This window comes from Acinetobacter sp. 161(2023), assembly GCF_037027805.1.
GTDB lineage: Bacteria > Pseudomonadota > Gammaproteobacteria > Pseudomonadales > Moraxellaceae > Acinetobacter.
Genome location: NZ_JAZEYD010000001.1, coordinates 173,015 through 230,685, shown reverse-complemented (window position 1 = coordinate 230,685; position 57,671 = coordinate 173,015). Strand labels below are relative to the sequence as shown.

At 40.0% G+C, this 57,671-nt stretch carries 51 protein-coding genes and 2 pseudogenes; 30 read left to right on the top strand and 23 right to left on the bottom strand.

Annotated elements, in window-relative coordinates; translation table 11 throughout:
- Positions 1 to 64: 64 nt before the first annotated feature.
- From WA249_RS01080 to WA249_RS01070, 3 genes are all read right to left on the bottom strand, one after another.
- Entirely contained in the window at positions 65 to 616 is a 552-nt protein-coding gene (locus tag WA249_RS01080; RefSeq protein ID WP_336166008.1) for a phosphatase PAP2 family protein, read from the bottom strand.
- 24 nt (positions 617 to 640) lie between these two features.
- Positions 641 to 1,930, bottom strand: coding sequence for a glycosyltransferase family 4 protein (locus WA249_RS01075; protein WP_336166123.1), 1,290 nt, complete (start codon positions 1,928 to 1,930; stop codon positions 641 to 643).
- 138 nt (positions 1,931 to 2,068) lie between these two features.
- Positions 2,069 to 4,252: a carboxy terminal-processing peptidase gene (locus WA249_RS01070; RefSeq protein ID WP_336166007.1), complete on the bottom strand. Its 2,184-nt coding sequence runs from the start codon at positions 4,250 to 4,252 to the stop codon at positions 2,069 to 2,071.
- A 192-nt stretch (positions 4,253 to 4,444) separates the two neighbouring features.
- Here WA249_RS01070 and nagZ point away from each other — a divergent pair, with 192 nt between their 5' ends.
- Together nagZ and WA249_RS01060 are read left to right on the top strand one after the other, a co-directional pair.
- Positions 4,445 to 5,464 carry a beta-N-acetylhexosaminidase gene (nagZ, locus tag WA249_RS01065; protein ID WP_336166006.1) on the top strand — a complete coding sequence of 340 codons (1,020 nt, stop codon included), beginning with the start codon at positions 4,445 to 4,447 and terminating at the stop codon, positions 5,462 to 5,464.
- A 297-nt stretch (positions 5,465 to 5,761) separates the two neighbouring features.
- On the top strand, positions 5,762 to 6,604 hold the full coding sequence (locus tag WA249_RS01060; protein WP_336166005.1) for a class I SAM-dependent methyltransferase: 843 nt from the start codon (positions 5,762 to 5,764) through the stop codon (positions 6,602 to 6,604).
- Between the two features lie 55 nt (positions 6,605 to 6,659).
- On the opposite strand, the gene WA249_RS01055 is transcribed toward WA249_RS01060, so the two are convergent.
- The gene (locus tag WA249_RS01055; RefSeq protein ID WP_336166004.1) at positions 6,660 to 7,973 is read right to left on the bottom strand and encodes an alpha/beta fold hydrolase; all 1,314 of its coding nucleotides are present in this window, start codon (positions 7,971 to 7,973) and stop codon (positions 6,660 to 6,662) included.
- Between the two features lie 300 nt (positions 7,974 to 8,273).
- Between WA249_RS01055 and WA249_RS01050 the strand changes: the two genes are divergently transcribed.
- Positions 8,274 to 9,539 carry a glutamate-5-semialdehyde dehydrogenase gene (locus WA249_RS01050; RefSeq protein ID WP_336166003.1) on the top strand — a complete coding sequence of 422 codons (1,266 nt, stop codon included), beginning with the start codon at positions 8,274 to 8,276 and terminating at the stop codon, positions 9,537 to 9,539.
- A 115-nt stretch (positions 9,540 to 9,654) separates the two neighbouring features.
- Here the strand turns inward: WA249_RS01050 and WA249_RS01045 are convergent, their stop codons facing one another.
- The 5 genes from WA249_RS01045 to edd all read right to left on the bottom strand — a co-directional run bounded on the left by WA249_RS01045 (position 9,655) and on the right by edd (position 16,017).
- The gene (locus WA249_RS01045) at positions 9,655 to 11,283 is read right to left on the bottom strand and encodes an NADP-dependent glyceraldehyde-3-phosphate dehydrogenase (protein WP_336166001.1); all 1,629 of its coding nucleotides are present in this window, start codon (positions 11,281 to 11,283) and stop codon (positions 9,655 to 9,657) included.
- Between the two features lie 155 nt (positions 11,284 to 11,438).
- Positions 11,439 to 11,951: a gluconokinase gene (locus WA249_RS01040; RefSeq protein WP_336166000.1), complete on the bottom strand. Its 513-nt coding sequence runs from the start codon at positions 11,949 to 11,951 to the stop codon at positions 11,439 to 11,441.
- Between the two features lie 17 nt (positions 11,952 to 11,968).
- Positions 11,969 to 13,327 carry a GntP family permease gene (locus WA249_RS01035; protein WP_336165999.1) on the bottom strand — a complete coding sequence of 453 codons (1,359 nt, stop codon included), beginning with the start codon at positions 13,325 to 13,327 and terminating at the stop codon, positions 11,969 to 11,971.
- Positions 13,328 to 13,513: 186 nt separating this feature from the next.
- Entirely contained in the window at positions 13,514 to 14,143 is a 630-nt protein-coding gene (gene eda / locus WA249_RS01030) for a bifunctional 4-hydroxy-2-oxoglutarate aldolase/2-dehydro-3-deoxy-phosphogluconate aldolase (RefSeq protein ID WP_336165998.1), read from the bottom strand.
- 20 nt (positions 14,144 to 14,163) lie between these two features.
- Entirely contained in the window at positions 14,164 to 16,017 is a 1,854-nt protein-coding gene (gene edd / locus WA249_RS01025; protein ID WP_336165997.1) for a phosphogluconate dehydratase, read from the bottom strand.
- Between the two features lie 709 nt (positions 16,018 to 16,726).
- Here edd and WA249_RS18930 point away from each other — a divergent pair.
- The 5 genes and pseudogenes from WA249_RS18930 to WA249_RS01005 all read left to right on the top strand — a co-directional run.
- Positions 16,727 to 16,796: pseudogene (locus WA249_RS18930) on the top strand (hypothetical protein); the annotation flags it as partial.
- Positions 16,778 to 17,980: an acetate/propionate family kinase gene (locus tag WA249_RS01020; protein WP_336165996.1), complete on the top strand. Its 1,203-nt coding sequence runs from the start codon at positions 16,778 to 16,780 to the stop codon at positions 17,978 to 17,980. The pseudogene WA249_RS18930 and the gene WA249_RS01020, both read left to right, overlap by 19 nt.
- A gap of 45 nt (positions 17,981 to 18,025) precedes the next feature.
- On the top strand, positions 18,026 to 20,170 hold the full coding sequence (gene pta, locus WA249_RS01015; RefSeq protein WP_336165995.1) for a phosphate acetyltransferase: 2,145 nt from the start codon (positions 18,026 to 18,028) through the stop codon (positions 20,168 to 20,170).
- A gap of 230 nt (positions 20,171 to 20,400) precedes the next feature.
- On the top strand, positions 20,401 to 21,927 hold the full coding sequence (locus WA249_RS01010) for a fumarate hydratase (protein ID WP_016139315.1): 1,527 nt from the start codon (positions 20,401 to 20,403) through the stop codon (positions 21,925 to 21,927).
- A 142-nt stretch (positions 21,928 to 22,069) separates the two neighbouring features.
- A complete protein-coding gene (locus tag WA249_RS01005; RefSeq protein ID WP_003654848.1) occupies positions 22,070 to 22,624 on the top strand; it encodes a DUF2059 domain-containing protein in 555 nt (184 codons plus the stop codon).
- Between the two features lie 24 nt (positions 22,625 to 22,648).
- On the opposite strand, the gene WA249_RS01000 is transcribed toward WA249_RS01005, so the two are convergent.
- The 4 genes from WA249_RS01000 to tig all read right to left on the bottom strand — a co-directional run bounded on the left by WA249_RS01000 (position 22,649) and on the right by tig (position 27,066).
- On the bottom strand, positions 22,649 to 23,365 hold the full coding sequence (locus WA249_RS01000; protein ID WP_336165993.1) for a DUF2846 domain-containing protein: 717 nt from the start codon (positions 23,363 to 23,365) through the stop codon (positions 22,649 to 22,651).
- A gap of 148 nt (positions 23,366 to 23,513) precedes the next feature.
- A complete protein-coding gene (clpX, locus tag WA249_RS00995) occupies positions 23,514 to 24,827 on the bottom strand; it encodes an ATP-dependent Clp protease ATP-binding subunit ClpX (RefSeq protein WP_252610432.1) in 1,314 nt (437 codons plus the stop codon).
- Between the two features lie 105 nt (positions 24,828 to 24,932).
- Entirely contained in the window at positions 24,933 to 25,538 is a 606-nt protein-coding gene (clpP, locus tag WA249_RS00990) for an ATP-dependent Clp endopeptidase proteolytic subunit ClpP (RefSeq protein ID WP_003654845.1), read from the bottom strand.
- A gap of 193 nt (positions 25,539 to 25,731) precedes the next feature.
- Positions 25,732 to 27,066, bottom strand: coding sequence for a trigger factor (gene tig / locus WA249_RS00985; RefSeq protein WP_336165992.1), 1,335 nt, complete (start codon positions 27,064 to 27,066; stop codon positions 25,732 to 25,734).
- Between the two features lie 414 nt (positions 27,067 to 27,480).
- Here tig and WA249_RS00980 point away from each other — a divergent pair, with 414 nt between their 5' ends.
- From WA249_RS00980 to rdgB, 7 genes are all read left to right on the top strand, one after another.
- Positions 27,481 to 29,760 carry a TonB-dependent receptor gene (locus WA249_RS00980; protein ID WP_336165991.1) on the top strand — a complete coding sequence of 760 codons (2,280 nt, stop codon included), beginning with the start codon at positions 27,481 to 27,483 and terminating at the stop codon, positions 29,758 to 29,760.
- Between the two features lie 104 nt (positions 29,761 to 29,864).
- Complete coding sequence (locus tag WA249_RS00975) at positions 29,865 to 30,548, top strand: Fe2+-dependent dioxygenase (RefSeq protein WP_336165989.1); 684 nt, start codon at positions 29,865 to 29,867, stop codon at positions 30,546 to 30,548.
- A 459-nt stretch (positions 30,549 to 31,007) separates the two neighbouring features.
- Positions 31,008 to 32,705, top strand: coding sequence for a 2-isopropylmalate synthase (leuA, locus tag WA249_RS00970; protein ID WP_336165988.1), 1,698 nt, complete (start codon positions 31,008 to 31,010; stop codon positions 32,703 to 32,705).
- Positions 32,706 to 32,788: 83 nt separating this feature from the next.
- The gene (metX, locus tag WA249_RS00965; protein WP_336165987.1) at positions 32,789 to 33,949 is read left to right on the top strand and encodes a homoserine O-succinyltransferase MetX; all 1,161 of its coding nucleotides are present in this window, start codon (positions 32,789 to 32,791) and stop codon (positions 33,947 to 33,949) included.
- A complete protein-coding gene (metW, locus tag WA249_RS00960; RefSeq protein ID WP_001217230.1) occupies positions 33,949 to 34,542 on the top strand; it encodes a methionine biosynthesis protein MetW in 594 nt (197 codons plus the stop codon). The genes metX and metW overlap by 1 nt, the downstream gene beginning before the upstream one ends.
- Positions 34,539 to 35,126, top strand: a complete 588-nt coding sequence (locus tag WA249_RS00955) for a tetratricopeptide repeat protein (RefSeq protein WP_336165985.1) — start codon at positions 34,539 to 34,541, stop codon at positions 35,124 to 35,126. The genes metW and WA249_RS00955 overlap by 4 nt, the downstream gene beginning before the upstream one ends.
- 174 nt (positions 35,127 to 35,300) lie before the next feature.
- The gene (gene rdgB, locus WA249_RS00950) at positions 35,301 to 35,927 is read left to right on the top strand and encodes an RdgB/HAM1 family non-canonical purine NTP pyrophosphatase (protein ID WP_336165982.1); all 627 of its coding nucleotides are present in this window, start codon (positions 35,301 to 35,303) and stop codon (positions 35,925 to 35,927) included.
- Between the two features lie 210 nt (positions 35,928 to 36,137).
- Here rdgB and WA249_RS00945 read toward each other — a convergent pair whose 3' ends face one another.
- Complete coding sequence (locus WA249_RS00945) at positions 36,138 to 37,013, bottom strand: AEC family transporter (protein ID WP_336165981.1); 876 nt, start codon at positions 37,011 to 37,013, stop codon at positions 36,138 to 36,140.
- A 252-nt stretch (positions 37,014 to 37,265) separates the two neighbouring features.
- Here WA249_RS00945 and WA249_RS00940 point away from each other — a divergent pair, with 252 nt between their 5' ends.
- The 4 genes from WA249_RS00940 (at position 37,266) to WA249_RS00925 (ending at position 40,862) form a co-directional block, all read left to right on the top strand.
- The gene (locus WA249_RS00940; protein WP_336165980.1) at positions 37,266 to 37,484 is read left to right on the top strand and encodes a Sec-independent protein translocase subunit TatA; all 219 of its coding nucleotides are present in this window, start codon (positions 37,266 to 37,268) and stop codon (positions 37,482 to 37,484) included.
- A gap of 12 nt (positions 37,485 to 37,496) precedes the next feature.
- The gene (tatB, locus tag WA249_RS00935; protein ID WP_336165979.1) at positions 37,497 to 37,931 is read left to right on the top strand and encodes a Sec-independent protein translocase protein TatB; all 435 of its coding nucleotides are present in this window, start codon (positions 37,497 to 37,499) and stop codon (positions 37,929 to 37,931) included.
- On the top strand, positions 37,928 to 38,698 hold the full coding sequence (gene tatC / locus WA249_RS00930; RefSeq protein ID WP_336165978.1) for a twin-arginine translocase subunit TatC: 771 nt from the start codon (positions 37,928 to 37,930) through the stop codon (positions 38,696 to 38,698). The genes tatB and tatC overlap by 4 nt, the downstream gene beginning before the upstream one ends.
- A 178-nt stretch (positions 38,699 to 38,876) precedes the next feature.
- Positions 38,877 to 40,862, top strand: a complete 1,986-nt coding sequence (locus tag WA249_RS00925; protein WP_336165976.1) for a PhoX family protein — start codon at positions 38,877 to 38,879, stop codon at positions 40,860 to 40,862.
- Between the two features lie 261 nt (positions 40,863 to 41,123).
- Here the strand turns inward: WA249_RS00925 and WA249_RS00920 are convergent, their stop codons facing one another.
- The 4 genes from WA249_RS00920 to WA249_RS00905 all read right to left on the bottom strand — a co-directional run bounded on the left by WA249_RS00920 (position 41,124) and on the right by WA249_RS00905 (position 45,923).
- Positions 41,124 to 41,774 (bottom strand): hypothetical protein, encoded by a 651-nt coding sequence (locus WA249_RS00920; protein ID WP_336165975.1) that lies wholly within the window; start codon positions 41,772 to 41,774, stop codon positions 41,124 to 41,126.
- A gap of 79 nt (positions 41,775 to 41,853) precedes the next feature.
- Positions 41,854 to 43,389, bottom strand: coding sequence for an alkaline phosphatase (locus WA249_RS00915; protein WP_336165974.1), 1,536 nt, complete (start codon positions 43,387 to 43,389; stop codon positions 41,854 to 41,856).
- Positions 43,390 to 43,409: 20 nt separating this feature from the next.
- Positions 43,410 to 45,002, bottom strand: coding sequence for an alkaline phosphatase (locus WA249_RS00910; protein ID WP_336165973.1), 1,593 nt, complete (start codon positions 45,000 to 45,002; stop codon positions 43,410 to 43,412).
- Between the two features lie 141 nt (positions 45,003 to 45,143).
- A complete protein-coding gene (locus WA249_RS00905) occupies positions 45,144 to 45,923 on the bottom strand; it encodes an NRDE family protein (RefSeq protein ID WP_336165972.1) in 780 nt (259 codons plus the stop codon).
- Between the two features lie 93 nt (positions 45,924 to 46,016).
- On the opposite strand from WA249_RS00905, the gene lgt reads away from it, so the two are divergent.
- The 8 genes and pseudogenes from lgt to msrA all read left to right on the top strand — a co-directional run bounded on the left by lgt (position 46,017) and on the right by msrA (position 51,590).
- On the top strand, positions 46,017 to 46,835 hold the full coding sequence (gene lgt, locus WA249_RS00900; protein ID WP_336165970.1) for a prolipoprotein diacylglyceryl transferase: 819 nt from the start codon (positions 46,017 to 46,019) through the stop codon (positions 46,833 to 46,835).
- A 78-nt stretch (positions 46,836 to 46,913) separates the two neighbouring features.
- Positions 46,914 to 47,273: a hypothetical protein gene (locus WA249_RS00895; RefSeq protein ID WP_005302149.1), complete on the top strand. Its 360-nt coding sequence runs from the start codon at positions 46,914 to 46,916 to the stop codon at positions 47,271 to 47,273.
- 11 nt (positions 47,274 to 47,284) lie between these two features.
- A pseudogene (locus WA249_RS00890) lies at positions 47,285 to 47,648 on the top strand (hypothetical protein); the annotation flags it as partial.
- A gap of 166 nt (positions 47,649 to 47,814) precedes the next feature.
- Entirely contained in the window at positions 47,815 to 48,657 is an 843-nt protein-coding gene (gene thyA / locus WA249_RS00885; protein WP_016139331.1) for a thymidylate synthase, read from the top strand.
- A 44-nt stretch (positions 48,658 to 48,701) separates the two neighbouring features.
- Positions 48,702 to 49,211, top strand: a complete 510-nt coding sequence (locus WA249_RS00880) for a dihydrofolate reductase (RefSeq protein ID WP_231761974.1) — start codon at positions 48,702 to 48,704, stop codon at positions 49,209 to 49,211.
- A 14-nt stretch (positions 49,212 to 49,225) separates the two neighbouring features.
- Complete coding sequence (locus WA249_RS00875; RefSeq protein WP_336165968.1) at positions 49,226 to 50,281, top strand: Lnb N-terminal periplasmic domain-containing protein; 1,056 nt, start codon at positions 49,226 to 49,228, stop codon at positions 50,279 to 50,281.
- A gap of 148 nt (positions 50,282 to 50,429) precedes the next feature.
- Complete coding sequence (locus WA249_RS00870; RefSeq protein ID WP_336165967.1) at positions 50,430 to 50,930, top strand: SRPBCC family protein; 501 nt, start codon at positions 50,430 to 50,432, stop codon at positions 50,928 to 50,930.
- Positions 50,931 to 51,065: 135 nt separating this feature from the next.
- A complete protein-coding gene (gene msrA / locus WA249_RS00865; protein WP_336165966.1) occupies positions 51,066 to 51,590 on the top strand; it encodes a peptide-methionine (S)-S-oxide reductase MsrA in 525 nt (174 codons plus the stop codon).
- Between the two features lie 57 nt (positions 51,591 to 51,647).
- Here msrA and WA249_RS00860 read toward each other — a convergent pair whose 3' ends face one another.
- The 5 genes from WA249_RS00860 to WA249_RS00840 form a co-directional block, all read right to left on the bottom strand.
- Positions 51,648 to 52,052, bottom strand: a complete 405-nt coding sequence (locus WA249_RS00860; protein WP_003654800.1) for an ExbD/TolR family protein — start codon at positions 52,050 to 52,052, stop codon at positions 51,648 to 51,650.
- Positions 52,052 to 52,672, bottom strand: coding sequence for a MotA/TolQ/ExbB proton channel family protein (locus tag WA249_RS00855; protein WP_336165965.1), 621 nt, complete (start codon positions 52,670 to 52,672; stop codon positions 52,052 to 52,054). Before WA249_RS00855 ends, WA249_RS00860 begins: the two co-directional genes overlap by 1 nt.
- A gap of 43 nt (positions 52,673 to 52,715) precedes the next feature.
- Positions 52,716 to 53,471, bottom strand: coding sequence for an energy transducer TonB (locus WA249_RS00850; protein WP_336165963.1), 756 nt, complete (start codon positions 53,469 to 53,471; stop codon positions 52,716 to 52,718).
- A 388-nt stretch (positions 53,472 to 53,859) separates the two neighbouring features.
- Positions 53,860 to 54,723 (bottom strand): formyltetrahydrofolate deformylase, encoded by an 864-nt coding sequence (purU, locus tag WA249_RS00845; protein WP_016139339.1) that lies wholly within the window; start codon positions 54,721 to 54,723, stop codon positions 53,860 to 53,862.
- A gap of 76 nt (positions 54,724 to 54,799) precedes the next feature.
- A complete protein-coding gene (locus WA249_RS00840) occupies positions 54,800 to 55,492 on the bottom strand; it encodes a TetR/AcrR family transcriptional regulator (RefSeq protein WP_336165962.1) in 693 nt (230 codons plus the stop codon).
- A gap of 112 nt (positions 55,493 to 55,604) precedes the next feature.
- On the opposite strand from WA249_RS00840, the gene WA249_RS00835 reads away from it, so the two are divergent.
- From WA249_RS00835 to rpmG, 3 genes are all read left to right on the top strand, one after another.
- Entirely contained in the window at positions 55,605 to 57,053 is a 1,449-nt protein-coding gene (locus tag WA249_RS00835; protein ID WP_336165961.1) for a coniferyl aldehyde dehydrogenase, read from the top strand.
- A gap of 167 nt (positions 57,054 to 57,220) precedes the next feature.
- Positions 57,221 to 57,457 (top strand): 50S ribosomal protein L28, encoded by a 237-nt coding sequence (gene rpmB / locus WA249_RS00830; RefSeq protein ID WP_000048256.1) that lies wholly within the window; start codon positions 57,221 to 57,223, stop codon positions 57,455 to 57,457.
- 12 nt (positions 57,458 to 57,469) lie between these two features.
- Complete coding sequence (gene rpmG / locus WA249_RS00825) at positions 57,470 to 57,625, top strand: 50S ribosomal protein L33 (protein WP_003654787.1); 156 nt, start codon at positions 57,470 to 57,472, stop codon at positions 57,623 to 57,625.
- Positions 57,626 to 57,671 lie beyond the last annotated feature (46 nt).

Here is a 57,671-nt window from a genome sequence, read left to right as displayed (position 1 = left end):
ACTGTGTACTTTAGCAAATCCACAAACCTAATCGATAGCTTAAGCTGATAAAAATTACCGATACTTATAAAGCGATGTTCAATAGCGGAGCTGCAAAAATAATCAGACTTGCGACCGCCGCACCAATGAGTGCACCGACAATCACATCACTTGGATAGTGAAGGCCAAGCACCATACGAGACAATGCTACAAGCACCATGAAAGGAAGCATCGCCGCAAGCAGAGCGGGCTGGATATAACCCAAGACAATCGTAACCATGACCGCATGAAGCGTATGACCCGATGGAAAACTGAAATGATCGAGTGGTCTTTCACCGAGCACAATCACCTGATGCACTTGATAAGGCCGAGGTCGCGTTGTTTTATGTTTTAAGAATTTATAGAGTGCTGTCCCAACAGAACCACCTAATAACAAGTAGATGATTTGTAGGCTATAGGTGATACCGTGCATCCCCCATACAATTGCCAGCATTAGATACCAAAATGGACCATCACCCACACGACTGATGATTTTGAAGAATAAAGCCACACGCTGTGAATGGGAAAAATGATTGAGATATAAACAGCCTCTTAAATCTAAATCGAGTATTTTTATTTTTGCATTCTTAAGTTTCATGGTCATTCTCCTATTTTAGGATACTTAAGTGAAGTCCACTGAGGGCGCCTTCACTACCTGATAAAATGCCTGTTCCAATTGCCAAACCGGAAGTTGCCAACCGCTTTGCTGTACTTTATGACAGGCTTGTACGCCCATTTCTCTAAGTTGTTGTACTGAAGGAAGCTGATAAATTTGTTGTATAAAGTGACTTTTTTGTCCAAGTGGGCTTAACCAGCCATTCACACCATGACTTAAATATTGATGTGCACATGCATAATCATACGCGATAACTGGCAAACCGCTTGCCATCGCCTCTAAAACTACGTTACCAAACGTTTCAACTTGACTCGCAAATACGAATACATCTGCACTCGCATAGGCAGCGGCCAAATCTTGACCTCTCAGACTTCCAGTAAAAATAACCCCCTTCGCTTCAGGCAACGACTTTAAGCGAGCAAAATCGGGGCCATCTCCCACAATCACTAACTTCGTTTTATGTGGGTGGGCAGCTTGTAAGTTGGCATAACTTTCAATGAGCACTTGTACTTCTTTTTCTGGAGACAAACGTCCCACATAGAGCATAACGCGAGTATTCTCATCGGCGTTCCATTGCTTTCGCAAATTTTCAGAGCGATGTTTTGGTGAAAATCTCGTTGTATCTACACCGCGCCCAACAACAACTAACGGGCAAGTAATCCCAAAACCACGTAATGCTTCTTGTGTATCTTTGCTCGGCACACAGGTCACTTGAGTATTGTTGTGAAACCAGCACAGGTATTTTTGAATCGGTTTGACTAAAAAAGCCAAATCGAAGAATCGGCTAAAATCTTGAAACGGTGAATGAAATCCGCTAGAAACCGGAATAGCTTTTGCTTTGGCAGCTTGCATGGCGGTTAAACCTAAAGGCCCTTCAGTCACAATGTGAACTACATCTGGCACAAATTTTTCAAAAGCTTTCGATACTTTTAAATATTGTGGCCAACCAAACTGTAATGTTGGATATTTCGGAATCGCTTGCGACATCACCAGACATTCTTGTTCTGGCGTAAAGTCATGGCATATTGCTTTTTGTTCTGGGCGAATCAGTAAAATTTTATGCCCCTGTTTTTGTAAACCTTGGCATAGTTGTAATAATGAAAGTGCCACACCATTAATTTCAGGTGGCCATGTCTCGGTAACAATCGCAATTTTTAAACGTGAGCGGACCAAATCATGCAATGAATGTGGATTGGATAGCTGCTGCTTTTGTTTAAAAAAGAATTGGAAGCTTTCAGGAAGTTGCTGTTGTTTTAATAGTGCTGTCGCGTATGAGCTTTGCATAGCGCCATCCATCAATGTATTTATTTTCATGCTTAAAGATTAAGCAGTTTTTTTGACATTTTGATGATGAATGCATGACAGTTTACTGACATGAAAAATAAAAAAAGCACACTGATAACAGCATGCTTTTTTCTTAAGACCTAGTAATACTTATCGATTTTGCAATTTTGCATAGTCCATAAGTACATTTGCAGCTTCAGTCACAAAAGTTTCTTCTTCTGGCAATGCAGGACGTTGCGATGCTTTCATTTTAGCGCGAGATTCAGCTAGAGCATCTAATGAAGCTTGGTAGCTTTCCCAGTTTGCAAAAGGTTTTTGACCACTTGCTGCACGGCGTTCATTTTCTGCATCTAAAGTTTGTTTCTCTAAAGCAAGTAATTCTGCACGACGTTTATCAATATCAAGTACGACTTGTTTCTGATCACTCGTAACCTTGGCAATCGCAGTACGTTTATTTAGATATTTAAACTGAGCATCATTGCCAACACGTTGTTCAGATAATTGAGACAACTTTGTGACATACGGCTGAACAGAACCTTCACGTTTAAATGGTGCAGTAGGAATTGTGTCCCACTTCAATGCATTTTTCGATTTACGTTCACCAAACTCTTCGTTATAGATATCGACGAGTTTAATGTCTGGTACTACACCTTTATTTTGTGTACTACCACCCGTAATACGGTAGAACTTACGCTGAGTTAAAGTCGCTTGACCATGTGCCAGAGTATCAAGTTGTACCTGAGCTGTACCTTTACCCGTTGTTGTACTACCAATAATAATACCGCGCTCATAGTCTTGGATTGCAGCAGAGTAAATTTCACTTGCAGATGCAGATGCCAAGTTCACCATTACAGCAAGGGGGCCAGTGTAAATTTGTTGACCACCATCATTGTCTTCAAAAACGCTTACGTTGCCATTACCATCACGAATTTGAACTACTGGGCCAGACTTGATTACCTGACCCAGCATACGTGCAACTTCTTCTAATGAACCACCTGGGTCATTACGCAAGTCAATAATAATACCTTCTACTTTCTTCGCTTTTAACGCTTCAAAAGCATTTGCAGTATCTTCAGAAACTGAACGGTATTGTTGGCCCGCACGACGTGAACGATAGTCAAAATAGAATGATGGAATTTCAATTACGCCCAACAGGTGCTTTTTACCATCACGGTTAACTTCAACTGTACGTGAACGAACACCTGCATCTTCTTCTTGAATCACATCACGTACTAAGGTCACATTACGTGCCTGACTCATTGATGCGCCAGCACCAAGAAGTTTTAATGTGACTTTCGTTCCGCGTTTACCACGAATGAGTCCAACAATTTCAGAACTTGACCAGCCAACCACATCAATCATTTTCTCGCCTTCTTGGGCGACGCCAACAATTCGATCTCCGGATTTCACTTGGCCAGACTTACTTGCAGGACCACCTTCTACAATGGTTTCAATCTTGGTGTAATCTTCATTGCCACGCTCTGGACGAATCGACACCCCAATACCTTCCAATTGCAAAGTCGTTTGGCGATTCAGTTCTATCGCATCAATTGGCGGGTAATAGTTACTATGTGGATCATAGGTTGCCAACATTGCATTTAATGTTTTGTCCAACACATCATCGCTTTTCACACGACTAATTCTTTCCAGCTGACGTGTATAACGTTTAGTCAACGTCTGAGCTGGCGTTAAATCTTCTGGGCCTGTTAGGTCTTGACCATCAGCAAGTGAAGGATTTTCTTTAAGCGCTTTTTGTTTCGCCTGCTCTTCTTCACGGCTAATGGTTAAGTTGATTAACTGCGAAACCAACATTTTGCGCCAGTGATTTTGTTGCTCAGCCGTCGTTTTGAAATACGGTGCTTTTTCACGATCAACTTCAATATAGCTATTCGGCTGTTTTAAATTTTGCTGCTGTTTTAACTCGGCTAACATAAACTCATAAAATTGTTTTAAGCGTTCACGATATTGCTGATGAATTGCAAATGGACCTGTTAAGTTCCCCGCTTTTAATGAAGCACCAAAATTTGAACCGTATAGTTTTTTATAATTTTGAACTTCAGCGTCTAAAAATAGTGAGTGATCTGGATCAAGACTATCTAAATACATACCGAGAATACGGTTTGATGTCGTCGCATCCAGACGCATATTCAAATAATGTTGGCGATCAACTAAAGTTGCCAGTTGGCGAGCCACCAAAGCCTGTTCTTGCGTTGGCTGGATCGATTGAGAAACCACAGCAGTATTGGTTGCTGCTCTCGCTTCATTCATCGTATGAGAGAAGAATAAACCGCCAGTCGCGATCGCTACTGCACAAGCTATAGTTTGAAGTTTCATAAATTTTTAATACTTCCTTGGATATTCCTATCTTACACGCTCTGTTTTCGATATGAACTAAGCAGATTCAAAATCTTAACCAACTAAATTGTTTATACCGTGTAGTTTTATCATATTCTGTACTGACAAAATGTAGCAAAACATTGCAAAATTCGCTTATTGTTTTTCAATCAAAATTCAAATGGAACCAATATGATTGGCGCATTGATGCTGGATATCGCCGGCACAGAACTTACTCTAGAAGATATTGAACTATTACGCGCTCCGCAAGTCGGTGGCATGATTTTATTTGCACGAAATATTGAATCTCCACAACAAGTCCGTGCGTTAACGGACCATATGCGTCAAATTCGTCCAGATATTTTGATTGCTGTCGATCAAGAAGGTGGTCGAGTTCAGCGCCTAAGATCAGGTTTTACCTTATTACCGGCAATGGGTCGCTTTGGTGAACTCTATATTACCCAGCCTCAAAAAGCACTTGAACTGGCTGAAAAATGTGGTTGGCTCATGGCAACTGAAGTCCTTGCTGTCGGTATCGATTTTAGTTTTGCACCCGTTTTAGACCTTAATGCAATTAGTGATGTGATTGGTGACCGTGGTTTCTCTAAAAATATTGAGGATATCGCACCACTTGCTGGCGCGTTTATGCAGGGTATGAAAAAAGCTGGAATGGCAAACACAGGGAAACACTTCCCAGGCCATGGTTCGGTAAAAGCAGACTCTCATGTCGCAGCCGCAATCGACAGCCGTAGCTATGATGAAATTTACAACCATGACATGCAAAGCTTTATTAAGCTCATGCCACAGCTTGATGCACTCATGCCGGCACATGTGATTTATGATCAGATTGACCCAAATCCAGCAGGCTTCTCACCTTTCTGGATTCAAGAAGTTCTACGCAACCGTTTGAATTTTAATGGTGTACTTTTCTCTGATGACTTAAGCATGCAAGCTGCATGTGTAGCAGGTGGCGCAGATGCACGTATTCAAGCTGCTCTTTCTGCGGGTTGTGATATGGGGCTTGTGTGTAACGACCGTAGTGCGGCATGTACAGCACTTGAAGGTATTGCGAACTTAGAACTACCAAATCAAGAACGCTTAGAACGCATGCGTGGTCAAATTCCACAAATTCAAATTGGTGGGACCTTATCGCTTGGCGAACACTGGCAAGCTGTCAAAACAGCCATTGAAGAGTTTAAGAATTCGATTTAAATTATGAATACGTAGAAGCGTCATCTGCAACCTGCGTAGTCCTTAATAAGTATTGTATTTGCAATATATAAGACAGATGGATACATCTAACAGGTTTTGCAGATGACAATGGTTTTGCCTACTTTTGCCAAAACAAAAGTAGGTCGAACCGAAGGTTAATCTCGATATGAAACATTTAAAATAGTAAAACTCCGTCGTGATGTATTAATCAACTTAAATGACGTAATTTCAATTCAAGATCTTATAGTGCTTAGGCAATGAAGATCACAGAAAAACAATAAATCGAGCTCAGGACGAATGACACAACAACTTTCAAAGCACCGCCACATCTCTTTTACAGCCCACTATACGGGTTATATCTGGTATCAAATGGGGATCTCTCATGAAGCACTTGCCACAACCAAAGGAAAATCACTGGCGTATTTGGTTCACCCTATAGAATCATGGGCAGAGAAATATGTGGGTGGCAGCATGCGAACCACACTCAAACAACGCCACACCATGCTTGATCATCATTTAGAACAACTCATTCAAGAAAATCCCGATCTACAAGTTTTAGAAATAGCATGTGGCCTATCACCTCGGGGATGGTGGTTTAGACAGCATTACCCTTCAATTACCTATCGGGAGCTTGATTTACCCGATATGGCACGAACCAAACAAAAGGCATTACAACAAATTGAAAAAAATGCACCTGAAATTTTATCGGTTGATTTATTTACAGAAGCTTTTGCACAAGCATTTGAAGTGTTTGACCCGAACCACCCATTGGTTGTGATCAGTGAAGGTTTAATTAATTATTTTGATAAAGACTTATTAAAACAGCTAATTCAATCGATTGCTCGCTATGGCGCTTCTTTTAAAAAGCTTCACTATTTAACAGATCTGTACCCTGAACCTGTTAAAAATAAACTTGCGAGTATTATCTGGAACAGTAGTAAATTATTGAAATTAATGTCTCGAAGCTCGTTTAGTTTTCACTTCAAAAGCCCCAAAGAAGTTGAAGGCTTTTTTAAAGATACAGAGTTTGATCAAGTTAGCGTGGAACAACCACAAATTTTCTTTGGACAAGCTTCTCAAGATCGTCGTGAGCAACATTTAGGTGACTTGGTCTGGACCATACACGCGCAAACAAAATAACCAATATAAAAAATGGAAGCTCGAAATAAACGAGCTTCTATCTATAACTATATTATTAAGCCGCTTGTTTTTGACGAGCAATAAAACGGCTTAAACGATCAGCAAGCTCAAAGCTACCATGTTTAAATAAAGCTCGAACACCCTGCTCTGTACTTTCAAAAATTAAGCACTCAATTGCAAAAGTACCTTCCTCATCTTCTAAATGCAGTGCCAAGTCACGCGGATGAGCGTTCACAAAACCAAGCTGCGAAACATCATCCATTTTTAAATACATGCCGAAGAAAGTAACATCAACAATCTGCACAGATACCTGTACATCAGACTCTCGATGAGTAAGTTGAGTTTTTGGCTGCAAAACCCGAACTCGCTCTTCACCACGGCGTTCCATGTTTTGCATTTGTTCACGTGTCATGGGAATAATACCATCCAGATTTTGGATAGATTCACCTTTCAAAAATGAAGTGAACAAACTCATGGTTTCTTTACGGCGCTGCAACTGAGGTACATGGTCTGCGTTAGCAATAAGTGCAAATTCCATGTCTGGGCATTGCAAGGCAAAGTTCGCATTTTCATGAGGCAGAGTAAAACTGTCGTACTGTCCTGCTGCAACCAGCGTTTTACACTCTGGAATGGGTACATCAGTTAAACGCAAAAGACGATTACAGTTAATTTCATAACGTTCTCGCTCAGTACCCGTAAACTCAGCCATTTGCCTAAAAAATAACTTTTTAGCTGTTGGTGACATGCGAGTTTTATCTAATTTTGCATGATTAACTAAATATAAAATTACAGCTTGCCCAAACTCTTCCATGCGGTTTTCTTGCATGAGCTTGAGCGACTCTTCCAGAATCATTCGCCAACTTTTTCGGGTCTTTTGCATAACCCCCATTAAAATCATGCGATCCATTAATTCTGGACGATGATAAGCGAAGCAAGATGCAATTACGGACCCCAAAGACATTCCCATCACAGAAACTTTTTGTAGCCCAACAATATCTAACCAGCGTCCCAACATTTTAGACAAATCAGGTAGCTCTAAAGTACCCGCAGATATTCCTGTGTCCCGATTGGTAATTTGCTGATTTGCGCCCATAGAAGGTAAATCAATTAATATAACAGGACCGCTTTCAAATAATTGTTCAACACAATATTTATAAGAATTAAAATTCTGGAAAGCACCACCCACAATCACAATTGGCGTATTGTGAATCGTTTTTGGATCGGCAATCGCCATATATTCAATTTTCCAACCGTCAATCCATGTTGTCCGAGCAGGTTGTTTAAAACTATCTCTATGGTAGATATCGAAAAAGCCAAAACCGGCATAAGCTTGGTTGATCTCCGAATCCATTTGAATAATGGAATTCATATCCTTGCTTCCTCCTTGCTGTAATTTTTTTATGCTGCAAGAGTTCCTTCTTGAACACGTAACCTTTTATGCACAAAACTTTAAAATTTGTATTCGTTTGTATTGCACAATAACATTCTAAACAATTGTGTGAAATATACGCAATCGCTCAAATGACCGCTCATCTTGTTTAAGTCGCTAATAGTTTGCAAAATATTTAAATGTTTTTTTTATAGCGGTCACATTTTTCAAAAAAAGCCATTCATTGTTCCGCATTTGACTGCTACTATCTTAGTCATTGGTAAATGATTAAAAAATGCTATGCAAGACTCAATTGAACAATATATGCAAAAAGTTGGGCAACAAGCACGTCAGGCCTCTCGTGTCCTCACAAGTGCTTCAACCTCACTAAAAAATCATGCGCTCTCTGCTATTTATACTGCTTTAGAAAATAATCAGGCAGAAATTTTGGCAGCGAATCAAATCGACATGGATAAAGGTCGTAGCAATCAGCTCGACAGCGCATTACTTGATCGTCTTGAACTTACGCCCGCACGCTTTAAAGGCATGTTGCAAGGTTTAAAAGATGTGATCGCACTTGTCGATCCAATTGGGGAAATTACTGATCTTGCATATCGCCCCACAGGCATTCAAATTGGCAAAATGCGTGTTCCTCTAGGTGTTGTTGGGATGATTTACGAATCACGTCCAAACGTAACACTTGAAGCTGCATCTTTAGCGATTAAATCGGGCAATGCCATTATTTTGCGTGGTGGCTCAGAAGCACTCGAGTCAAATAAAGCAATCGCTGAAGCAATTAAGCATGGCTTAAAAGTTGCAGGCTTACCTGAACATTCAGTGCAAGTGATTAACACTTCTGACCGTGCGGCTGTTGGTCATCTCATTACCATGACTGAATATGTAGATGTAATCGTTCCTCGTGGCGGCAAAAGCTTAATTGAACGTGTAACGAATGAAGCTCGCATCCCTGTCATTAAGCATCTAGATGGTAACTGCCATGTATTCGTTGAAGCACAAGCAGACTTGCAAAAAGCCTTACCGATTACTTTAAATGCAAAAACACATCGTTATGGCGTTTGTAATGCGATGGAAACTCTGCTCGTTGATGAAAAAATTGCAGATGTTTTCTTACCTCGCATTGCTGAACTGTATGCTGAAAAACAAGTTGAACTCCGTGGCTGTCCAGAAACACGCCGTATTTTGGGTGCATCTGTAAAACCAGCAACAGAAGAAGATTGGTATACCGAATATTTAGGGCCAATTCTTGCTGTTAAAGTTGTTAGCGGTATTGATGAAGCAATTGACCATATCAACAAATATGGTTCACATCACACCGATGCAATCGTGACTGAAAACTATACATTGGCTCGTCAGTTCTTGGCTCGCGTAGATTCAAGTTCCGTCGTGATTAATGCTTCAACTCGTTTTGCTGATGGTTTTGAATATGGCTTAGGCGCAGAAATTGGTATTTCTACAGATAAAATTCATGCCCGTGGTCCAGTTGGTTTAGAAGGTTTAACTTCTCAGAAATGGATTGTGTTAGGTGACGGTCAAATTCGTCAATAATTGATCTCTTTAAAAAAAACGCCTGATATTGATCAGGCGTTTTTTTATTATTATTCAAATTTTAATATCATAAAAAAAGTCAGCCCAAAGGCTGACTTTTTTAATCGTATAACACTTAGAAAATAAAGTCGGTATTTACAAATTTAGAATAGTGCTCAGATACCATAGAGGCCAGCATGCCTTTGCTGTCATCAGTCTGTTTAGCAGCAATCATAGAACGAATGGAGAATGCACGTAACGCATCATGTACAGATAGTGTGCCCTCTGCAGAATCTTTACGGCCGCCGAATGGAAACACATCTGGACCACGTTGACACTGACAATTGATGTTTACACGACAAACCTGATGCACAAGTGTATCGACCAAATGACCAATTTGCTCAGGGTCACTACCAAAAATACTCACCTGCTGACCATGATCAGAAGTCGCAACATATTCCAGCACAGTTTCAATGTCATCATAAACAGAGACAGGCACTACTGGACCAAACTGTTCTTCGCGATACAGTCTCATGCCCTCAGTCACTGGATAAACTACGGCCGGATAGAACATCGTTTTGCAGAATGCACCACCTTCTGGATTAACGACTTTGGCTCCTTTAGCCAAGGCATCTTCAATAACTTCAGTCATGTAGGCAGTACGGTGCATACCTGGCAACGGAGTAATAAATACTCCTTTTTCCCATGGCATACCCACTTTCAGTTTGGCCAATTCAGCCGTTAAGCGCTTAACAAATTCGTCAGCTATTGACCGATGTACCATCAGCATTTTGAGCGCAGTACAACGCTGACCATTAAACGACAATGCCCCCAGCAAGCATTCTTTCACTGTCAAATCCAAATCGGCATCTGGCAGAATAATGGCTGCATTCTTCGCATCCAGTCCCAAAATTGCACGCAGACGGTGAGATTTAGGATGTTGCTTTTTCAAGTGATCGGCCACTTTGCTAGAACCAATCAATGCCAATACATTGATTTTTCCAGAGGCCAACAGATGTGGCACCACCAATGAACCTGGTGCATAAATGGTATTGATCACACCTTTCGGGAATGAATCACGGAATGCTTCCAGCAACGGTTCAAACAATAAGGTACCAAATTGAGGCGGTTTAAAGATAATCGTGTTGCCCATCAGCATAGCTGGAATTAAGGTAGCAAAGGTTTCATTCAATGGGTAGTTATATGGTCCCATACACAACACTACGCCCAAGGGGGTACGACGGATTTGACCAATGGTACCTTCAGCAATCACAAAGCGGGAGTTGGCATTATCCAGATCTTTCAGGGCATCAATAGTTTGACGCATATAGGTCACAGTGCGGTCGAACTCTTTCTCGGAGTCCGCCAAACTCTTACCAATTTCCCACATGATCAGTTTAACAATGAGGCCTCGCTGTTCCACCATACGCTGAATGAAATTCTGCATACAGGCGATGCGCTCACCAACTTTCATCATTGGCCATTCACCACGACCATTATTGTAGGCACGTACTGCCGCTTCTAACGCTTCATCACTTTCTTTCTCACCCATGACTGGATAACTGCCAAGTTCAACTTGCTTCAAGCTACCGTCAGGCTGCTGAATCCAGATTGGGGATAATGTCTTCTTGGTTAAACCAGCCCATAACTTTAACTCGCCATCTACTAATGAAATACGCTGATGAATCTGGGATGGCAGACGTACGTTGTAAGGAATACCGTCTACTACAGGAAATTTCTGCTGCAAATTATTTGAATAACTCATTCTTCTTATCTCCGGTTATTTATAATTTATGTATTTATATATTTGAAGCTAGCCCGTTGTGATCGGGCTTTTTTCTGTAAATACCAGTACCATTACTGGTATTCACTTTTTTGATTTATAAGCCATCAAGACTTTATGTTTGTTTCTAACTTAAGTTAACCACGACACACACTGTCAGTTACCCCTAGTTTCTGCATGACTTGCACAACGATTTGTTCAGGTGTCAAAGCAATATCAATCGTAATTGCCTCATGAACATCAGGTTCTTCTAAAGTATCAAGTTGAGTCTGCAATAACGAAGGATCAAAAAAATGACCCGATCGCTCAGCAAGTCGTTGCTGCAACAGCTCATACGACCCTTTTAAATAGACAAACTGCACATTTTGGTCATGCCTACGTAAAATATCGCGGTAGACTCGTTTTAGTGAAGAACAAGTAAATACAGCCGTTTCACCTGCTTGTTGTTTTTCTTCAATTGCCTTACGAATAGCTTGCAACCAAGGCAAACGGTCTTCATCAGTTAAAGGAATACCTTGGCTCATCTTACTTTTATTTTCAGCCGAATGAAGCGTATCACCATCGAGAAACTCACAAGCCAAACGCTCTGATAACAACTCACCAATCAGGGTTTTACCTGTTCCACAGACACCCATTGCAATCACAATCATGGATTACTCACCTTTAATTATAAAATAGTGCTAAGCAGTAGAGTGAAAGATAGACCCAACACCGAAATGATCGTTTCCAATACTGACCAAGTTTTGAGTGTCTGTCCGACCGTCATACCGAAATATTCTTTGATTAACCAGAATCCTGCATCATTCACATGTGAGAAAACCAGCGAACCTGAACCTGTGGCAAGTACAAGAAGTTCAGGTCTAACCGCGACTCCAGCCGTGGCTGCAATCGGAGCGACAATACTACAAGCAGTAGCCATAGCGACTGTTGCCGATCCTGTTGCCAAACGAATCAATGCTGCAACTAACCAGCCCAACAATAACGGTGACAAATTTGCCTTCAAGGCTGTAGAAACGATTTCATTAGAAATACCACTGTCACGCAAAATACCGCCAAAACCGCCACCAGCACCGACAATCAACATGATTCCGGCAATAGAAGCCAAACAACCGCCACAGAATTTTTCGATCTGTTCACGGTTAAAGCCCTGCATCGTACCAAAGGTAATAAAGCTGACCAGTACGGCTATAAGCAATGCGATATCAGAAGTACCAATGAAACGTAGTAAGTCATTTGCGAAAGTTTTCGGGGCAAAGAAAAGATCAGCCCAACTTCCGATCAACATTAATACGACAGGCAACATAATCGTAAATAAGGTAATTCCAAAGCTTGGTAGCTCACGAGTTTCTTTTGTATCTGCCTCAACAAACTGCTTAAACAATGGATTGTTCTCAGGCAATTTGACATATTTATTGATCCATAGCGCATACAATGGCCCTGCCACAATCGCAGTTGGTATGCCAACCAACAAGCTGTAAGCAATCGTTTTACCAATATCCGCATGATAGGCCTGTACTGCCAACAATGCCGCTGGATGCGGTGGAATTAAACCATGCACTACAGACAAACCTGCGACCATTGGCAAGCCCACAACCAGTAAAGATTTACCAGTTCGTTTAGCAATGTTAAACGCGATTGGAATGAGTAGAACGAAACCGACTTCGAAAAATACGGGAAGACCAACAATAAGGGCAATAAACATCATGGCCCAGTGAATATTTTTCTCACCAAACCATTTAATTAAAGTAATTGCTATTCGCTCAGCACCACCAGACTCGGCCATCATTTTGCCGAGCATCGTTCCGAGTGCGATTACAATCGCAAGGTGGCCCAAGGTTTTACCAGTACCAGCTTCATATGACTTAACAATATCGCCCATTGGCATGCCAACAGCTAAAGCCAAACCGAGTGAAACAATAATAAGAACAAGAAATGGATAAATTCTAAACTTCGCGATCATGACAACCAATGCAATAATCGCGATTACAGTGTAGATAAGCAACATGCCACCCTGAACGGTCTCCATGTGGTACTTCTCCTTGGAATAATGCTATTTAGGCACACTGCCCAAACAAAGGTCTTCAACCACAGTAATTCCTACTGTTAAGACACTAAATTTTTATATTTAGGTGTGACCAGCACAAACTGGCCACCTCAATACAGCCTTAAAGCACATAGAATGCACTTCATTTTTTATAAATATTGACTACATTTACAATGCTCTCAACTGACTCGCAATTTGCGCTAAGCGAGTAATTTCAGCCCAGTGTTGTGCAGCTACAGCAGCTTTAGGCGTCAACCATGAACCACCTACACACACTACGTTTGGTTGTTTTAAGAAATCTGGCGCTGACTCTGCCGTAATTCCGCCTGTAGGGCAAAAACGTAAGTTTGGAAATGGACCATAAAATGCTTTTAGCATCTCGACTCCACCTGCCTGTTGAGCTGGAAAGAACTTCACAATCTCATAACCCAACTCAATCGCCTGAATCAGATCACTTGGTGTCATCACACCCGGCAATAGAGGTAAGCCAGCATCTTGTGCAGCTAAATGCAAATCTTTGGTCAAACCAGGAGAAACACCAAATTGAGCACCTGCTTTTTTAGCTTGGGCACAATGTTCTGGTTTAGTAATTGTTCCTACACCCACCACAATGTCATCAGCCAATTGACTAGCACGCTCAATAGCAGCAAGACCAGCAGCGGTACGCAGCGTAATTTCAAGCACTTTTACACCACCAGCATGTAAAGCACGTGATACATCTTCACCTTGCTCGGCAGAATCAAATGCCAATACTGGAATGACTGGGCCTAATTTGACGATATCTTCAATTTTAATCATTATTTTTCAGTTCCTTTGACTCAAATCTGCTCTGGTGAAGTTTCACCAACTAATGCACCAAATACAGATGCTCCATGTTCAGCTGGCGCAGCAGCAGCACGGAAAACACCAAATAATTCACGGCCAAAGCCAACTTCGTTTTCTGCCTGATGTTCTGGCTGAGCAACAGGACGCGACTGCCAAACAGCTTCATCTAGCTCAATATCGAGTACGCCAGCTTCAGCATCAATGACCAACATATCTCCAGTTTGAACTTTAGCAATCGGCCCATTTAATAAGGCTTCTGGAGATAAATGAATTACCGCAGGAACTTTGCCTGATGCACCAGACATACGCCCATCAGTCACTAAAGCAACATGAAAACCTTGATCTTGTAAAACACCCAACACAGGCGTTAAGCGATGCAATTCAGGCATACCATTCGCACGTGCACCTTGGAAGCGAACAACAGCAATGAAATCTCGGTGTAACTCACCACGATCAAATGCAGCTTGCACTGCTTCTTGAGAATCAAACACAATTGCTGGTGCTTTAACCTTACGATGTTCAGGCGCAACAGCAGAAATCTTGATAACACCACGGCCAAGGCGACCTTGCATTAAACGCAAGCCGCCATCTGGTTGAAACGGCTCATCAATACTACGTAGAACCTTGTCATCAAGGCTTTGAACCACACCATCAACCCAAGTGAGCTTGCCATCAATCAGTTTTGGTTCTTTGGTGTAATGCTGCAAACCTTTACCAGCCACTGTCGTTACATCGTTATGCAACAAACCAGCTTCAAGTAAGTTACGAATGAGGAATGCAACCCCACCCGCAGCCTGAAAGTGGTTTACATCGGCTTTACCATTTGGATAGATTTTTGCAAGCAATGGAACAACAGCCGACAATTCATCAAAGTCATCCCAGTCAATCAAGACGCCAGCGGCGCGAGCAATCGCAATCAAATGCAAAGTATGATTCGTTGAACCGCCTGTAGCGAGTAACGCCACAATGCCGTTTATAATTGCTTTTTCATCGACAACATGACCAATCGGCGTGTAATTGCCGCGCTCAACTGTTAAATCAAGTACACGAATCGCAGCTTCTGCGGTAAGTGCATCACGTAATGGTGTGTGAGGATGAACAAATGCAGCACTTGGCAAATGTAAACCCATCACTTCCATTAGCATCTGATTACTGTTAGCTGTCCCGTAAAATGTACAAGTCCCTTGTCCGTGATAAGCAGCTGACTCAGCTTCTAGCAAAGCATCTCGTCCAACCTGACCCGTTGCAAATTGTTGACGAATTTTGGCTTTCTCATCATTAGATAAGCCACTACTCATTGGGCCAGCAGGCACAAAAATAGTAGGTAAATAGCCAAACTGCAGAGCACCAATCAGTAAGCCCGGTACAATCTTGTCGCAAACACCCAAACACAATGCCGCGTCAAACATGTTATGAGACAATGCAATCGCTGTACTCATTGCAATCGTTTCACGAGAGAACAATGACAGTTCCATGCCGGCATTACCTTGGGTAATACCATCACACATTGCGGGTACACCACCAGCAAATTGTGCTACTCCCCCATTTTCACGAGCGGCTGTTTTAATTAAATCTGGAAATGTTTTATAGGGTGCATGAGCCGAGAGCATTTCGTTATATGAAGATACAATCCCAATATTTGGCTCACGACCTACTTTAATAATTAATTTTTCATTATCTTCCATGCTGGCAAAACCATGAGCCAGATTGGCACATGAAAGTGCTCCACGAGCAGGAAATTTGCCTTGTGCATGTTCAATACGCTGTAAATATGCAGAACGAGTTTTTTGACTACGTGCGATGACACGTTCGGTCACTTTTGCCAGTATTGGGTTCGGCAAGTCCATGCAGGACGCTCCTGTACAACCGGATAAGCCGGAAAATAAAAATAGACCAAATGATATATTTTTTATGATCATTTGAAAAAGGATGAATAATATTATTCAGGCAAAAAGCGACATGCAAGCCCTTATAACTCTAAGTAGTACTCTAGGCCTTAGCATTAAAGACAAATAATGTTTAAGTTTCACACAAGAGACTGGTTTTATTTTTGACTATATTTACGGGCGCATTAAACCCTAATAACTATGAGAAATTTCTCATAATATCAAAGCAATAAAACATCTTTATAAATATATAGGCACTGACTTTTTTATACTTAGTTTTATATTAAAAATGTTTATAATTTATTCTTTTTGTCCTATATATTAACTATTAAAAATTAATTTCAATTACGTATATTATTTGTAATACATTCCTCAAGTTTGATTAAAATAAAAGCACCTATTTTTCCCTAATAATTTATACCAAATATTTGAAAATTCCATTAAATAGAAATTTAGTTTTCATAAATATATACAAAAAACTGTTTAATTCTTCTACAAAAAAACAATGAATACAGTGGTTAAGATTTATACTGAACCAATATTAGTTATAAAAAATTTGATGGTCGATAGTGCTTAAGTCTAATGGGCTAAAGTCTATCTTGGACAGAAAAACAACACATGTTAAAACATCACAACCTGCTCTTTGTACATATTGAAATTAATGTATTTTGATCAGGAAGTTAGGAAAACTATTTTTATATCAGGACTTGGGTATTTCAACGTGGCTACATCAGTATTAGTTATTAATTGCGGTTCCTCATCTATCAAATACGCACTGGTTTCAGATCGTCGTGAAGATCGTATTTATGGTTTAGCAGAAAACTTAGGGGCAGCTGATGCTCGTATTAAAGGAATTACAGTCGGTGGAGAACCACTAGAGCTTTCGATTCCCTATGCTGACCACGCCAAAGCTTTAGAAACTTTACTTGCACGTCTTGCAAATTATAAACCTCAAGCAATCGGTCACCGTGTTGTACATGGTGGAAGCCTCACCAAAGCTGAATTACTTACCCCTGAAATTATAGATCGTATTCGTGCAGCCACACCTCTTGCACCGCTTCACAACCCAGCCCACTTAATCGGGATTGAAGCAACGATGCGCCTATTTCCTGAATTACCTCAAGTTGCCGTATTTGACACTGCATTCCATCAAACCATGCCACCGCATGCCTACCGTTATGCAATTCCTAAGTTTTTATATACTGACCACAATGTTCGCCGTTATGGCTTCCATGGTACAAGCCACGCCTATGTATCTGACAAAGCAAGTGAGCTCGCAGGCAACCTGAAAAAAGGTGGATGGTTAACAGCTCATTTAGGAAACGGCAGTTCAACTTGTGCAGTATGGAACGGAGAAAGTGTTGATACGTCTATGGGCCTTACTCCACTTGAAGGTGTGGTGATGGGAACGCGTAGTGGTGACGTTGACCCAAGCTTACATAGCTTCCTTGCTAAAAATCTTGGTTGGGACTTGGCTAAAATTGATAAAGTTTTAAATAACGAAAGTGGCTTACTTGGCTTATCGCAATTGTCTAATGACATGCGTACCGTCATTGAGGCGGCAGAAAATGGCAATGAAGATGCTAGTCTTGCAATAGAAGTCTTTAGTTATCGCCTTGCAAAATCACTTGCAGCATTAAGCTGTGGCTTACCAAGTCTGGACGGTTTAATTTTCACAGGCGGTATTGGTGAGAACTCAGCTTATATTCGTGAAAAAACTTTAGCGTATTTACCTCATTTTGGTTTGCAGCTCGACAAAGATCAAAACAACAACTTAAAACGTGGTACTGAAGGCCGAATCGACAATGGAACAGGTCCGCAAATTTGGGTCATTCCAACAGATGAAGAAGGCCGTATTGCCAAAGAAACTCGTCAAGTTGTAGAAGCGGCAGAAAATATAGCATCTGTAGCAAGCCTTGCTTAATCAGATCTTAGCGAAAACTCGATATTCATTTATTTATAGGTTTATATGAATACAATTTTATTGATTCCTACAGGTGAAGGGGTTGGCTTAACCTCTGCCTGTTTAGGCATGATTTACGCACTTGATTGCAACGGGATTAAAGCCGGCTTTTTAAAACCATTTTCTCAAGAAGACCAAGAGCAGCTTGACCGAACAACTTCATTATTCGGTCATTTATTTCAAGGTAAAACAGTTCAATCTATTTCGCATGAAAAGTTAACTCAGCTTATTGCCGCTGGCGAAGTAGATGAATTACTTGAAGAAGCTGTGAGTCTACATCGCAGTGTTGCAGCAGACCATGATGTCATTATTGTGGAAGGCTTATTACCAAACGGACAAGACCACTTCGCAAGTGAACTTAACGCGAGTCTTGCACAAGCACTTGATGCAGAAGTCGTATTAGTCAGTACAGCAGATATTCAAAACCCGAAAAAAGCAGCAGAAAAAGTTGATGCTCATTTACGCCAGTTTGGCGGTGCAGCGTCAAATCGTACTGCTGGTGTACTCTTTATGCGTACCCGTGGATTAACCGAAGAAACAGCACAAATTCCTGTTGCGTTTGATCCATCGTTACGACCAACCGAAGACATCGCAAAATTTACGACCGAATTGCAAAAATATAATCGTTATTTTGGATCGAAAGATTTACCAATTATTGGTTTAGTTCCATTTAGTAATACGCTGAGCGTACCGAGAACCCTAGATATTGCGAATGTGATTGATGGGCAATGGGTACATCAAGGTGAAGCTAAAACACGTCGTATTTTGCATTCGAGTTTAATTGCGTCAAGCATTGAATATGAACTAAATAAGTTTATTGCAGGCGAGCTGATTATTAGTGCCTCTGAACGTACCGACGTATTACTGGCAAGTAGTCTGGCCACCAGTAATGGTATTCCACTGGCAGGCTTGGTACTGACTGAACGTGAAGCCCCTGCTCCTGAGCTTTTAGAGTTTTGCCAAAATGCGATCAAGCAAGGCTTACCAATTTTACATACACGTCTCAATACATTAGAAACTGCTCAGCGTTTATCTGACTTTGGTAATGAAATTCCCGTCGATGATACTGAACGTGCAGAACAAGTGACTCGTTTTGTTTCAAGTCATATTGATGTCGAGTGGCTTAAGCAGCACAGTAACAATGCAGCTACCCCTCGCCTGTCACCATCGGCTTTTCGTCATGAACTTGTACAAAAATCGATTGCAGCGAAAAAACGGATTGTACTACCTGAAGGTGATGAACCACGCACCATTCAAGCTGCGGCAATTTGTCAGGCACGCGGTATTGCTGACTGTATTTTGCTGGCTAAACCAGATGTGGTACAAGATGTTGCAAAAGCACGTGGTATTGAATTACCTGCCGGATTGGCAATTGTCGACCCTGACAGTATTCGCGATCAATATGTGGGGCCAATGGTTGAGCTACGTAAAGGTAAACTCAACGAGCTTCAAGCAAAAGAACAACTTCAAGATACCGTAGTTCTTGGCACCATGATGCTGGCGCTAGATCATGTAGATGGTTTGGTTTCTGGCGCAGTTCACACAACCGCCAACACGGTACGCCCTGCCTTCCAGCTGATTAAAACCGCACCTTCTTATTCACTGGTTTCTTCCATATTCTTCATGCTTTTACCAGATGAAGTCTATGTGTACGGTGACTGTGCAATTAACCCAGACCCTACAGCCGATCAGCTTGCTGAAATTGCAATTCAGTCTGCTGACTCAGCTAAAGCGTTTGGAATTGACCCACGTATTGCTATGATCAGCTATTCAACTGGTACGTCTGGTACTGGTGCTGATGTTGAAAAAGTGCAACAAGCAACTCAAATTGCACAGCAACGCCGCCCTGATTTACTGATTGATGGTCCACTTCAATACGATGCAGCTTCAGTTGAAAGTGTGGGACGTCAAAAAGCACCAGACTCACGCGTTGCTGGCCGTGCCAATGTATTTATTTTCCCAGATTTAAATACGGGTAATACCACTTACAAAGCGGTACAACGTGCTGCCAATGTGGTAAGCGTTGGACCAATGCTGCAAGGCTTGAACAAGCCAGTTAATGACTTGTCTCGTGGAGCATTAGTAGATGACATCGTCTTTACCATTGCATTAACAGCAATTCAGGCAGAGCAACAAGCAGCTGCCAAATAATTAATATAATTTTATCTAGTTCTACCTCTCGCCATTTGATGTCCGCTCAAATGGCTTTTTTTATTTTAATGGTGCAAAAACAAATAATTTCCCTATTTTTCACTTTTTAAATCACTTCAAATCTTCTTATGCGACTTTCGGTCAAAAGATCAACCAATCTCCCACAACACGGTATTTTTGTCATATAATTTAGCCCGCTAGCTAACAGCCCGCTCAAGAGATTTTCTGGTATGACAACGATTATCAAACAAGATGACTTGATTACATCGATCAAGGACGCCCTACAGTTTATTTCGTACTATCACCCGCAAGACTTTATCCAAGCGATGAGCCGTGCTTATGATCGCGAAGAAAACCAAGCTGCAAAGGATGCAATTGCACAGATTCTAATTAACTCTCGCATGTGTGCGGAAGGTCATCGTCCAATTTGCCAAGATACTGGTATTGTTAACGTTTTCCTTGAAGTGGGCTTAGATGTTAAATTTGATTTAACAATGAGCTTAGACGATGCAGTAAATGAGGGTGTTCGCCAAGGTTACCTTGAAAACAGCAACGTTCTTCGTGCATCTGTACTTGCTGACCCTGCATTTGGTCGCAAAAATACAAAAGATAATACCCCTGCTGTAATTCATTACAAACTCGTTCCGGGTAACAAAGTAGATATTACTGTTGCTGCTAAAGGTGGCGGTTCAGAAAACAAATCTAAACTTGCAATGCTTAACCCATCTGACTCGATTGTTGATTGGGTACTTAAAACTGTACCAACAATGGGTGCTGGCTGGTGTCCTCCAGGTATGCTCGGTATTGGTATTGGTGGTACTGCTGAAAAAGCCATGATGCTTGCTAAAGAAGCGCTCATGGAAGAAATCAACATGGACGAATTACTTCGCCGTGGACCAGAAAACAAAATCGAAGAACTTCGTATCGAAATCTTTGAAAAAGTAAACGCACTTGGTATTGGTGCTCAAGGTCTTGGCGGTTTAACCACTGTTCTTGATATTAAAATTAAAGATTACCCATGTCACGCTGCTGGTAAACCAGTAGGTATGATTCCTAACTGTGCTGCTACTCGTCATGCTCACTTCCAGCTTGATGGTTCAGGTGTAGCTCATATTCACGCACCAAAACTTGAAGATTACCCATCTGTAACTTGGGATTCTTCAAAGTCTAAACGTGTAAACCTTGATACCATTACTCAAGAAGAAATGGATTCTTGGAAACCAGGTGATACATTACTTCTTAGCGGAACAATGTACACAGGTCGTGATGCTGCTCACAAACGTATGGTTGAAATGATCGACAATGGTGAAGAGTTACCAGTTGATCTTAAAGGTAAATTCATTTACTACGTTGGCCCTGTTGATCCAGTGGGTGATGAAGTCGTTGGTCCTGCTGGTCCTACAACTGCAACACGTATGGACAAATTCACACGTAAAGTATTAGAGCATACTGGTCTATTCGGTATGATTGGTAAAGCTGATCGTGGCCCAACAGCAATTGAAGCAATCAAAGATAACAAAGCAACTTACTTAATGGCAGTTGGTGGCGCAGCGTACCTAGTTTCTAAAGCTGTGCGCGAAGCTGAAGTTGTTGCGTTTGCAGACTTAGGTATGGAAGCCATCTACAAATTCGTAGTTGAAGATATGCCTGTTTCTGTTGCAGTTGATGTAAACGGTACATCAATTCATGCAATTGCTCCAAAAATCTGGCAAGCAAAAATTGGTAAAATCCCAGTAGTCGACGCTGCGGCAGGCTAATCAAGAAAAGCACCGAATTCGGTGCTTTTTTTATGCATTCTTTTTTTATTTTAAAATCCGAAAAGAATTGTAACAATTACTTCTTCAATCTGTGCTATTAATAAATGCACTCTCTCGCCATATATTGAATATAGGTCATTTCATGACTATTCGCCCTATTCTTAAAAATCTTTCAATCAGCCTCTGCCTAAGCTGCATTACGACAAGCTTATTTGCTTCTCCTGCCAAATTAAGTTCAGTCAAAGAACTCATGCAAATGAGCCAAATTGATTACCTGCTTAAAGAATCAATTAATGAATTAACACCTTACTATGATCAACAGGCGGAACAGATCGTTAGTAATATCACGGGCATCAAAACTTTAGGTCCAAAAGAAAAAGAAGCTGCGAAAAAGCTTGGTTTACTCTTAAAAGATTCAAGTAACCAGCTCATCAGCAACCCTAAAACTGCACAAGCCTTACAAGATATTTACTTAAAGACATATTCTGAAGAAGAGATTCAAGCGAATCTTAAGTTCTTAAAAACCCCGGAAGGCCAATCGATTACGCGTAAAAACGTACAGATTATGGGGCAAATTTCAGAATATATGATGGAGTTGGGACAGCAGACATTTAATGATCCTAAAGCACGAGATCATATGCAAGAAGAGATGCTTAAAATTATTGCCCCACTCATGAAAGATAAAGAAAAGTCTTAACTTTTCTTTATCTTTTGTAGGCCATTACCAAGTTAAAGGATTCCATAATTTAAATGGCTTAATCAGATGTACCTCTGACTTTTCATCATATTTGGCAGGTTTTAATTCTTGTGGCTTATGTCGAATCTTACCCGAAGCATCTTCTGCCACGAAATTGTAGCTTGAAGATTTCAATTCGGTAAAAGTAATTTCTCTACGGCCAATATTGTCCTGCATTAACGTAAATGGGCCAATGTGTTCGCCACGGTCCATTTTGTTCTCTTCATCATATTTCAAATAATAAGACGTTCCAGCATTCACTGTTATATCGATATATTTTGGTTCTTGAAAATGAATACCCAATAAAGGCCGACTTGCAGAAATACGATAACTTCCTGCTGGCAATTCAATCCAATAATAATGATTATGTAGCAGACTAGGAATTCGTTTGCCATTTACAAATAGATTAATCGCCGCAATCTCCTGACGATTCCATTTTGTATCTAATCGATAAAGATACACTATTGCAGCTTGTTCATTTTGTGGTTTAACGGGAGCAAAGGTCTGACCTAGTTTCTGGTTTACCCACCCACCCATACTAAAACCACCGACATGGTATTGATCAAATACACCAGGTGCTTTATCTACATCAACTTTAGGTAAGGTTGCAGTCAGCTCACCTGATTTTTTTGCTAAGTGTGATGAACTTTGGCAACCGGCGAGTAATGCGGTACAACTTAAGGTAATAATTAAATAACGCATGACATCCCTCAAAGCGTTTTCTTTTGATTTTTCTATATCGCAAAACTATGCGTATTTTGTATTTTTAAGATTAACACCACATACATAAATTGAAAACAAAAAAAGCATGAATCACCGGAGCGATTCATGCTTTTTAGATGAATGAAATCTATGCAGACTTCGAATCAATAACCTTTAAATCTGCCTTTGCAACACTTTCGTGTGTTACAGCTTCTTTAGGTTGGCGCTCTGCCTTATAAACAGGTTCCGCTTCACCATTAATTACTGCCTCATTAATAATGACTGTTCCGACATCATTACGGCTTGGTAAATCGTACATAGTTTCAAGCAGTACGTTTTCCATAATAGAACGTAAACCACGCGCACCCGTATTACGCTCAAGTGCTTTCTTCGCGATAGCACGCAATGCAGAATCTTCAAAGATCAGATCAACATTTTCCATAGTGAAAAGATATTGATACTGGCGAGTTAATGCATTTTTTGGCTCAGTCAAAATTTGCATTAATGCTTCTTCATCCAACTCTTCAAGCGTCGCAATGACTGGTAAACGACCAATGAATTCTGGAATTAAACCAAATTTCACTAAATCGGTCGGCTCAACCTGACGGAACAATTCAGCAAGTTTTTTGGTTTCATCTTTGTTTTTAACATCAGCTGTAAAACCAATACCGCCTTTCTCTTGACGCTGCTGTACAATTTTTTCCAAACCAGAAAATGCACCACCACAAATAAACAAGATATTCGAAGTGTCAATTTGGATAAACTCTTGCTGCGGATGCTTACGTCCACCTTGCGGAGGAATAGAAGCTACTGTACCTTCAATCATTTTTAACAATGCTTGTTGTACACCTTCACCAGAAACATCACGCGTAATTGACGGGTTTTCAGATTTACGAGTAATCTTGTCAATCTCGTCAATATAGATAATGCCCTTCTGAGCTTTTTCTACATCGTAGTCCGCTTTTTGCAAAAGCTTTTGTACAATATTTTCAACATCTTCGCCCACATAACCAGCTTCGGTTAATGTCGTTGCATCTGCCATTGCAAATGGAACATCTAAAAGGCGAGCCAATGTTTGCGCAAGTAAAGTTTTACCCGAACCTGTAGGTCCAATCAGTAGAATATTACTTTTAGCAATTTCTACTTCTTTAGACACATGGCCATTATGACCAACTTTCAGGCGTTTATAATGGTTATAAACCGCAACAGATAATGTCTTTTTGGCAAGATCTTGACCAATCACATATTGATCAAGCGCAGCACGTATTTCATGTGGTTTTGGCAATGCCTTACTCGCCCAGTCCCCTGCTTCAACCTGTTGGCTGGTTTGTACAAGGTCTAAGCAGACATCCACACATTCATTACAAATATATGCGTCCTCACCTGCAATCAGTTTCCCGACTTCAGACTGCGTTTTACCGCAAAATGAACAATGTTTTTGTCCTTGAGGATGTTCGGACATATTCACTCCACAAATAGAATCTTAAATATTAGGGCAAGATGCACTGCATAAATAACTAAATGGAGATCTTTTTCAACATCTCAAGTTATTTATATAAGAAGGTCCTTATGGACGCTTACTTAGCACCTGATCAACCAAACCATATTCTTTAGCAGACTGTGCTGTCATAAAGTTATCACGGTCGGTATCACGAGCAACAGTTTCGTAGTCTTGACCACTATGCTCTGCCATTAAGCGGTTTAAACGTTCTTTAATAAATAGAATTTCACGCGCATGAATTTCAATATCAGATGCTTGACCGCGGAAACCACCCAATGGTTGGTGAATCATGACACGGGCATTTTCTAGACAATAGCGTTTGCCTTTAGCACCAGCATTTAACAAGAATGCACCCATTGAAGCAGCTTGACCCATACAATATGTCACGACATCAGGTTTAATAAACTGCATCGTGTCATAAATAGCCATGCCCGCTGTCACAGAACCACCTGGAGAATTGATATAAAGGTGGATATCTTTATCAGGGTTTTCAGCTTCTAAAAACAACATTTGGGCAACAATTAGGTTTGCCATGTTGTCTTCAACTTCACCTGTTAAAAAAATGACGCGCTCACGTAAAAGTCGTGAATAAATATCAAAAGAACGTTCGCCGCGAGAAGATTGTTCAACCACAACAGGAACTAAAGCATTTTCAATTGTTGGAACATACATACGTTATTTATTCCTAAATTTTTTGTGACTTAACCTATGGCAACAATATGCGGGATAATTTCTCAAATTGCAAAAGGTTCGCACTGAAATATTATATTATTTATACCTAAGTACTTAATGTCGCACTCAAATTAACCACATATCGAAAAACGAAAAAGGCGCCTAAAGCGCCTTTTTCTGACTTCTTAAAAGATTAGCCCATACGGCGAGCTTGTTGTTCTTTCAATAAGTCATCATAAGATACAGGTTTGTCAGTCACTTTAGCTGCAGCTAAGATGTGATCAACAACTTGATCTTCTAATACAACTGCTTCGATTTGAGCACGTTGTTGAGCATCATTTTTGAAGTATTCAATTACTTCAGTTGGATCTTCGTAAGAAGAAGCCATGTCGTCAATGTAAGCATCAACGCGAGTTTGATCAACTTCAAGTTTAGCGTCAGCTAAAACTTTGCTCACTAATACGCCAAGCTTAACAGAACGTTCTGCTTGCTCTTTGAACAATTCGTCAGGAAGCATGCTCTTGTCAAAAGATTGCGCGCCTGCACCACCGAACTGTTGAGTGAACTGTTGAACCATTTGTTGACGTTGACGGTCAATTTCTTGAGCAACCATTGCAGTTGGAACTTCAACTTCGTTCGCAGCAACAAGTGCATCAAAAGCAGCTTGTTTAACTTGGTTACGTAAACCATTGCGAACTTCACGTTCCATATTCTTACGAACGTCAGCTTTTAATTTCTCAACGCCTTCTTCTTCAGTTACACCGAAGATTTTCAAGAATTCAGCATCAATTTCTGGAAGTTTTGATTTTTCAACTTGCTTCACAGTGATTTTGAACTGAGCTGCTTTACCAGCTAAGTTTTCAGCTTGGTAGTCTTCAGGGAAAGTAACATCAATTACTTTCTCTTCACCAGCTTTCATGCCAACGATGCCGTCTTCAAAGCCAGGAATCATACGACCTGCGCCTAATACGAGTTTAAAGTCTTCAGCAGAACCGCCTTCAAACTTTTCACCGTCGATAGTGCCTTCAAAGTCAAAAGTCACTTGCATGTCTTTTTTCGCCATGCCCTTGGTAACAGCCCAAGTTTGACGTTGCTTTTGCAAGTTTTCGATCATAGCATCAACGTCAGCATCTTTAATTTCAGCTGTTTTACGTTCAACTTCTAAACCATCGAATGCTTGTACTGCAACTTCTGGATAAACTTCTACAGTCGCTTCGAAAACTAAAGCATCTTCTTTATGTTCAACTTTATCAATGTTCGGCATACCTACCGCATTGATTTTTTCTTGTTGAATTGCTTCAAAAACGCTATCACGAATGATGTCATTTACAACTTCTTGATAAATGCCCGCACCGTATTCGCGGCGAACAACGTTTTCAGGCACTTTACCTGGACGGAAGCCGTTGATCTTCACAGTTTTGGCAGTGCGTTTCAAACGAGCTTCAAATTGCTCGTTAATACGGCTCGTCGGTACAGAAACATTTAAACGACGGGCAACGCCCGAAACCGCTTCAGTCGTTACTTGCATGGCTTCCTCGATAAAAATTAGTGAGTAGGAACAGTTTTTTTAAAAGTGCTGTATTATATGACAACTTTCCAGATATACAAAATTAACCGACCACTTCATTTAAGTTAAGGTCGTTATTCTCGTAAATTTCACAGTAATTTTATGATTCTTTAAATATTTTTCATAAAGCCTTAAGTAAAACTAATTTTTTAGTTATTCTTCATAAATCTAAAATTACAATCAAAATCCAAATTTAATCGCTTTTATAAACACTTACTAAGAATCAGTAGATTAGCTACATAAAAGTACAATTACCCATTCAATCATTCACTTTATCTTCACAATTCGATTGGCAAATCCAATTAACACAAACTGTACATATAAATAAGAATTATTATTATTCGCATAACCTTTTAGTTTTAGAGTCCTGAAGTCATGTCTTTGATTAGAACACGTAAAAAAATTGTTTCATCGGCGATAGCTTCATCGTTATCAATGATCGCAACAACAGCCATGGCACAAGAAGCAATTTCACAATTACCAACGATTCATGCTCAAGCGACTCAAGAAGAATCTTTAAAAGTAGATCAGTCAGCAAATTCTAAATTCGTAGCTCCCCTTTTAGATACTCCAAAATCAGTTTCAGTTATTTCAAAACAACTTATTGAAGATACGAAAGTAACAACTTTAGCAGATGCATTACGTACAGTTCCTGGCATTACTTTAGGTGCAGGTGAAGGTGGCAACCCAAATGGTGACCGTCCTTTCATTCGCGGCTACAATTCAGAAAGTTCGATGTATGTAGATGGCGTTCGTAATGCAACTTCTCAAAACCGTGAAATGTTTGCTGTCGACCAAGTTGAAGTCATTAAAGGTTCTGCATCTGCTTTGGGTGGTGCAGGTACTTCAGGCGGTAGCATTAACCTGATTACTAAAGTCGCTAAAAAAGGTGATTCACTTGAGGGTTCTGTTGCTGGAGGCACAGATAACTACGCTCGTGTCACTTTAGATGGCAATAAAGATTTTGGTAATGGAGTTGCTGCCCGTGTTGTAGTAATGGGACACCAAAATGACAAAGCTGGACAAAGTAATGGTGCTGAATATAAACGTGCTGGTATCGCACCAAGTATTAGTTTCGGTTTAGATAGCGCTACCCGCGGAACACTGAGCTACTACTATTTAAAAACTGATGATACACCTGATTCAGGTGTGCCTTACCAATATGATGCAGTGAAAAAAGCAACTGCCGGTAAACCAGTTGATGTTAAACAAGGTACCTATTACGGTTGGAAAAATCGTGATTTTCAAAAACAAGAGAACCAGATTGGTACAATTAAGCTTGAGCATGATCTAAATGATAATTTGACGCTTAGCAATACAGCTGTTTATGGCAAATCTAAAAATAATTATTTATGGACTCAACCAGATGACAGCCAAGGTAATATCGTAAATGGTAAGGTTTGGCGTCGTGCAAACACAAATATTACCGATACGAGCAGTTTTACTGACCAGTTATCATTAAAAGGTAAGTTCAACACAGGTTTTCTTAAACATAAATTTAATGTTGGTGCTGAATATAGCAAGCAAGATTCAGACCGTGGCACAAACATCGTAACTGATCCAAATACCCCAAATATTACAGGTAGTGGCTCAACCAATGCTTGTTCACTTGCTAATTCAAATGGCTGGTGTACTGACCTAAACAACCCTAATCCAAATGATCCATGGTTAGGAAATATTCAAGCAAATCCAAATGTTTCTAATATTACATCAAAGACCCAGTCAATTTACGCATTAAACAATATTGAAATTACACCTCAATGGTTGATCGATCTTGGTCTACGTTGGGATAAATTTGAAACAGATCAAAAATATAATAAAGATTCAGGATCTATTAAAGCTGGCACAAAGTACAGCTCAAGCAATGACTTCTTTAACTATCAAGCAGGTGTGACATTTAAACCTGTTGAGAATGGCTCTATTTATTTGAGTTATGCAACTTCAGCTAATCCGGTAGGCGTAGATGCTGGTGATGGTTCAGAAGGAATTAGTGTTCCAGGTCGTAACACAACCGATGAACAAGCAAGAGCGATTAACAATCTTAAGCCAGAAGAAGTTAAAACTTATGAGTTAGGTACTAAATGGGATGTATTAAATGACCGTTTAAACTTAACTGCTGCGATCTTCCGTACTGAAAAAACCAATACTCGTGCTTTAGGCACAGACGGTTTCACAAGAAATATTGGTGAAACACGTGTTGACGGTATTGAACTAGGTGCGAATGGTAATATTACTGAAAAGTGGGCAGTCTCTGCTGGTTACACTTATTTAGATAGTGAAATCGTTGATGGTGGATATGCTAAAGATAGTAACGGCAACTATGTTCCAAGCCCAACAAACGGTAATCAAGTACAAAATGTAGCTAAAAATTCAGCAACTCTTTGGACAACATATAAAGTATTACCAGAATTTACATTAGGTGCTGGCGCAGTCGCTATGGATAAAGTATATGGTGATGCTGCAAATACCAAATATGTTCCAGGCTATGTTCGTTACGATGCTATGGCTCGTTATGACGTAAATAAAAATGTTAATTTACAGCTTAACCTAAACAATTTATCTGACAAACGTTACTTCCCAAAAGCTTATGCTTCACATTATGTAACCGAAGCAGAAGGTCGTAGTGCCGTGCTAGCGATTAACTTTAAATACTAAGTTAAATTAGAATCCCATAATATTTTTATGGGTTCTGATATAAAATAGCCTCTATTGTTAGAGGCTATTTTAATTTTCTACTATTATTACTCGCAGGTATCACCGTGATCCACCATATTCCTAACGTATTGAGTAAAGAACAGGTCCAATATTTTCGTGATGAAATGGAGAAGATCGAATGGGTCAATGGCAAAGTAACCGCTGGTACACTTTCTGCAACGGTAAAACACAATCAGCAATTACCTGAAGATCATCCTCTTACCCACCATCTCAGCAATATTATTCTTGAAGCACTAGGCAAGCACCCATTATTTTTATCTGCCGCAATTCCACTTGATATCATTCCTCCACTTTTTAATCGTTATGAAAATCAGGAATCTTTTGGTTTTCATGTAGATAATTCTATTCGTCGCATACGGGGTACGAATGAGCGACTTAGAACTGATTTGTCATGCACTTTATTTTTAAGTGAACCTGATGAATATGAAGGTGGTGATCTTGTCGTAGAAGATACTTATGGCTATCACGAAGTAAAGCTACCAGCAGGAGATATGATTTTATATCCCTCTACGAGTTTACATGAAGTGACTGCGATTACTGCTGGCTGTCGTATCGCTTCTTTTTTCTGGGTACAAAGTATGGTGCGTGATGAGGCTGAACGTCACATGCTCTTTAATTTAGATCAAACTGTACAAAACCTTAGAATACAGTTGGGTGATAACCATAGCGAAGTGATTAAGCTCACTAATATTTACCATAATCTAATGCGAAAGTGGGCAGAGTTATAACTACATTTATTTTTGCCTTATTGAGATCATGCAATTCCTTTTACCTTAATATGGCAAAAATATGAAAATTATTTTCTCAAAAATATAAAACTATGCAAAATTAGAAAATTATTTCCTAATTTCTAGGATTAAAATTACTATAAGAATTTTGCACAAGGTGTAATCGTTGTTTAGATGTGATATATCTAAATATCAAGATTACCAGCAAACCATCAAACTTATTATTTCACGGTCTAGAGATGAAAACGAATTACTTGTTTGCCCAGCCTACTCAAGCAAGACATCATCCGCAACTCCTGATGCTGCGCCAAGCGCGCGTATAAAAATTTTGTCTGCTTTCTAAAGCAGCACTTTTAAATTCCCTTTAATTTTTCTTAATTAGATACCATATATAACTGTAGAGACGTTGCCTTTTAAATATATCCAGAGCAACTGCGCTACGAGACAAGGAGTTTTCTCATGATGTTGGCTGACCCAAGCAAAAAATACCGCCGTATGTACCAACGAGTGGATTTACCAGATCGCCAATGGCCAAATAACGAAATTACAAAAGCGCCAATCTGGATGAGCACCGATTTACGTGATGGTAACCAAGCAATTTTTGAACCAATGGACATGGAACAAAAATTCAAAATGTTCAATATGCTTGTGAAAATCGGTTTCAAACATATTGAAATCGGCTTCCCTTCTGCATCTCAAATCGATTTCGATTTTACTCGCATGTTGATTGAAGAAAATCACATTCCTGATGACGTATACATTGAGGTTTTGGTTCAAGCACGTGATCATTTAATTGAACGTACATTTGAATCATTGGCAGGTGCTAAACGTGCAATTGTGCATATTTATAACTCTAACTCTCCAACCTTCCGTCAAAAGGTGTTGAATGTAGATGTTAATGGTGCAAAACAGTTAGCAATTAATGCTGCTCAAAAAGTTAAAGAATATGCTGCGCAATATCCTCAAACTGACTGGATTTTCCAGTACAGCCCAGAGTGTTTCTCTGCAACTGAATTAGAAGTCGCTAAAGATGTCTGTGATGCCGTCACAGAAATTTGGGATGCACGTCCTGAACATAAAGTGATTTTAAACTTACCTGCGACTGTAGAAGTTTCTACACCAAATGTTTATGCAGACCAAATTGAATGGATGCATCGTAATTTGGCACGTCGTGATGGTGTAATCATTTCTGTTCACTGCCACAATGACCGCGGCTGTGGTATTGCTGCATCAGAACTTGCAATTATGGCAGGTGCTGACCGTGTTGAAGGATGTGTGTTTGGTAACGGCGAACGTACAGGTAACGTTGACGTTGCAGCTATTGCATTGAACATGTACACCCAAGGCGTAGCGCCAGAGTTAGATTTCTCTAACATTAATGAAGTGATTGCAACAGTTGAAGAATGTACTGGTTTACCTGTACATCCTCGTCATCCATATGCAGGTGACTTGGTATTTACTGCATTCTCTGGTTCACATCAGGATGCAATCAAAAAAGGCTTCGAGTACCAGAAAAACGAAGAAATCTGGGATATGCCTTACTTGCCAATCGATCCGAAAGATTTGGGCCGCGACTATGACGCAGTTATTCGTGTAAATAGTCAGTCTGGTAAAGGCGGTATCGCTTACTTATTAGAAGCGAACTACAACGTTGTATTGCCTCGCCGTTTACAAATCGAATTCAGCCAAGTTGTTCAACAATATGCTGATGATAATGGTACAGAAATTAACGCAAAAGAAATCTGGACCTTATTTAAAGACACTTATGTTGATGTGAAAAACCACCATTACACAGTCAAAAACTACAGATTATCTGACATTAACGGCACTCAAATCATCGAACTTGATGTTGATGTCGAAGGTGAAACACAACAACTTCGCGGTGAAGGTAATGGACCAATCTCTGCATTCTTAAATGCACTTCAATTACCAATTGACGTATTGAACTATGAAGAACGTAGTATTAGTTCAGGTGCAAATGCGAAAGCGTTAACCTTGATTGAACTTCAAGTCAAAGGTACAGGTAAAGGTTCATTTGGTGCAGGTGTCCATGACAATACAGTCACCTCATCGATTGAAGCAATTATTGCATGTACTAACCGTTTGATTGATCAAGGCGTTTTAAGTACAGATCAGGTGGTTGCCGCCGCTGTTTAATTTAAAAAAACTCTTTTGAAAGGATACCTAGCTTGGTATCCTTTCTTTTTATTCCTGAAAGATTTAAAAGGCGAAATGTTCCCGTGTCTTTTCCAGCTGATTCAGTGGGGTTAGTCACTCCGCAAAAGTTCCAATTTGAAGAACCATTACATCTTGAATGTGGACGTGTTTTGCCACGTTTTGAATTAATGGTCGAAACTTACGGCACTTTAAATGCAGATAAATCAAATGCCATTTTAATCTGTCACGCGCTTTCCGGACATCATCATGCAGCGGGTTATCACCATGAAGATGATAAAAAAGCTGGATGGTGGGATGGCTGTATTGGCCCGGGTAAAGCAATCGACACGAATAAGTTCTTTGTAGTTTCACTCAATAATATTGGCGGATGTAGCGGCTCAACTGGCCCAACGTCACCAAATCCTGAAAATGATAATCGCCCTTATGGACCAGATTTCCCATTAGTTACAGTACGTGACTGGGTCAAAACGCAAGCCATGCTTTCAGACCTTTTGGGTGTAAATGTCTGGTATGCAGTTGTTGGTGGATCATTAGGGGGCATGCAAGCACTACAATGGTCAGTAGATTATCCTGACCGCTTACAAAAGTGTGTGATTATTGCCAGCGCACCAAAGCTTTCAGCACAAAATATTGCATTTAACGAGGTTGCGCGTCAGTCGATCTTGTCTGATCCAGACTTCCATCATGGTCGTTATTTAGAAAATGATAGTTACCCGAAACGCGGTCTGATTTTGGCTCGCATGGTCGGCCATATTACCTATCTTTCAGAAGAAGCCATGAAACAAAAATTTGGCCGTGATTTAAAATCTGGCAAATTTATGTATGGTTTTGATGTCGAGTTTCAAGTCGAAAGCTATCTTCGTTATCAAGGCGAACAGTTTAGCCGTAACTTTGATGCCAATACTTATCTCATCATGACCAAAGCTTTGGATTATTTTGATCCATCACGTGAATACAATCATTCGTTAACAGAAGCGATGGGTAAAACCAAATGTCAGTTCCTGATTGTCTCTTTTACCACAGACTGGCGTTTTGCCCCTAGTCGCTCTCAAGAAATTGTAGATGCACTTATTACCAATCATAAGCCAGTAAGTTATCTCGATATTGATGCTGAGCAAGGCCATGACTCGTTCTTATTCCCGATTCCACTGTATGTCAAAACCATGCGCGCTTTCTTAGGCGGTGAAGAACACTTAAAATCGACATCACTGGAGGCAAGTTAATGCGTATTGATCAACAACTGGCAGAAAAGTGGATTAAACCAGGCTCAAGCGTACTCGATTTGGGGTGTGGTGATGGTGAATTACTCGCTCATATGAGCCAAAAGCATCAAATTCGTGCTTATGGTTTAGAAATTGATCAAGAAAAGATTGCAATTGCCGTCAGTCGCGGGTTAAATATTATTCAACAAGATTTGAATCTCGGTTTGAGCCGTTTTGCTGACCAGTCTTTTGACTATGTGGTTATGGCACAGGCTTTGCAAGCTGTAGATGCACCGGATGTTTTATTAAGAGACATGGTGCGTGTGGGTAAACAGGCAATTATTACTTTTCCAAACTTTGCGCATTGGAAGACTCGCTCTTTTCTTGCATTAAAAGGTATGATGCCTGTATCGGATGCTCTACCATATATGTGGTATAACACCCCCAATATTCATTTATGTACATTTAAAGATTTCGAAGCACTTTGTGCGGAAAATCAGATACAAATTATTAATCGACTCGCCGTCAATGGAAATCAGCAGGGAAGCCTGTTAAGCAAACATGTTCCTAATTTGTTTGGTGAAGTCGCTATTTATCGAGTGAGTGCACTATGAAAAAGACATTATTTAGCACACTATTTGCAGGACTGCTAAGTATGCAGGCTCATGCAGATTATATCGCCCAGCCACAATCGGTTGCGAGCCAGGCTGCACGCTTTTCAACAATGGGGGTTAATGACCTTCAAAAAGCTGCAAAAGCTGGTCAAGCTGGCGCACAATTTTATCTTGGAGCGCATTACCAACACGGCAAAGATGTAGCAAAAGACGACAAACAAGCATTTACTTGGTTCAAAGCAGCTGCTGACCAAGGTCTTTCACCAGCCCAACTCAATGTCGGCCGTATGTATGCTGACGGTATTGGCGTTAAGAAAGATGAGTCTATGGCTCGTAAATACTTTGAAAAAGCAGCAAGCAATGGTGATAACCGTGCAAGCTATAACCTCGCGATGATGGAAGAGCAAAAGAAAAACTACGTAGGTGCATACCAGTGGTATGAGCTTTCAACTCGTGATGGCATGCTCGACAACAAAGTAATCAGCCTATCAGAAGGTAAGAAAACTGCTCTTGCGGCGAACTTAACTCAAGAACAAATCCGTACCGCACGTGACCGTGCAGACAAATGGATTCAAGCACAATAATAACGGTTCATCCGTAAAAAACCTTACTCGACTAAAACCACCTTGTATACTTTACAAGGTGGTTTTAGTTTAGGTTATCCCATTTTATATTCTATTTGTTTACCTCTATATCCCCTCTTAAAAAACACGTAACATAACTCACGTTCGATATTAGCTATAAAGTTTGGTTTTATTATGTCTACCCCACATTGGTTTGATCAGGGCAGTTTAGTTCTTGCCAGCAATAACAAAGGTAAAGTCGCTGAGTTTGAAAAACTTTTTGAACAGCTTAAGTTACCTGTAGAAATTATTCCTCAAGGTCGCCTTAATATTCCTGATGCAATTGAAGATGGTTTAAGCTTTATTGAAAATGCGATTATTAAAGCTCGTCATGCCTCTCAAATTTCAGGTAAACCTGCTATGGCTGACGACTCTGGTATTTGCGTTCCGGTATTAGGCGGTGCACCTGGTATTTACTCAGCACGCTATGGTGGAGAACACGGCGATGATGCAGCAAATAATGCCAAGTTACTTAATGATTTATTACCATTTCGTAAAAATGGTGAAGTGATTGAAGGCATGTTTGTGTGTGTACTTGCTTTAGTAACGCATGCTGAAGACCCTTTGCCACAAATTTTCCAAGGCATCTGGCACGGCGAAATTTTAGAAGCGCCACGTGGTGAAAATGGCTTTGGCTATGACCCACTGTTCTGGTTGCCTGAGCTACAAGTTTCTAGCGCTGAACTATCTAAAGAAGATAAGAATAAGATTAGTCATCGTGGACAAGCGATGCAGTTATTTAGAGAGAGTTTGCAGAAGTAAAACTTTATATCGGTTTTAGTTTAACTTTAAAGCCATTTGCTATCGTGCTAGGCGACATGGATGTCGCCCGTCGAACTGCGACATCAAGGATGTGTCGTCAGTTCGACAAATGGTTTTGTTACTTTTGACGAAACAAAAGTAAATATTGCCTACATACACGAAATAAGCATATAACCACTATTCAAAGGCCGTCTGGTCTAACCATCTTCCTTAGAAATAAAAATGTAAAAACACCGCATAAATCGCAATACACACACAACTCACAATCGTCCCTGATGCGATATAAGCGGCAGATCTTCCCGTTCCTTGATAATGTGTTTCTAACGCTACAATATTGGCTGCTGGTGGCAGGCAGAACATTAAAAACATAACACCAATCTGCTGACTTATATTTGGAATAGGTAAAAACTTATAAGTTAGGCCACACAAAATAAAACCACAGGCCACTTTAAACGCTTGAGCTTTGGTACTGTAAATCAAATCTTTGGCATAAACTCTGGTACGGCGTAGCCACATTCCGAGCACACACATCCCGGCAAAAGTCATTGCAAATTTAGCGATATCATAAACCCAGTGTATGGCTGGATGTTCAATATGTTGAGCACCTAAAAGTCTGAGTACAAGCGCACAGAATATTGAAATACACGGTGGAGAAGACAGAACTTTTTTTAAGATATTTAACTTACTTTGTGGAGCAGTCGTTACAGCAGTCACAGCCCACGCATTTCCAAAAATAGACATCCCTATATATAAAGCGACGATCGGAGCAGTCGCCTTAGGGCCAAATAAAGCCATCGCAAAAGGGAAACCAAGCCATCCAATATTGGTATAACTTACACAAAGGGCCAATAAGCGGTCTTTAAATAAAGCCAAATAGGCAAAGAAAATAAGAAATGCCGAACCGAAGCTAAAGAGCATCAAGCTCAAGCTTCCCGATTGATAAAAGACCATGTTATAAATAATCACAATCGGAATCAGAAGTCGCGCAAGCCAAGCTGACAGGATAGGTTTTATAGTTTCTGAAATAGAAGTCTGGGCAAGCAGAAGTCCGACAATAAAAGCAAATATTGGGAGCAATAATGCCACGTTTTCTCCTATCACCCTTCAAAATCAGTTTGTTATGCTACACCTTTTCAAAAAGAAATGTACTCTCCTTTTCAAGTAATTTAAGCTTCTCTTTTTGAACTCTTTCTAAAAGAAAAAACCACATACATCCTTTATAGCCCCCTCTTTTTAGATTTTGACTAACGGCTATTGTCTTAAAAATGACATATAAATGTCACATTGTTGTCATGGCAACCTGTTGAGATAAAGCAAACTGAAAAGAGGTATAAGATCATGGCCGGTTTATCTATTTGGCACGTCGTTATTTTTGCAATTGTCGTTATTTTATTATTTGGTACATCTAAATTAAAAAATATCGGTAAAGACGTAGGTGGCGCAGTAAAAGACTTTAAAAAATCAGTTCGTGAAGAAGACGAAGCTACTGCTCTTAATACTCCACGTACAATTGATGCCCAAGTCAAAACCCCTGACAGCACATCAGTGAAAAGCTAAAGGTTTTCCACCATGCTTGATGTAGGAATGACAGAGCTACTCTGTTTTGCAATTATTGCAATTTTAGTTTTAGGCCCCGATAAACTTCCAGAAGCTGCACGCTTTGCTGGTCGTTGGTATGTTCGCCTAAAACGTTATATTACCAATTTGCAAAATGAGATTGATCAAGAGTTGCGTCTTTCTGAATTTCGAAAAGAAATGCAAGAAGAACTCAACCGCATTGAAGCACTAGAACGCAAAGTACAACAACAACTTGAAGAAATACAAAAACAGACTACTTCAGACAACACAGAAAAAACTGAGGTAGCTGAAACGATCTCTCAGGCTACAATGTACTCCCCTGTATCGGGCCATTATGAAGTGCCCTTTCTTGCCAAATTTACACCTTTGGCATCTCAAAGCGACACTTTAGAAACACCCCCCGTTAAATTGAAGATTGCCGTATGAACCAACTGCCTTCAACGACTGTAAATACGCAAGAAAATCTAGACCAAATGCCAATCATGAACCATTTGGTGGTTTTAAGACGTCATTTATTTAGGATTGTCGGGGTAACATTATTTTTATTTTTTTGCTTATTACCCTTTCGAAATAATACTTACCAATTATTATCCGAACCTTTAAGGCTGCAACTTCCTGCATCATCTTCAATGATTGCAACAGATGTAACTGCAACCTTTATGGCACCTTTTAAACTCAATTTATTTGTCGCGCTTGTGCTGGCAATGCCATTTATTCTTTATGAAATATGGACTTTTGTCCGCCCAGCGTTATATCAAAAAGAACGTCATTTAGCGCTGCCATTACTCGTTGGTAGTATTGTTTTGTTCTATGCTGGAGTTGCTTTTGCATACTACATTACCCTTCCTGCAATTTTACATTTCTTTATTAGCGTATCGCCTGAAACCGTCGCACCTATGACGGATATTAATAGCTATCTAAGCTTTTGTTTAAAGTTATTTTTAGTTTTTGGTGTGACTTTTGAAATTCCAATCGCGACCTTGTTACTGATTTTAATAGGTGTGGTAAACACAAAAAGTCTTGCTGAAAAAAGACGTTTTATCATTGTGGGATGTTTTTTTGTAGCAATGTTTATGACCCCACCAGACGCTATTTCAATGGTGATGTTAGCTATCCCAATGTGGCTACTTTTCGAAATAGGTTTGCTTTTTGGCAAGATTCTTGAAAAAAGAAAAAGCCAGACTACTGAATAAATTAAAAATTTTATCTGGAAAGCCCAAATTTTGTATTTGGGCTTTTTATTTCTGAATATTCTTTTAATTAACCAAACTATAAACTGTCTTCAAAGTGACTTAAAATTGTAAGAAAAGTGTCATTCCCAATCCATAGAATCGACTCAACAAATATACCCACAAAAGTTATGGATTTATTATGACAAATGCTTCTAGCCACCCAACACGTCGCGATATTTTAAAATGGTTTACGGGGATCCCTTTTCTTCCATTAGGTGCGATGGCTACAGCAGCCACGTTAGCAGGTTGTAATGATAGTAATAACGACTCGAACGTTATTACTCCACCACCAACAGTTAACTTTAAAACTGCAACATTTACTCCAATGGCTGCACCATCGTTATCGAATCCAGCAGCGATGGCAACGACAACAGTTGCATCAAGCCTTTCAATTAACTGGGAAGATGGTTCAAAAACTGACTACACATTAGCTTATAAGCCTTTCTTCACAACAGGTGACCTTGTTGCAGACGGTAAAGGTGGGAAAATTTTAGCTGGTGGTTATGTTGATATTAATAATCAGCCAATTATTGATAAGTCAAAATCTGGGCAAGAACGCCAATTCTTCTCTGACTGTCCAGATGGAAGCTCTTTAATTAGCTTCAAACAAGCAACTGGCCGAGATTTTACTGATGCAGACAAGCAAGCTCTAGGTGTAACAGGTAGTCCAGTTTTTCACGTAGTTCAATTTGAATATACAACTCGTGACCAAAGCTTGACATCGATGTATGGTCTATTACCGTCTCCAATTGCAATTTTAACTTTAGATCAAGATCCTAAAACTGGCCATTTAACGTTTGTTAAGTACCATAATGTTGACACTTCTAAAGTAAATGGTTTATGGATCACTTGTGGTGCAAGTTTATCGCCATGGGGAACTCACCTTTCTAGTGAAGAATATGAACCAGATGCAAATAATGTTGCTGGAAGCTACTTACCAGTATTTAGCAAAAATTTGTTTGGTGACAGCAGCAAAGGTAACCCATACCACTATGGTCATTTACCAGAAGTGACTGTAAATACAGATGGTACAGGTTCAATCAAAAAGCATTATTGTTTAGGCCGTATCTCGCACGAGCTTGTTCAAGTCATGCCAGATAACCGCACTGCATTAATGGGTGATGATGCAACTAATGGTGGCTTATTCATGTTTGTTGCAGATAAAGAAAAAGATTTATCTGCTGGCACATTATATGTCGGTAAATGGAAACAAACTTCAGGTGTAGGCGCAGGTGCGGGTGATATCTCTTGGATTAATCTGGGTCATGCGACAAGCGCAGAAGTGAAGGGTTGGGCAGATCAATATAAAATTTCAGATCTTATGGATGTGAAAACCTCTGACCCTAAAGATGCAAGCTACACCAAAATCCGTTTTAGCGGCAAAGATAACTGGATAAAACTCGTACCTGGTAAAGAACGTGAAGCGGCTTTCTTAGAAACGCATCGTTATGCTGCCTTAGTTGGTGCAAGCATGGGCTTTACGAAGATGGAAGGAACAACTGTAAACATTAAAGATAAAATCGCATACTCTGCGATGTCTTATGTACAGTCTTCTATGGTTGATAAAACAACTGATATTCAAGTACAAGGTCCAAAAGCTGGCGCAGTTTACGCGCACACTTTAAAAGGCAGTCAAGTCGATAACAAAGGCCAGCTGATTAATAGTGAGTGGGTATCGACTCATATGGAACCACCGGCAGCTTTAGTCGGTGAAGACCTAACAACTCCCGATGCTTTAGGTAATACTGCAAATGCAGATAAAGTTGCCAATCCAGATAACCTTAAGTTCTCTGAAAACTTACGTACTCTATTCATTGGTGAAGACAGTGGTATGCACGTAAATAACTTCTTATGGGCATATAACGTAGATACCAAACAATTAAGCCGTATCTTATCAACACCTGCTGGTGCTGAATCAACAGGTCTACATGCTGTAGATGCGGTGAATGGTTGGACTTACATTATGAGTAACTTCCAGCACCCTGGTGACTGGGAATCTCCATTACACGATAAAGTAAAAGCGACTCTTGATCCTCTTGTTCGTGCAAACTTCAAAGACCGTTTTGCTGCTGCGGTAGGTTATATTACTGCTGACCCTGTAGCTCCATCTGTTGTGAAGAAATAATTCCTCCATCAACATAAAAGAAATTATTAACATACAGATGCCGACATAATGTCGGCATTTGTATGTCTTGATTATCCAATCATTCAATCGCCATTCAGTAAAAATTTTGGCGTATATAAAAACAATCAAAAGCTCGCTTTATTTTTATTTAAATGCTTTTAACAACTTGTAGCTGTCACTGGTTTTTCTATTTTTATTATTTTTCGATTCACTCAAACGCCTTTAAAAAAGGAGCTGGCTCGCCCCTCAACCTTGACTCAATTAGTCCCCAAAATCAGAATAATCTTTAGTGGTAAATTTACTGTATTTTTTCCAAGGTTCAGCAATATTTACTTGTTGAATATTGGCTTTTAGAATGTCATAGCGCAAACCATCTAAACTACGAATTTCAACACGTTTAGCAATATTATTGCGATGATCCCACTCAATACTCATTTTATTTTTCTTATTCTGGCTTTCATACCATGTGCTATTGCTGTCCTTTTTCTTAACAGTCATTCCCTTTAAGCTTTTAGGGTCGATCAATGAATAAACACATGACCAGCAATTGCTTAAGCCCAGCATATCGACATCAGCATCCTGCAAATGCACAACTGTTTTGTCTTCCATCAAAACTAAATTGAGTTTTGGCTGTTTTTTTTGATTAATAAAATAATGTTGAGCCGCCTCAGATAAGTCTAAATGCTTATGGCCCCCTTTCTCCAGACCATGCTGATGATGTCTAGGCAATACACGCTCAATCCAGATATTCTGAGGATCACGATACATACGCTCCTGAAACACACTGGTACGTGTCACACCATCATTACCAATCGTTTGAGTCTCGCGCATAATACTGGCACTTAATAAGGGTGCAGCATGCAAAGAGGTCATTCCCAAACTTAGTAATACTGAACTAATCACAAGACGCATGTTTTTTCCTACATAAAAAAAACCTCAATCACTATGACTGAGGTTTTTTGCAATATGATGAAAATACTCAATAAAAGGCTTATTTAAATCCAAACGCTTCTTTTAATTTACTGAACACCCATGCATTTTCTCGCGTACCTTTAAATGCTTGTGAGCCAGCTCCTTCAGCAAATAATAAGACATCGCCACCACCATGTGTTTCAGAACCAGGGCTACCAAGTTTCACCCCTACTTCTTGTAAATAATCATCAGCCGCTGCTTCATTATCAGTAATATCAATACGTGAGGTTGGACGCGGCCCACCACCGTTACCAAAGACTAAAGTCGTTGATGTTTTACCCTTTGTATCTAAGTTAGGTGCATGCTTCTTGCCATTTTCAAATACACGTGTACGTGCATCTGATGCTTTCGCCTCTTGATAACTATAGCTTAAGCCTAAAATACCAGGATTCGTTGTAGTCGTTTTTCCAGTACGCGCCGTATATCCATTAAAAGTCATGGTATGGTCATGGTCAGCTGTGACTACAATTAAGGTATTTTTTAACTCAGGATCAGTTTTCTTGATTTTATCAAGTGCGGTCTTGATTGCATTATCAAAAGCAATGGTGTCTTGTAATGCACGTTTAGCATTAGTTCCATGCAACGCATGGTCAATACGTCCACCCTCAACCATCAAGAAAAAACCTTTACCGGTGGTATCTTGTGCCTGTAGTAAATCAATCGATTTGGCTGTCATTTCAGCTAAACTTGGTTGATTTGGTGCAGTTCTAGGGCGATCTAAATCATATTCAAGATGTGAAGTTGCTGAATAAAGGCCAATATATTTTTTATTCAATGGTGCTGCATCCATTTCTGCTTTGGTTGCCCCCACGGTATAATTCTTCGCTTTCAGCTCATTAAGCAAATTACGCCCATCTATACGACCCTTTTTATTGTCAGTTGCATTATACGGGGTGAAATGGTTGCGTCCTCCGCCCATTAAAACGTCAACACCATCTAGTAGTTTAGGATTATAACCTACACCACCCGGAATAACTTGGCGGGCAATCTCATATTGGGCATTACGATTACACACATGAGCAAAAGTTGCGGCTGGGGTTGCGTGGGTCAATTCTGTAGTGGTAATCGACCCCACCTTTTTGCCGTTGGCTTTAGCTAATTCGAGAATAGTCTCAGCAGGGCTGCCAGCAGCAACACTTGAGCCTGGTGTTGGACAGTTATTGACTGCATTCGACACTTTTGTTCCATCTGGTGCCGTACCTGCACTTGGCTCAACAGCGATAGTTCCTGGCGTCATACCAATCACTTCATTACGGGTTTTCTTCCCCGTCATATAAGCAGCCATTGAAGGGGCACTATCTGTGGTTTGACCATCTTCCGAATAGGTCTTGATTCGCACAGTACGGCGCAAGGTATCCATGGTTAATTTACCCGCCTCACCATAACCGTAAATACGGCTTGCCGTAACCGTAGTTGGCCCCATACCATCGCCTAAAAAGAAAATAATATTCTTGGCTTCGCCTGCCGCCTGCACACCTGTACTTGCAGCCAGTAATGCAACTGTTAAAGCAGGCGCTTTCATACCAAACTGACCTAATTTAAATTGTTTTAACATCATCGTTCTCCAGTCTGTTGTTATTTATCTAGGCCAATGGCTTTACGAACCAAGTTAAATACTTCGATATTTTCTAAGCTGCCGTGGAAGTTGTCTGAACCCACACCAATTGCACCGAGGAACACATCTGTGCCACCATGTGTTTCACTATCAGCAAAACCTGTTTGCACCACAGCTTCTTGCTGGAAATCATCTGCTGCTGTACCTGTACACCAACCCTCTTTATCAATATCAGTACCACGACTATCGGTATATTTACCTGCTGGGCCTACGGCTGGATTACAACTATCATTATCTGCTAAGGCACCACGTGCTTCGATACGATCGTTGTCTAAACGCTTTTTACCCGTACCAAAGCCAATAATTGGGTATGGGTTTCCATTTACGTCGGTTGAATAGCCAGCTTTGTTATAGTTCTTCACCAGACCTAAGATACTGGTTTCCGCACCTTTTACATATTTACCTGTACGCTTCGCATAACCGTTCAGGACCATGGTATGGTCATGATCCGCTGTCACCACGATCAAGGTATTTTTTAACTCTGGATCAGTTTGTTTCACTTTATCAATGGCTGCTTTAATCGCATTATCAAAAGCCACAGTATCTTGTAAGGCGCGTTTTGCATTAGTGTCATGTAAGGCATGGTCAATACGCCCCCCCTCAACCATCAAGAAAAAGCTTTTGTTTTTTGCTTGTAAAACATCAATTGCCTTAGTCGTCATATCAGCAAGACTTGGCTCATCAATTTTCTTATTGGTACGATCCAAATCGTAATTCATATGGCTAGCATTGAATAAGCCCAAGAGTTTTTTGGTTTTACTTGGATCAATTTTTGCGAGATCAGTACCGCTTGAGACGAAGTTATAGCCTTGATCTTGCATTTCTTTAACCAGATCACGACCATCAGCACGTTTACCACCCGCCACAGTCGTTGGTTTAAATTGACGCAATCCGCCACCCAATACAACATCTACACCATCTTTTAATTTGGTGTTATACGCCCCCCAACCAGCCCCTTTCCCCGCAGGAACAAGTTGTGCAGCAATATCATTTTCTGCATCACGATGACATACATGTGCATAGGTTGTTGCTGGCGTTGCATGGGTAATACGCGTCGTCGTCACTACACCTGTCCCCATGCCTTGTGCTTTTGCAAGTTCAAGCAATGTTTCTACCGGCTTTTTACCTTTATTCTCTGCGAGATCATCACAGGTACTGGTGCCATCTGCTTTTGGTGCTGATGCAATAGTTCCCGTCTGCATGGAAATGACTTCATTTTTCATTTTCACGCCAGTCATATAAGCAGCCATAGACGGTGCACTATCAGTCACCTGACCATCTTCAGAAAAGGTCCGAACAAATGCCGTTTCTGGAAGCGTATCAATGGTCAAATCACCATCTTCTCCAACAGAATAAATTCGTGATGCTGTTAAAGTGGTAATCCCCATACCATCGCCCAAGAAGAAAATGACATTTTTAGCGGTAGGTGTTTTAGGTACTTCTGTTTTTTCATTTTTATCATTATCGTTACAAGCAATCATTCCAGCTGATAAAACGGCTATTAAACTGCCCACTAATAGCTTTTTGGAAAAACCCGCCTTTGATAAGAACATAGAATATCCCCAGATTTATTGTTTAGACATAACTTGATTGGCTAAACCATAACAATGCGGGGTGACCCTTTTATGTCACCTTAATGACAATATCATTTCATCTTGTTGTTTTATATAAATAATGATGTTATAACATACCACCTAAATAGTTAAATCAATACAAAGATTAGTAATTTGTCCTTGCTGGCCTCCTTGTTGGGTCTTTTCCAACCATATCCATTCATTATTAGTCATTCTTAGAAAATTTGAACAGCGTGTTCCGTACACGGGGCTTTGAATAAAGGTGGATGATAATAACTCTTCCATTTCTGCTTGAATGCCAGTATTCGGTAATAGTGCCGTTGTGACCTTACGCTCATCTTCCAGAATATCCCATGCCGTATGTTGCAAGGTTAACTCTTCTGTCTGGTGCTGAAGCATAGGCAAAAACTCTTGCGTAAAACGTGTTCGTAAATGTTTAGTTTTTTCCCAATGTTCAGACATCAAGCCATTCGAAACCACATACACACCGTTAGCCAATACTTGCGGAGCTTCACCACGGTTACTCATATAAACCGCTTGATCAGCATTTCCCATAAACAAGTTAAAGCCTGCAAAATTCTGTTGCTGCTGTTCTAATTGTTGAGCAAATCGAATCGGCAATAAATCAGATTCTAAAAAAGCCTGAACCAAATGCCCCCGAGAAGTCTCATAAGACTTTTGATCTCGCCCATCACGGAAGTTAGTCAAAACAGCCCATCGACCTTGAGGCGTAATGCCCATCCATGTGCCACCCGACTGTAAATCTTGTCCTGCAATAATCGGTGTGTGTTCCCATTGATGCAATAAAGCTGTGGGGCGATGATAAAACTCATCTCGATTTGACATAAGACACAAAGGCATATCATCCAGAACATGCCATGCTAAAGCCACAATACACATTGATTTTAGTTCCCTATCTTTACACATTGAATGTACAACATTTTTCGCATCATTCCGCTACAATCTGTCAAAACTTAAGATCAAGGAGCAGCAATGCTGACCTATCCTAATATCGATCCGGTCGCAATACACTTAGGACCTCTTCAAGTCCATTGGTATGGACTCATGTATTTACTGGCATTTTTATGTGCTTGGGGACTTGCATCCTACCGTGCCAAACAACGTGATGGCTGGACATCAGACATGGTTTCCGACCTAGTGTTCTATGGTGCTCTAGGCGTTGTTCTGGGCGGTCGTGTCGGCTATGTCCTTTTCTATGAGTTTGATAAATTTCTCGAAAACCCAATCTGGCTATTTCAAGTCTGGACCGGTGGCATGAGTTTCCACGGTGGCTTTTTAGGCGTTATGGTTGCGATGTTATTTTGGTGTAAAAAATACCAAAAAACATGGTTCCAAACCCTCGACTTTATTGCCCCTTGTGTACCGACTGGCTTAATGTTCGGACGTATTGGTAACTTTATTGGTGGAGAGTTATATGGTCGTGCGGTAACAGATCCAAATTATGCATTTGGTATGATCTTCCCGACAGATCCATTACATCTGGTCCGCCATCCATCACAAATCTATCAAGCGCTTTGTGAAGGTTTAATTCTGTTCATTATCTTGTGGTGGTTTAGTTCAAAACCGCGTCCACGTATGGCTGTCTCTGCCCTATTCTTAATGGGATATGGCGTTGCCCGCTTTGTTATGGAATTCTTCCGCCAACCAGATGCCGACCAAGGTTTCATTCTATTTGGCTGGATGACAAAAGGACAGATTCTAACAATTCCAATGTTGCTGATTGGCCTTTGGATGATGTGGTACGCCTACCAAAAGAAAATTTATGACTGGGGTCCACAAAAGAATAGTTAACATCTAAATCAGAGGAGTTTCGGCTCCTCTTTTCTTTTTTGTGCTACAGTTTTTACTCTCCCAAGATGAAGATATGCCATGCTGGAATTCTGGTTTAACACGCAAGTCCCAACATTTAAAAAACTAGTGATTTTGATTATTACGCTGCTTATTTGTATTGCTCTATATCAATACCAACCACTGCCTTTAGATACGATTCTCATGTTTACTGGAACTGGGGTAATTTTTTTAATCTGTCGTTACTTTAAATTGCATTTCGCTCAAAGCAACCCGACGGGTTTACTCTACCGCCTGTTGACTTGGATACCTATCGCACTGTTATTTGCCCTTATTTTTGTTAAAGCGATGCCGAACTTGCTGATCTGGGGCGTTCAAGGAATCGCGTTTATGGCACTTGCAGCTTTCATTTTTTCACCTCAATCGCTTTTTAAGAAATAGGTTTGGTTTTCATGTTGGCTTATTGGTACAACGCTCCGCGCCATATCAAACTCATCTTTATTATTACCGTTTGTGTGGCAGTTTACGTCGCTAATCAAGTTCAGCCCTTATCTCCTATTTATACTGTACTCAGCCTTATTTTCGGTTTTGGTTTACAGGTTGGACATTATTTAAATAGCAAAATTTCAAATAACAAATCATATAAATCGAGCTTTGGCCTTTTAAGCAAAATCTACCCTATTTTTATCGTTGTTATTTTAATGTATTTGCTTCCTGCTCAGCAGAAATGGATTCTTGTCATACAAGCTTTGGGCTTTGTACTTGTTGGCTTTTTTCTTGTTTCGATTCATCAAAATCGTGCCAAGCGTTTTGAATAATTACGCCTCTTGAAATGCCATAGAACTATTTTTAGATTTTCATCTTGAGCTACAACAGGTATCATCTTCAATGGTTCACGATGAAGCAGCTCTATTGCGTAATTATTTATCATTGAGCTATCTCCCCCCTTATTTTATGGAATTAATCCGAACTCGAGAGTGTTATGCGTGCATATTTAGACCTTCTACAACATATCCTTGATAATGGCGGTGACAAAGGCGACCGTACAGGCACAGGAACCCGTTCTGTATTTGGTCATCAAATGCGTTTTGATCTCTCTAAAGGTTTTCCTTTACTCACCACAAAAAAAGTTCACTTCCGTTCTATTGTGATTGAGTTACTTTGGTTTTTAAAAGGCGACACCAACGTCCAATATCTAAAAGACAATAAAGTTTCAATTTGGGATGAATGGGCAACAGCAGATCAAACTGCTCGTTTTGGCCGCCCAGAGCATGAGCTTGGCCCTGTCTATGGTCATCAATGGCGTAATTTCGGTGCAACCAAAAACGCTGACGGTACTTACAACCAAGATGGTTTTGACCAGATTAAATGGTTAATTAATGAAATTAAAACCAACCCAAACTCACGTCGTTTAATTATTTCTGGTTGGAACCCGAACGAAGCTGGACAAGTAGCCTTACCACCTTGCCACACGCTTTTTCAATTTTTCGTACAAGATAACAAATTGTCATGCCAACTTTATCAACGTAGTGCAGATGTGTTCTTAGGTGTGCCTTTTAACATTGCGAGCTATGCTCTACTCACCCATATGATTGCTCAAGTGTGCGGTTTGGGAGTCGGTGATTTTGTATGGACTGGTGGTGATACACATCTTTATGTCAACCATTTTGAGCAGGCACAACTTCAATTGACACGTGAACCTTTACCGCTCTGCCAATTGAAACTAAATCCAGAAGTAAAAGACTTATTTGATTTCAAATTTGAAGATGTTGAAATTGTAGGTTATGAGTCACACCCTGCAATTAAAGCACCAGTTGCAGTATAACAATGACTCAAATTTCATTAGGTTACGGTTTAGAGAATAAGATTATGGCATGGCAAAATGTAGAAGTTGTTCACGTTGTGGCAATGGATAAAAACCACTGTATTGGTAAAGGCAATGCGTTGCCATGGCATATTTCTGCCGACTTAAAACACTTTAAAGAAATCACACAAGGCGGTGTGGTCGTGATGGGGCGTAAAACCCTTGAGTCTATGGGCCGTGCTCTACCAAACCGTGTGAACTGGGTCATTACCCGTGACATTAACTGGCAATTTGACGGTGTAAAAATTGCGTATTCAATTGAAGATGCTTTAAATGCAGCTTTAGAAGATGTAAAAAACACCGAAAAACAAGCATTGTTCATCATTGGTGGCGGTGAGATATTCAAGCAAACATTGTCAATTGCAGACCGTCTTGAACTTACTCATGTTGACTTAGATGTGCAAGGTGATGCACATTATCCAACAATACCGAGCGAATTTCATAAAACTGCGAGTGAACAGCAAGTTGATGAAAAATCAGGAACTTCATTCGAATTTGCCACTTATAAAAAATAATTCTATGGATGCCTATGCACAATATCGGAACACGTGAATTTATTATTGCTCTACTTTCTGGGCTGTTACATAGTCTATTCACGCTGTTTATTGTGTTCTCTAGCATTTGGGTATGTGTAGCACTCTGGGTTCAACAACCTTTTGGCTGGTTATGTAGTCGCATACTCATTGGCATTTGGATCGCTTTTGCGCTGAGTATGGCAGGCTTATATTTCAATGGTCATATTATTAGCCGTCGTACAGATATCCTGATTTATCTTTTAGCATTTGCCTGCTCTCTCATTTGGTATTTTTCGATTACTGCACGGCAAGATCGTGACTGGAGCCCTGAAGTTGCCAATATGCTGAGCTATGAAAAGCACGGCGATGTGGTCACTCTACATAATGTACGTAACTTCAACTGGCATCCTGATGGAACCTATGATGTTCGCTGGGAAACTCGAACTTTTGACCTAAGCCAGTTAAATGGAATAAACATCATTACCTCTTACTGGATGGGGCCACAAATTGCCCATACACTGGTCAGCTTCGAATTTGCACACCAACAACCTATAGTCTTCTCAATCGAGATTCGCAAAGAAAAGAGCGAAGAGTTTTCGGCAATCGGTGGTTTTTTTAGAAAATATGAACTTAGCTTAATTGCTTCTGATGAAAAAGATATTGTCTATACGCGCAGCAACGTCCGCAAAGAACAAGTTTATAATTTTCCTATCAATATGCCCCGGTCTGAACAAAAAGCTCTATTTTTACAATACCTAAAAAAATCAGATGAACTTCGTGCAGAACCGAAGTGGTACAACACTCTCACAAGTAACTGTACAACCTTGATTTTTGATATGGTTCAAGCGATTAACCCCTATCAGCTTCCTAAAGATTATCGTTTAATTGCCTCTGGTTATTTACCTAATTATTTATATGATCTTAAAGCACTTAATCAAAACATCAGTTTAAAAGATTGGTATCAAATTGCGCATATCAATCCACGCACTGAAAATTTTGAACAACTTTCAGATCAGAGTAGTGAACACTTCTCTCAAATCGTTCGACAGGGTTTACCCAAAGCTGACTAGAATCTATTTGATATTTTATAGACTCATTTCGCCAACTATCAGAAAATCGCTTTAATTGTCTTGAAAACTATCTGCAAGAATTACAAAGTAATTCCATAACTTCTCCAAATTTAGAATTAACCAATTTTCTAATTAAAGGAAAATAATCATGAAAGAACCGATTACACCATTTAGTATTTCTAGAGTATTTAATGCACCTCGTGATCTTGTATTCAAGGTATATACTGATATTCATCACTTACAAAATTGGATGAGTCCAAAAAATTTCAAAGTCATTCATACCTCAATGGATTTTAAAGTGGGTGGCACTTATCACTATGGTTTAGAAGGACCCGATGGAACTCAAATGTGGGGAAAACAGGTGTTCCGTGAGATCGTACCCAATGAGCGATTAACGTTTATTCAATCTTTTTCAGATAAAGCTGGTAACAACACACGACACCCAATGTCACCAACATGGCCCTTAGAAATGTTAGCAACCACAACTTTTGAAGATATTGATAATATAAAAACAAAAGTCACAATTACTTGGCAGCCATGGAACTCTGACGATGTTGGGAACTCAACTTTTGATTCTGCTCGCGATGGAATGGTACAAGGATTTAATGGAACATTCTCCAACTTAGAAGCTTATCTAAAAAGCCTTTAAATATAGAAGATCTGTTAGTGGCTATCGAAAACTGAATAAGTTATTCTCTTTTTCTTTACTTTTTTATACATGCTTTACTTTGTATTTTAAATACATAACCCCTATTGTAATAGGCAGGAAATAGAGGAAAAAACAATGCAACAGGCCTTATTTGGCGGCGGCTGCTTTTGGTGCGTCGAAGCCGTTTTTTTACAAATTCGTGGTGTAGAAAAAGTAACTAGTGGTTATGCGGGTGGGCATACAACTCATCCAACTTACGAGCAAGTGTGCCAAGGTGATACTCAGCATGCTGAGGTGATCTTGGTAGATTTTGATGAAGAGCAAGTAACCTACTCCCAGTTACTCGATGTGTTCTTTGCGACTCATGATCCAACAACTTTAAATCGCCAAGGTAATGATATCGGCACGCAATACCGCTCTGTTATTTACTATTATAATGAAGAGCAAAAACAAGCAGCAGAACATACGATTCAAACGCTAAAAGATGATGATCTTGATATTGTGACTGAATTGTCTCCTGTTCCAACGTTCTATTCAGCCGAAGAATATCATCAGAATTACTATGCAAAGAATCCTTCACAAGGTTATTGCAACTTTGCGATTCCACCTAAGTTGCTCAAGCTATATAGTAAATTCCAGCATCTTATGAAAGATCAATAAATCAGAACAATAAAAAAGCAACCGATTTGGTTGCTTTTTTATTGAGTAAACTAAATTTTAGTTTTCACTGACAAAGGCAATATCGCTCAGTCCGGCTTCACTGGCGCGAGACATTACCTGTGCAACAGTATCGTACTTCGACTCTTTATCTGCACGAAGTTGAACTGTTGGTTTAACATCACCTTGACCTGCTTCTTGAAAACGTTTTTGAAGCTCATCAAGGCTAATTACTTGAGTATCCCAAGCCACTTCACCATTTGCATTAATACTAATCGTAATTGCTTTTGGTGGTGGATCAATAATTTCAGCAGTTGTTTTAGGAAGCGTTAATGGAATCGATGGGTTGGCAACTGTTGCTGTGACCAAAAAGATGATCATTAACACCAACATAATGTCGATTAGCGGAATGAGGTTCATCTCATTTATGCCACTATCGTGGTCTTCACCCAATTGAAAAGCCATTAAGCTTGACCTCCAACATAACTTTGCTCTGCAGTTTTAACATCAGACTTTACAGTTGAGTCTTGCTGCAACATGGTGTCAATTAACAAACTGTGTGCTTGATCTTGTAAGTCATGAGCAAGACCACGGTTAGCACGTACACAAATGTTATAAGCCAATACCGCAGGAATCGCAACTGCAAGACCAAGACCCGTCATAATAAGTGCTTCACCTACTGGTGTAGCCACTTGAGCCAAACCTGCTTGTCCACTTTTACCTACTGCAACAAGTGCATGGAAAATACCCCATACCGTACCAAACAAACCAACGAATGGTGCGATTGAAGCAATAGTTCCTAAAACAGAAATACCTTTTTCAGCATTGACTTTTTCAGCAGAAATTTGACGAAGTAGAGCCTGCTCTGCAACCGCTTTACGCTGCTCAAAAGTCAAAGGTTGTAACTTTGCTTTTAGCGAAGTGATAGCCTGAGAAAGTTGAGCATAAGCTTGTTGCTTTAATTGGCGAGTCCCCATCAAACGTAAGATGAAAACTGTCCAGGTAGCAATCGACATTGCCAATAAGATGAAATACAGGGTTTTACTCACTGCATCTGCATGTTGCCAATAGATTGAAAAGTTCATATTGAACTCCTGATTAAGGTTAGCCGTTAGGACTCAAATTCATTTAAGGGGTTAAATCAAAGGGTTGCTCTGCTTTAATTGGATAAGCAACACCATTTTCCATATAAGGTTTAAACTTCGCACCGCGAACAGCACGGACAACTTTGTCATCTAGACTTGCAATACCACTACTTCTGGTCACTCGTACATTAATAATCTTGCCTTTTTCATCGGCTTCAATCAGTACCATGACAGAGCGTGCTTCGCCTTGTAAATCTTTTGGAGAAACTGTTAAACGTGGTGAACGACTCCACTGCACACCCGAACCACCAATTGAAACTCGTTTTGGTGATGGATCTGGAGCAGGTTGAGCTTTAGGTGCTTCTTGTACTACTGGCTTTGGTTTTTCAACGACTTTTTCAGTAACAGTTGTTGTCGTTGTCACCACTTTGGTTTCAACTTTAGGTTCTGTCTTTACTGTTTGTTTTGGTGTTTCAGCCTTTTTCACCTGTTGAATCTTTTCCACTTTTTTCGGTGGTGTTACAGGTTTTTCAACAACTTTAACTTCTTTTACCTCTTTTTTAGGTTCCGGTTTTTTTGGCGGTTCCTTTGGTTTAGGAGGTAGTGGTTTTGGCTGATCTTGAATTTTTACGAAACGTACCTGTAAAGGTTTTTTCTCGATTGGCTTTAATTCAGCAGGCTTAATATGGCTAACTGCCCATAAGACCCCGATATGACCAATTGCAACTGCAATTAGTGCTGTGATGACTTTCTTTTTCATCGGATTGGGAGCGTTTAAGGCTGCGGAAGATTGACTCATAAGAATCTAATTACCTAATGGATGATGATTTCAGATTTCTATTCATAGAAACGATTTCAAACATCGGATAGAACAATAAAGTGCCATAATAATAAATGAGAAGTGTTTTCATTTGCAACTATTTTTTTGCGAAAACACTGCTCAGGATTGTGCGATCTAACTTAATAAAGTGATATCACCTTACTTTTCTCATGCTTAGACAACACACTGAAATTTGTTAGTTCCACATACTACTTATCAAATCTCACTCAACTTAAAAAAACATTAAGCAGCTCAAATTTGGGGAATCGATAGAATATCAAATTTAAGTTATGTTATAACATTTTAACTTTATTTTAGCCATAAAAAAAGCACACTCAAAAGCATGCTTTAAAAAGATAATGGATAATTAGAAAACAACTGTCTTATTGCCATCTACAATAATTCGGTCTTCCAAATGCCATTTAACAGCACGAGCCAATACATTACGCTCTACATCTTCACCTAGCTCACGTAATTGCTCAACATTATAGTTATGGCTCACACGTTCAACGTCTTGCTCAATAATTGGGCCTTGGTCAAGGTCAGCTGTCACATAGTGAGCTGTCGCACCAATCAACTTCACCCCCTTTTCATAAGCTTGCTTATACGGGTTAGCACCCACAAAAGCTGGCAAGAAAGAATGGTGAATATTGATAATTTTCATTTCCCATTTCGCAACAAAATCTTCGCTTAAAATCTGCATGTAACGTGCAAGAACTAATAAATCATTGCCTTGCATCATTTCATCAATTTGCGCATAAGCTTCAGCTTTATTGTCTTTAGTGACTTTAATTACAGAAAATGGAATACCGAAGTTTTCGACAGATTCACGTAAATCTTCATGATTTGAAATGACATGAGTAATTTCACAAGGTAACGAACCGCGTGCATGACGCCATAACAACTCAAGCAATGCATGGTCAACTTTAGAAACTAAAATACCAACTTTTTTAACATCGCCTACGAAAGCAAGACGCCATTGCATGCTATAACGTTCAGCAACGTTCGCAGCAAAAGTTTGAATTAATGCATCTTTACGCGACTGTAAATGATCAAGTTCAAATTCAACACGCATGAAATAACGTCCGCCCTGAGCTTCCGTCGCATACTGATCAAGCGCGGTAATGTTTGCACCTTGATGATACAAAAAGCTCGATACCGCTTGTACGATCCCAGGCTTGTCTTCACAAGTAATCAGTAAACGGGCTGTATTGGCAGTGGTCATATTCATTTGGTTAATATCGCTTAATTGAGACAAATTTTTTTAATAGGCCGAGTATTCTAGCGCCCTAAATAAGCAAGCACAACTATTCATCTTTTAAGGATGACAAGCTGGCAAATAGATCCGAAGGGCCAAGAGACTCAAGCAACTGCTCATAAGTCGCTCGGCTTTCCCCCATCAAATAAGGACCTTCAAGGAAAACCATTTGGCGTAAAGCTTGCCAAACCCATTTTTCTTCTAAATGGTTATTGTCACTAATATGGCCAGACATATATAAAAAGTTTGTCCAGTTTGTTAATACAATCCACAAGTTAATAATGAGGGCTTCAATTTCTGATGCCGTCATTTTCATAAGACCTGAATCTACAAAGGCTTGATAAATCTTTTGCCCCTGCTGCATCACCTGCCCCGCAAAACGTGGATAAATCTTTTTAAAGTCTTCGTTACTTTCAACTAAATGATAAACATCACGATGAATAAAACGATAACTCCATAACTGACCACTTAGCACTTGAAAATAGTTGATTTTATCATTTGTCGTTAATGGTCTATCTTCAGGCAAAGAAAGCATTTCCAAAGTCTCGGCCTGATATTGATGCATTAATTCCTTAATAATTTCATGCTTATTCCGGAAATGATAATACAAGTTTCCGGGACTAATACCCAACTCCGCAGCAATATGATTGGTTGTAACTGACCGTTCACCTCGCTCGTTAAAAAGCTGCAAACTGATTTGTAAAATCCGGTCTTTTGTCTTCAGAGCTTTAGGTTGAGACATTTTAATAACCTTTAATAATTCACATGGTTAAGACTTGAACACATAAACTGACTTGACTATTTAGAGTATTTACTCTAAAAAATAAACATATCAATGTATTTGGTAAGTACCGATGAACAGTCAAACAAAAACAAATCCAGAGACTCAGCTTCCTTATGATGTTAAGCATTTACATGATTTGCTTGAACAACAAAAGCGTGCTTATTTACGTCATCCGGTACCCACTGCTAAAGAGCGTATTGATCGTTTAGCTCGTCTTAAAAGAGTCTTGGTAAAATATCAAGATCAGATTGCCGACGCAATTAACCTTGATTATGGCAATCGTGCAGTTATGGAAACAAAAATTGGTGAGTTACTCACCAGTTTGGAACAAATCAAATATTACAGTAAACATCTGACAGCGTGGATGAAACCTTCAAAGCGCCATATCAGTGTATTACATCAGCCAGCAAAAGGTTGGGTACAATATCAACCTATGGGTGTAATTGGTATTATTACACCATGGAATTACCCATTACTTCTTTCAGTTGGACCATTAATTTGTGCACTGGCAGCGGGTAACCATGCCATGATCAAAATTTCGAGTGCCTCTCCTAACTTTGGACGAGTTCTTGAAAGTGCATTAGCAGAAGCCTTCCCGCAAGAATTAGTTGCTGTAGTAAATGGTGGTGGCGTTATTTCAGATGCATTTAGTCATTTGCCTTTTGACAAAATGATTTTCACAGGCTCAACTTCTGTTGGTAAAACAGTCATGGCAGCCGCAGCTCAAAATCTGGTTCCTGTTATTCTTGAGTTAGGCGGAAAATCTCCTGCTCTTGTTCATGCATCGATGGATATGAAAGATGTAGCTCAACGTATTGCTGTAGGTAAATTATGGAACGCGGGTCAAACGTGTGTTGCACCTGACCATATTTTCTTACCACGTGGGAAAACTGCCGAGTTCATCGAAAACTTTAAATTGATTGTGGCTGGCATGTATCCACATTTCCGCAACAATCAAGATTACACTTCTATTATTAATAATAAGCAATACAACCGCATTCAGGGCTATCTTGAAAATGCCCGTGATCAAGGTGCTCGTATTATTGAAATTAATCCTCAAAATGAAATTTTAGATGATATCCGTAAAATTGCGCCGACTTTAGTTACAGGCGTAACGACTGCAATGGATATTATGCAAAATGAAATTTTTGGTCCTATCCTGCCAATTTTGGAATATGACCAAATAGAAGAAGTCGTCGAATTCATTAATAGTCGCCCGCGTCCTTTAGCGATGTATTATTTTGACTATGATCAGGCACGTGCTGACTATATTGCACAACATACCCACTCAGGACATTTCGGAATTAACATGGTGATTACCCATGTGGCTCAAGATGATTTACCGTTTGGGGGAATTGGTGCATCAGGTATGGGTAAATATCACGGACCAGAGGGCTTTTTTAGCCTTTCTCATGAACGTTCGGTGATGTCTAATCCAAAACTGTATAGCCTTAAATACATTCTTCCACCCTTCAATAAGCCCATTCATCGTTTCATTTCGAAAACCTTGTTGCGCTAACTGATCAAGGCATGATCTGTTATACTAAATCATGCCTCGTTTTTACCAATTCCGCTTGTCTTTTAATCGTATTTTTGGTATAAAACGCCCCTTGAATGAATTCATCCGTTTACATTTAGTATGACTGGCCACAGATTTGCTGTTGGCTGAATCAATGGAGTTACACCATGTCTAAGGTTTGCCAAGTTACCGGCAAGCGTCCAGTCGTTGGTAACAACGTCTCACACGCCAACAACAAAACCAAGCGCCGGTTCGAGCCGAACCTGCACCACCACCGTTTCTGGTTAGAAAGCGAAAAACGTTTTGTACGTCTTCGTTTAACCACTAAAGGTATGCGTATTATTGACAAATTGGGTATCGAAAAGGTTGTTGCAGACCTTCGTGCTCAAGGTCAAAAGATCTAAGGAGTCTGAACAATGCGTGATAAGATTCGTCTCGTTTCTACAGCTGGTACAGGTTATTTCTATACCACGACTAAAAACAAACGTACTATGCCGGAAAAAATGGAAATCAAAAAATTTGATCCAAAAATCCGTCAACACGTGATTTTCAAAGAAGCTAAAATCAAATAATTTTAGCCTCGAAAAAAAACGACTTCACAATGAAGTCGTTTTTTTT

What these genes read in the sequence shown, in the direction of transcription:
- eda (WP_336165998.1), bottom strand. Translation starts at nt 14,143, where the DNA reads ATGATTAAAATTGAAGATATCGTCAAATTAGGCCCAGTCATTCCAGTA.
- WA249_RS00860 (WP_003654800.1), bottom strand. Translation starts at nt 52,052, where the DNA reads ATGGCTTTTCAATTGGGTGAAGACCACGATAGTGGCATAAATGAGATG.
- WA249_RS00910 (WP_336165973.1), bottom strand. Translation starts at nt 45,002, where the DNA reads ATGTTCTTATCAAAGGCGGGTTTTTCCAAAAAGCTATTAGTGGGCAGT.
- rpmG (WP_003654787.1), top strand. Translation starts at nt 57,470, where the DNA reads ATGCGTGATAAGATTCGTCTCGTTTCTACAGCTGGTACAGGTTATTTC.
- nagZ (WP_336166006.1), top strand. Translation starts at nt 4,445, where the DNA reads ATGATTGGCGCATTGATGCTGGATATCGCCGGCACAGAACTTACTCTA.
- WA249_RS01045 (WP_336166001.1), bottom strand. Translation starts at nt 11,283, where the DNA reads ATGAGTTATTCAAATAATTTGCAGCAGAAATTTCCTGTAGTAGACGGT.
- rpmB (WP_000048256.1), top strand. Translation starts at nt 57,221, where the DNA reads ATGTCTAAGGTTTGCCAAGTTACCGGCAAGCGTCCAGTCGTTGGTAAC.
- WA249_RS01005 (WP_003654848.1), top strand. Translation starts at nt 22,070, where the DNA reads ATGACTATTCGCCCTATTCTTAAAAATCTTTCAATCAGCCTCTGCCTA.
- WA249_RS01080 (WP_336166008.1), bottom strand. Translation starts at nt 616, where the DNA reads ATGAAACTTAAGAATGCAAAAATAAAAATACTCGATTTAGATTTAAGA.
- WA249_RS00955 (WP_336165985.1), top strand. Translation starts at nt 34,539, where the DNA reads ATGAAAAAGACATTATTTAGCACACTATTTGCAGGACTGCTAAGTATG.
- WA249_RS00915 (WP_336165974.1), bottom strand. Translation starts at nt 43,389, where the DNA reads ATGTTAAAACAATTTAAATTAGGTCAGTTTGGTATGAAAGCGCCTGCT.
- WA249_RS01000 (WP_336165993.1), bottom strand. Translation starts at nt 23,365, where the DNA reads ATGCGTTATTTAATTATTACCTTAAGTTGTACCGCATTACTCGCCGGT.
- WA249_RS00980 (WP_336165991.1), top strand. Translation starts at nt 27,481, where the DNA reads ATGTCTTTGATTAGAACACGTAAAAAAATTGTTTCATCGGCGATAGCT.
- WA249_RS01070 (WP_336166007.1), bottom strand. Translation starts at nt 4,252, where the DNA reads ATGAAACTTCAAACTATAGCTTGTGCAGTAGCGATCGCGACTGGCGGT.
- WA249_RS00880 (WP_231761974.1), top strand. Translation starts at nt 48,702, where the DNA reads ATGGCATGGCAAAATGTAGAAGTTGTTCACGTTGTGGCAATGGATAAA.
- WA249_RS00940 (WP_336165980.1), top strand. Translation starts at nt 37,266, where the DNA reads ATGGCCGGTTTATCTATTTGGCACGTCGTTATTTTTGCAATTGTCGTT.
- purU (WP_016139339.1), bottom strand. Translation starts at nt 54,723, where the DNA reads ATGAATATGACCACTGCCAATACAGCCCGTTTACTGATTACTTGTGAA.
- WA249_RS00905 (WP_336165972.1), bottom strand. Translation starts at nt 45,923, where the DNA reads ATGTGTATTGTGGCTTTAGCATGGCATGTTCTGGATGATATGCCTTTG.
- pta (WP_336165995.1), top strand. Translation starts at nt 18,026, where the DNA reads ATGAATACAATTTTATTGATTCCTACAGGTGAAGGGGTTGGCTTAACC.
- WA249_RS00835 (WP_336165961.1), top strand. Translation starts at nt 55,605, where the DNA reads ATGAACAGTCAAACAAAAACAAATCCAGAGACTCAGCTTCCTTATGAT.
- WA249_RS01055 (WP_336166004.1), bottom strand. Translation starts at nt 7,973, where the DNA reads ATGAATTCCATTATTCAAATGGATTCGGAGATCAACCAAGCTTATGCC.
- tatC (WP_336165978.1), top strand. Translation starts at nt 37,928, where the DNA reads ATGAACCAACTGCCTTCAACGACTGTAAATACGCAAGAAAATCTAGAC.
- lgt (WP_336165970.1), top strand. Translation starts at nt 46,017, where the DNA reads ATGCTGACCTATCCTAATATCGATCCGGTCGCAATACACTTAGGACCT.
- WA249_RS00925 (WP_336165976.1), top strand. Translation starts at nt 38,877, where the DNA reads ATGACAAATGCTTCTAGCCACCCAACACGTCGCGATATTTTAAAATGG.
- thyA (WP_016139331.1), top strand. Translation starts at nt 47,815, where the DNA reads ATGCGTGCATATTTAGACCTTCTACAACATATCCTTGATAATGGCGGT.
- tatB (WP_336165979.1), top strand. Translation starts at nt 37,497, where the DNA reads ATGCTTGATGTAGGAATGACAGAGCTACTCTGTTTTGCAATTATTGCA.
- WA249_RS00855 (WP_336165965.1), bottom strand. Translation starts at nt 52,672, where the DNA reads ATGAACTTTTCAATCTATTGGCAACATGCAGATGCAGTGAGTAAAACC.
- WA249_RS01060 (WP_336166005.1), top strand. Translation starts at nt 5,762, where the DNA reads ATGACACAACAACTTTCAAAGCACCGCCACATCTCTTTTACAGCCCAC.
- WA249_RS00875 (WP_336165968.1), top strand. Translation starts at nt 49,226, where the DNA reads ATGCACAATATCGGAACACGTGAATTTATTATTGCTCTACTTTCTGGG.
- edd (WP_336165997.1), bottom strand. Translation starts at nt 16,017, where the DNA reads ATGGACTTGCCGAACCCAATACTGGCAAAAGTGACCGAACGTGTCATC.
- clpP (WP_003654845.1), bottom strand. Translation starts at nt 25,538, where the DNA reads ATGTATGTTCCAACAATTGAAAATGCTTTAGTTCCTGTTGTGGTTGAA.
- WA249_RS01075 (WP_336166123.1), bottom strand. Translation starts at nt 1,930, where the DNA reads ATGGATGGCGCTATGCAAAGCTCATACGCGACAGCACTATTAAAACAA.
- WA249_RS00840 (WP_336165962.1), bottom strand. Translation starts at nt 55,492, where the DNA reads ATGTCTCAACCTAAAGCTCTGAAGACAAAAGACCGGATTTTACAAATC.
- leuA (WP_336165988.1), top strand. Translation starts at nt 31,008, where the DNA reads ATGATGTTGGCTGACCCAAGCAAAAAATACCGCCGTATGTACCAACGA.
- clpX (WP_252610432.1), bottom strand. Translation starts at nt 24,827, where the DNA reads ATGTCCGAACATCCTCAAGGACAAAAACATTGTTCATTTTGCGGTAAA.
- WA249_RS01010 (WP_016139315.1), top strand. Translation starts at nt 20,401, where the DNA reads ATGACAACGATTATCAAACAAGATGACTTGATTACATCGATCAAGGAC.
- WA249_RS00895 (WP_005302149.1), top strand. Translation starts at nt 46,914, where the DNA reads ATGCTGGAATTCTGGTTTAACACGCAAGTCCCAACATTTAAAAAACTA.
- WA249_RS00920 (WP_336165975.1), bottom strand. Translation starts at nt 41,774, where the DNA reads ATGCGTCTTGTGATTAGTTCAGTATTACTAAGTTTGGGAATGACCTCT.
- metW (WP_001217230.1), top strand. Translation starts at nt 33,949, where the DNA reads ATGCGTATTGATCAACAACTGGCAGAAAAGTGGATTAAACCAGGCTCA.
- WA249_RS00870 (WP_336165967.1), top strand. Translation starts at nt 50,430, where the DNA reads ATGAAAGAACCGATTACACCATTTAGTATTTCTAGAGTATTTAATGCA.
- WA249_RS01035 (WP_336165999.1), bottom strand. Translation starts at nt 13,327, where the DNA reads ATGGAGACCGTTCAGGGTGGCATGTTGCTTATCTACACTGTAATCGCG.
- WA249_RS00850 (WP_336165963.1), bottom strand. Translation starts at nt 53,471, where the DNA reads ATGAGTCAATCTTCCGCAGCCTTAAACGCTCCCAATCCGATGAAAAAG.
- WA249_RS01050 (WP_336166003.1), top strand. Translation starts at nt 8,274, where the DNA reads ATGCAAGACTCAATTGAACAATATATGCAAAAAGTTGGGCAACAAGCA.
- msrA (WP_336165966.1), top strand. Translation starts at nt 51,066, where the DNA reads ATGCAACAGGCCTTATTTGGCGGCGGCTGCTTTTGGTGCGTCGAAGCC.
- WA249_RS01040 (WP_336166000.1), bottom strand. Translation starts at nt 11,951, where the DNA reads ATGATTGTGATTGCAATGGGTGTCTGTGGAACAGGTAAAACCCTGATT.
- tig (WP_336165992.1), bottom strand. Translation starts at nt 27,066, where the DNA reads ATGCAAGTAACGACTGAAGCGGTTTCGGGCGTTGCCCGTCGTTTAAAT.
- rdgB (WP_336165982.1), top strand. Translation starts at nt 35,301, where the DNA reads ATGTCTACCCCACATTGGTTTGATCAGGGCAGTTTAGTTCTTGCCAGC.